At 58.4% G+C, this 57,671-nt stretch carries 51 protein-coding genes (1 of these 51 running past the window's edge); 30 read left to right on the forward strand and 21 right to left on the reverse strand.

Features of this window, described 5'->3' with window-relative positions; genetic code table 11:
• Nucleotides 1–117 precede the first annotated feature (117 nt).
• From folE2 to pyk, 3 genes are all read right to left on the reverse strand, one after another.
• Nucleotides 118–891: a GTP cyclohydrolase FolE2 gene (gene folE2, locus B5V00_RS12310; protein WP_085011188.1), complete on the reverse strand. Its 774-nt coding sequence runs from the start codon at nucleotides 889–891 to the stop codon at nucleotides 118–120.
• A gap of 24 nt (nucleotides 892–915) precedes the next feature.
• Nucleotides 916–1,593 carry a 7-cyano-7-deazaguanine synthase QueC gene (gene queC, locus B5V00_RS12315; protein ID WP_085011108.1) on the reverse strand — a complete coding sequence of 226 codons (678 nt, stop codon included), beginning with the start codon at nucleotides 1,591–1,593 and terminating at the stop codon, nucleotides 916–918.
• A gap of 85 nt (nucleotides 1,594–1,678) precedes the next feature.
• On the reverse strand, nucleotides 1,679–3,136 hold the full coding sequence (gene pyk, locus B5V00_RS12320) for a pyruvate kinase (protein WP_085011109.1): 1,458 nt from the start codon (nucleotides 3,134–3,136) through the stop codon (nucleotides 1,679–1,681).
• A 254-nt stretch (nucleotides 3,137–3,390) separates the two neighbouring features.
• Here pyk and B5V00_RS12325 point away from each other — a divergent pair, with 254 nt between their 5' ends.
• A complete protein-coding gene (locus B5V00_RS12325) occupies nucleotides 3,391–5,799 on the forward strand; it encodes a penicillin-binding protein 1A (RefSeq protein ID WP_085011110.1) in 2,409 nt (802 codons plus the stop codon).
• 100 nt (nucleotides 5,800–5,899) lie between these two features.
• On the opposite strand, the gene B5V00_RS12330 is transcribed toward B5V00_RS12325, so the two are convergent.
• From B5V00_RS12330 to dnaA, 11 genes are all read right to left on the reverse strand, one after another.
• Entirely contained in the window at nucleotides 5,900–6,853 is a 954-nt protein-coding gene (locus tag B5V00_RS12330) for a TAXI family TRAP transporter solute-binding subunit (RefSeq protein WP_172399738.1), read from the reverse strand.
• 13 nt (nucleotides 6,854–6,866) lie between these two features.
• A complete protein-coding gene (nth, locus tag B5V00_RS12335; RefSeq protein ID WP_085011112.1) occupies nucleotides 6,867–7,517 on the reverse strand; it encodes an endonuclease III in 651 nt (216 codons plus the stop codon).
• Between the two features lie 89 nt (nucleotides 7,518–7,606).
• On the reverse strand, nucleotides 7,607–8,284 hold the full coding sequence (locus B5V00_RS12340; protein WP_139800764.1) for an endonuclease/exonuclease/phosphatase family protein: 678 nt from the start codon (nucleotides 8,282–8,284) through the stop codon (nucleotides 7,607–7,609).
• A 142-nt stretch (nucleotides 8,285–8,426) separates the two neighbouring features.
• Nucleotides 8,427–8,987 carry a peptidylprolyl isomerase gene (locus B5V00_RS12345; protein ID WP_085011114.1) on the reverse strand — a complete coding sequence of 187 codons (561 nt, stop codon included), beginning with the start codon at nucleotides 8,985–8,987 and terminating at the stop codon, nucleotides 8,427–8,429.
• 35 nt (nucleotides 8,988–9,022) lie between these two features.
• Nucleotides 9,023–10,018, reverse strand: coding sequence for an NAD(P)H-dependent glycerol-3-phosphate dehydrogenase (locus B5V00_RS12350; RefSeq protein WP_085011115.1), 996 nt, complete (start codon nucleotides 10,016–10,018; stop codon nucleotides 9,023–9,025).
• A 61-nt stretch (nucleotides 10,019–10,079) separates the two neighbouring features.
• Nucleotides 10,080–10,958, reverse strand: coding sequence for a tetratricopeptide repeat protein (locus B5V00_RS12355; RefSeq protein WP_172399739.1), 879 nt, complete (start codon nucleotides 10,956–10,958; stop codon nucleotides 10,080–10,082).
• Nucleotides 10,897–13,398, reverse strand: a complete 2,502-nt coding sequence (gyrA, locus tag B5V00_RS12360) for a DNA gyrase subunit A (protein WP_085011117.1) — start codon at nucleotides 13,396–13,398, stop codon at nucleotides 10,897–10,899. Before gyrA ends, B5V00_RS12355 begins: the two co-directional genes overlap by 62 nt.
• Before the next feature lie 163 nt (nucleotides 13,399–13,561).
• Nucleotides 13,562–15,964, reverse strand: coding sequence for a DNA topoisomerase (ATP-hydrolyzing) subunit B (gene gyrB, locus B5V00_RS12365; RefSeq protein WP_085011118.1), 2,403 nt, complete (start codon nucleotides 15,962–15,964; stop codon nucleotides 13,562–13,564).
• A gap of 15 nt (nucleotides 15,965–15,979) precedes the next feature.
• Nucleotides 15,980–17,074: a DNA replication/repair protein RecF gene (gene recF / locus B5V00_RS12370; protein WP_085011119.1), complete on the reverse strand. Its 1,095-nt coding sequence runs from the start codon at nucleotides 17,072–17,074 to the stop codon at nucleotides 15,980–15,982.
• Nucleotides 17,075–17,090: 16 nt separating this feature from the next.
• Nucleotides 17,091–18,209, reverse strand: a complete 1,119-nt coding sequence (dnaN, locus tag B5V00_RS12375; RefSeq protein WP_085011120.1) for a DNA polymerase III subunit beta — start codon at nucleotides 18,207–18,209, stop codon at nucleotides 17,091–17,093.
• A gap of 238 nt (nucleotides 18,210–18,447) precedes the next feature.
• A complete protein-coding gene (dnaA, locus tag B5V00_RS12380; RefSeq protein ID WP_085011121.1) occupies nucleotides 18,448–19,794 on the reverse strand; it encodes a chromosomal replication initiator protein DnaA in 1,347 nt (448 codons plus the stop codon).
• Between the two features lie 473 nt (nucleotides 19,795–20,267).
• Here dnaA and rpmH point away from each other — a divergent pair, with 473 nt between their 5' ends.
• The 18 genes from rpmH to B5V00_RS12470 all read left to right on the forward strand — a co-directional run bounded on the left by rpmH (nucleotide 20,268) and on the right by B5V00_RS12470 (nucleotide 35,743).
• On the forward strand, nucleotides 20,268–20,417 hold the full coding sequence (gene rpmH, locus B5V00_RS12385; protein WP_085011122.1) for a 50S ribosomal protein L34: 150 nt from the start codon (nucleotides 20,268–20,270) through the stop codon (nucleotides 20,415–20,417).
• Nucleotides 20,418–20,503: 86 nt separating this feature from the next.
• Nucleotides 20,504–20,773: a ribonuclease P protein component gene (rnpA, locus tag B5V00_RS17645; protein ID WP_425432587.1), complete on the forward strand. Its 270-nt coding sequence runs from the start codon at nucleotides 20,504–20,506 to the stop codon at nucleotides 20,771–20,773.
• Nucleotides 20,774–20,796: 23 nt separating this feature from the next.
• Nucleotides 20,797–21,009 carry a membrane protein insertion efficiency factor YidD gene (gene yidD / locus B5V00_RS12395; RefSeq protein WP_085011124.1) on the forward strand — a complete coding sequence of 71 codons (213 nt, stop codon included), beginning with the start codon at nucleotides 20,797–20,799 and terminating at the stop codon, nucleotides 21,007–21,009.
• Nucleotides 21,010–21,039: 30 nt separating this feature from the next.
• Nucleotides 21,040–22,644, forward strand: coding sequence for a membrane protein insertase YidC (yidC, locus tag B5V00_RS12400; RefSeq protein WP_085011125.1), 1,605 nt, complete (start codon nucleotides 21,040–21,042; stop codon nucleotides 22,642–22,644).
• Nucleotides 22,645–22,651: 7 nt separating this feature from the next.
• The gene (locus B5V00_RS12405; protein WP_085011126.1) at nucleotides 22,652–23,275 is read left to right on the forward strand and encodes a Jag family protein; all 624 of its coding nucleotides are present in this window, start codon (nucleotides 22,652–22,654) and stop codon (nucleotides 23,273–23,275) included.
• A gap of 2 nt (nucleotides 23,276–23,277) precedes the next feature.
• Nucleotides 23,278–24,648: a tRNA uridine-5-carboxymethylaminomethyl(34) synthesis GTPase MnmE gene (mnmE, locus tag B5V00_RS12410; protein ID WP_172399741.1), complete on the forward strand. Its 1,371-nt coding sequence runs from the start codon at nucleotides 23,278–23,280 to the stop codon at nucleotides 24,646–24,648.
• Between the two features lie 105 nt (nucleotides 24,649–24,753).
• Entirely contained in the window at nucleotides 24,754–26,613 is a 1,860-nt protein-coding gene (gene mnmG, locus B5V00_RS12415) for a tRNA uridine-5-carboxymethylaminomethyl(34) synthesis enzyme MnmG (protein ID WP_085011190.1), read from the forward strand.
• Entirely contained in the window at nucleotides 26,606–27,265 is a 660-nt protein-coding gene (gene rsmG, locus B5V00_RS12420) for a 16S rRNA (guanine(527)-N(7))-methyltransferase RsmG (protein ID WP_085011127.1), read from the forward strand. Before mnmG ends, rsmG begins: the two co-directional genes overlap by 8 nt.
• 381 nt (nucleotides 27,266–27,646) lie before the next feature.
• Nucleotides 27,647–28,411, forward strand: a complete 765-nt coding sequence (locus B5V00_RS12425) for a ParA family protein (RefSeq protein ID WP_085011128.1) — start codon at nucleotides 27,647–27,649, stop codon at nucleotides 28,409–28,411.
• Between the two features lie 3 nt (nucleotides 28,412–28,414).
• Nucleotides 28,415–29,290: a ParB/RepB/Spo0J family partition protein gene (locus tag B5V00_RS12430; RefSeq protein ID WP_085011129.1), complete on the forward strand. Its 876-nt coding sequence runs from the start codon at nucleotides 28,415–28,417 to the stop codon at nucleotides 29,288–29,290.
• A 44-nt stretch (nucleotides 29,291–29,334) separates the two neighbouring features.
• Complete coding sequence (locus tag B5V00_RS12435) at nucleotides 29,335–29,709, forward strand: bactofilin family protein (RefSeq protein WP_245803965.1); 375 nt, start codon at nucleotides 29,335–29,337, stop codon at nucleotides 29,707–29,709.
• A 168-nt stretch (nucleotides 29,710–29,877) separates the two neighbouring features.
• A complete protein-coding gene (locus B5V00_RS12440; RefSeq protein ID WP_085011130.1) occupies nucleotides 29,878–30,303 on the forward strand; it encodes a F0F1 ATP synthase subunit B in 426 nt (141 codons plus the stop codon).
• Nucleotides 30,303–30,890, forward strand: coding sequence for a F0F1 ATP synthase subunit B (gene atpF / locus B5V00_RS12445; protein ID WP_085011131.1), 588 nt, complete (start codon nucleotides 30,303–30,305; stop codon nucleotides 30,888–30,890). The genes B5V00_RS12440 and atpF overlap by 1 nt, the downstream gene beginning before the upstream one ends.
• A complete protein-coding gene (gene atpH / locus B5V00_RS12450) occupies nucleotides 30,887–31,429 on the forward strand; it encodes an ATP synthase F1 subunit delta (RefSeq protein WP_085011132.1) in 543 nt (180 codons plus the stop codon). Before atpF ends, atpH begins: the two co-directional genes overlap by 4 nt.
• A gap of 9 nt (nucleotides 31,430–31,438) precedes the next feature.
• Nucleotides 31,439–32,947 (forward strand): F0F1 ATP synthase subunit alpha, encoded by a 1,509-nt coding sequence (gene atpA, locus B5V00_RS12455; RefSeq protein WP_085011133.1) that lies wholly within the window; start codon nucleotides 31,439–31,441, stop codon nucleotides 32,945–32,947.
• Between the two features lie 24 nt (nucleotides 32,948–32,971).
• Nucleotides 32,972–33,835 carry an ATP synthase F1 subunit gamma gene (atpG, locus tag B5V00_RS12460; protein WP_085011134.1) on the forward strand — a complete coding sequence of 288 codons (864 nt, stop codon included), beginning with the start codon at nucleotides 32,972–32,974 and terminating at the stop codon, nucleotides 33,833–33,835.
• 58 nt (nucleotides 33,836–33,893) lie between these two features.
• Entirely contained in the window at nucleotides 33,894–35,300 is a 1,407-nt protein-coding gene (gene atpD, locus B5V00_RS12465; protein WP_085011135.1) for a F0F1 ATP synthase subunit beta, read from the forward strand.
• Between the two features lie 29 nt (nucleotides 35,301–35,329).
• Nucleotides 35,330–35,743 carry a F0F1 ATP synthase subunit epsilon gene (locus B5V00_RS12470; protein WP_085011136.1) on the forward strand — a complete coding sequence of 138 codons (414 nt, stop codon included), beginning with the start codon at nucleotides 35,330–35,332 and terminating at the stop codon, nucleotides 35,741–35,743.
• 77 nt (nucleotides 35,744–35,820) lie between these two features.
• Here the strand turns inward: B5V00_RS12470 and B5V00_RS12475 are convergent, their stop codons facing one another.
• Nucleotides 35,821–36,552 (reverse strand): FadR/GntR family transcriptional regulator, encoded by a 732-nt coding sequence (locus B5V00_RS12475; protein ID WP_172399742.1) that lies wholly within the window; start codon nucleotides 36,550–36,552, stop codon nucleotides 35,821–35,823.
• An 84-nt stretch (nucleotides 36,553–36,636) separates the two neighbouring features.
• Here B5V00_RS12475 and dinB point away from each other — a divergent pair, with 84 nt between their 5' ends.
• A complete protein-coding gene (gene dinB, locus B5V00_RS12480) occupies nucleotides 36,637–37,845 on the forward strand; it encodes a DNA polymerase IV (RefSeq protein WP_172399743.1) in 1,209 nt (402 codons plus the stop codon).
• On the opposite strand, the gene B5V00_RS12485 is transcribed toward dinB, so the two are convergent.
• Together B5V00_RS12485 and B5V00_RS12490 are read right to left on the reverse strand one after the other, a co-directional pair.
• On the reverse strand, nucleotides 37,804–38,586 hold the full coding sequence (locus B5V00_RS12485) for a sugar phosphate isomerase/epimerase family protein (RefSeq protein WP_085011139.1): 783 nt from the start codon (nucleotides 38,584–38,586) through the stop codon (nucleotides 37,804–37,806). The genes dinB and B5V00_RS12485 overlap by 42 nt on opposite strands.
• Nucleotides 38,587–38,588: 2 nt before the next feature.
• Nucleotides 38,589–39,593: a potassium channel family protein gene (locus B5V00_RS12490; RefSeq protein WP_085011140.1), complete on the reverse strand. Its 1,005-nt coding sequence runs from the start codon at nucleotides 39,591–39,593 to the stop codon at nucleotides 38,589–38,591.
• Between the two features lie 211 nt (nucleotides 39,594–39,804).
• Here B5V00_RS12490 and B5V00_RS12495 point away from each other — a divergent pair, with 211 nt between their 5' ends.
• Nucleotides 39,805–40,515 (forward strand): GntR family transcriptional regulator, encoded by a 711-nt coding sequence (locus tag B5V00_RS12495; protein WP_085011141.1) that lies wholly within the window; start codon nucleotides 39,805–39,807, stop codon nucleotides 40,513–40,515.
• Between the two features lie 169 nt (nucleotides 40,516–40,684).
• The gene (locus B5V00_RS12500; protein WP_172399744.1) at nucleotides 40,685–41,698 is read left to right on the forward strand and encodes an HD-GYP domain-containing protein; all 1,014 of its coding nucleotides are present in this window, start codon (nucleotides 40,685–40,687) and stop codon (nucleotides 41,696–41,698) included.
• Nucleotides 41,699–41,781: 83 nt separating this feature from the next.
• On the opposite strand, the gene B5V00_RS12505 is transcribed toward B5V00_RS12500, so the two are convergent.
• Both B5V00_RS12505 and B5V00_RS12510 read right to left on the reverse strand, forming a co-directional pair.
• A complete protein-coding gene (locus tag B5V00_RS12505; protein ID WP_085011143.1) occupies nucleotides 41,782–42,573 on the reverse strand; it encodes an ABC transporter permease in 792 nt (263 codons plus the stop codon).
• A complete protein-coding gene (locus B5V00_RS12510) occupies nucleotides 42,570–43,526 on the reverse strand; it encodes an ABC transporter ATP-binding protein (protein WP_085011144.1) in 957 nt (318 codons plus the stop codon). Before B5V00_RS12510 ends, B5V00_RS12505 begins: the two co-directional genes overlap by 4 nt.
• An 87-nt stretch (nucleotides 43,527–43,613) precedes the next feature.
• Here B5V00_RS12510 and B5V00_RS12515 point away from each other — a divergent pair, with 87 nt between their 5' ends.
• Nucleotides 43,614–44,189: a cob(I)yrinic acid a,c-diamide adenosyltransferase gene (locus B5V00_RS12515; protein WP_085011145.1), complete on the forward strand. Its 576-nt coding sequence runs from the start codon at nucleotides 43,614–43,616 to the stop codon at nucleotides 44,187–44,189.
• Nucleotides 44,190–44,444: 255 nt separating this feature from the next.
• Here B5V00_RS12515 and tatC read toward each other — a convergent pair whose 3' ends face one another.
• Both tatC and tatB read right to left on the reverse strand, forming a co-directional pair.
• Nucleotides 44,445–45,230 carry a twin-arginine translocase subunit TatC gene (tatC, locus tag B5V00_RS12520; protein WP_085011146.1) on the reverse strand — a complete coding sequence of 262 codons (786 nt, stop codon included), beginning with the start codon at nucleotides 45,228–45,230 and terminating at the stop codon, nucleotides 44,445–44,447.
• Nucleotides 45,214–45,642, reverse strand: a complete 429-nt coding sequence (gene tatB / locus B5V00_RS17310; protein ID WP_085011147.1) for a Sec-independent protein translocase protein TatB — start codon at nucleotides 45,640–45,642, stop codon at nucleotides 45,214–45,216. The genes tatC and tatB overlap by 17 nt, the downstream gene beginning before the upstream one ends.
• Nucleotides 45,643–45,805: 163 nt before the next feature.
• On the opposite strand from tatB, the gene nadA reads away from it, so the two are divergent.
• From nadA to B5V00_RS12560, 7 genes are all read left to right on the forward strand, one after another.
• Complete coding sequence (gene nadA, locus B5V00_RS12530) at nucleotides 45,806–46,723, forward strand: quinolinate synthase NadA (RefSeq protein WP_085011148.1); 918 nt, start codon at nucleotides 45,806–45,808, stop codon at nucleotides 46,721–46,723.
• 766 nt (nucleotides 46,724–47,489) lie between these two features.
• Entirely contained in the window at nucleotides 47,490–50,972 is a 3,483-nt protein-coding gene (gene mfd / locus B5V00_RS12535; protein ID WP_085011149.1) for a transcription-repair coupling factor, read from the forward strand.
• Between the two features lie 23 nt (nucleotides 50,973–50,995).
• Nucleotides 50,996–51,949: a peptidylprolyl isomerase gene (locus B5V00_RS12540; RefSeq protein WP_172399745.1), complete on the forward strand. Its 954-nt coding sequence runs from the start codon at nucleotides 50,996–50,998 to the stop codon at nucleotides 51,947–51,949.
• A gap of 67 nt (nucleotides 51,950–52,016) precedes the next feature.
• Nucleotides 52,017–52,976 carry a SurA N-terminal domain-containing protein gene (locus tag B5V00_RS12545; RefSeq protein WP_085011151.1) on the forward strand — a complete coding sequence of 320 codons (960 nt, stop codon included), beginning with the start codon at nucleotides 52,017–52,019 and terminating at the stop codon, nucleotides 52,974–52,976.
• A 167-nt stretch (nucleotides 52,977–53,143) separates the two neighbouring features.
• Nucleotides 53,144–54,142, forward strand: coding sequence for a 4-hydroxythreonine-4-phosphate dehydrogenase PdxA (gene pdxA / locus B5V00_RS12550; RefSeq protein ID WP_085011152.1), 999 nt, complete (start codon nucleotides 53,144–53,146; stop codon nucleotides 54,140–54,142).
• Nucleotides 54,143–54,336: 194 nt separating this feature from the next.
• A complete protein-coding gene (uvrA, locus tag B5V00_RS12555) occupies nucleotides 54,337–57,186 on the forward strand; it encodes an excinuclease ABC subunit UvrA (protein WP_085011153.1) in 2,850 nt (949 codons plus the stop codon).
• Between the two features lie 274 nt (nucleotides 57,187–57,460).
• Nucleotides 57,461–57,671, forward strand: partial view of a PEGA domain-containing protein gene (locus B5V00_RS12560; RefSeq protein ID WP_085011154.1) — the 5' portion only. The gene runs 194 nt beyond the window's last position; only the first 211 of its 405 coding nucleotides appear in the window; it begins with the start codon at nucleotides 57,461–57,463; the stop codon falls past the right edge of the window.

A 57,671-nucleotide genomic window follows, 5' to 3' on the forward strand; every position in this document is an offset into this window, starting at 1 on the left:
CGCGTCAGCTGCGTTGCGCTTCACCGCTTCATAGCTACGGCTATGCAGCGGAAAGTGCGCCTTGTTGACACGGAAAATCCCGGCGCAATATGACGAAAACCTATGAGTTACAGGGTACTAGTCCCCGGTTGTCATCTCGATCTGGGCGTAGGCCGAATGGTTGTGAATGGATTCGAAATTTTCACATTCCACGCGAAACCAGCTTATCTCACTGTTTTCCTTAAGTTTCCTGGTCACTTCGCGAACCATGTCTTCGACAAACATCGGATTGTGATAGGCCTGCTCGGTGACCGCCTTTTCATCCTCGCGCTTGAGCAGTGAATAAACCGGCGCACTGGCGCAGCCTTCAACGGTAGCGATCAGATCTTCGAGCCAGACATGCTCCCGGTAACGGATCTGGACCCGCACCAGGCTGCGCTGATTGTGCGCTCCAACCTCGCTGATCTCTCGGGAACAGGGGCAGAGCGAAGTCACCGGCACCTCGGCCTCGATGACGAAATCAAAATGGTCGCTCAGGGTACCGATCATGCGGCACTGGTATTCCATCAGTCCGCGGGCGCCGGAAACCGGGGCGCGTTTTTCGATGAAGTAGGGAAAACTGAGTTCGAGATGCGCCCGGCCGGCATCCAGCCGCTGCTGCATCTCGCCGAGAATCTCCTCCAGATTGTCGACACTGATCTCGCCGTGGTAGCGGTTGAGAATCTCGATGAAACGGCTCATATGGGTGCCCTTGAACTGTTCGGGCAGATCGACGTACATGTTGATCCGGGCCACGGTGTGCTGCTGCTCCCTGTACTTGTCGAGCAGCACAATCGGGTAGCGGATGTCCTTCACCCCCACCTTGTCAATGGAGATGTTGCGCGTGTCGCGCGATTTCTGCAGATCGGGCATGGACATGGAAAACTCCGTTCCGGCTCAGGCGTAGGCAACCGGGTCCTGCAACCCGACTTCGGCAAAACCCTTGAGACGCAGCCGACAGGAATCACAGCGACCACAGGCCAGCCCCTCCGGGGTCGGGTCGTAGCAGGAATGGGTCAGGCTGTAGTCAACACCGAGATCCAGTCCGCGGCGGATGATGTCGGCCTTGGTGAGTTCCAGCAGCGGGCTGTGAATCCGGTATTCGCCCTTTCCCTCGACCGCGGCCGCGGTCGCCAGGTTGGCCAGCTTCTGCCAGGCGGCGATATACTCGGGACGACAGTCGGGATAACCTGAGTAGTCGAGGGCGTTGACGCCGATGAAGATATCGAAGGCCCCGAGAACCTCGGCCCAGCCGAGGGCGAAGGAGAGAAAAATCGTGTTGCGCGCCGGCACGTAGGTCACCGGGATTTCCTCGTCGAGGGGACGATCCTTGGGCACCTCGATATCGGCGGTCAGGGCGCTGCCGCCGAAGGCGCGCAGGTCGATATCGGCTACCCGATGGGCGACGGCGCCGATCTGCGGAGCATAAGTTTTCGCCTTTTCCAGCTCGACGGTATGGCGCTGACCATAGGCAAAGCTGAGGGCATAGGGCGCGAAACCCTGATCGCGGGCGATCGCCAGACATGTGGTCGAATCGAGACCGCCGCTGTAGAGAACAACTGCTTTTTTCTTCATTAATAAACCCTGAAATCGGTCAAAGGCTAAGGGCTAAGGGCTGAAGGCTGAAATCGTCACGTCGCCCTGCGCCTGACACCCGACGTTAATGAACCTCGTAATAATCTCCGGTCCCCAACCGGTGGACCTTGAGCAGGTTGGTGGTGCCGGGGGCGGAAACCGGGCTGCCCATGGTGATCACCACCACCTCGCCGCGCTGCAGGATGCCAGCCTCAAGAACGGTTTTGGCGACGGCTTCGATCTGCGCTTCGGTATCACCCTCGATTTTGACCCGCAGTGAGCGTACCCCGTGGTAAAGGGCCAGCCGGCGCCGCACCGTCTCGGACGGAGTCACCGCGTAGATCGGCACCCGGGGGCGATACTTGGCCACCAGCGCCGCGGTCTTGCCGGTCTGGGTAAAAGCCAGAATCGCCGCCGCACCGAGGTTTTCCGCCACCCGGCAGGCGGCCTGGGAAATCGCCTCGGGCAGGGAACGCCACCCGTCAACCTCGGCAAGCGGAGAGAAGACCTGCTCGCGCAGGGCCGGGTCCGCTTCGACATCGAGCGCGACCCGCTCCATCAGTTGCACCGCCTCCACCGGATAACGGCCGCTGGCGGTCTCCGCCGAGAGCATCACCGCGTCACTGCCGTCGAGGATGGCATTGGCGACATCCGAGGTTTCGGCCCGGGTCGGCCGGGGATTGTTGATCATGCTTTCCAGCATCTGGGTGGCGGTGATGACCGGCTTTCCGGCGTGGTTGCACTGGCGGATAATCCGCTTCTGGATCAACGGCACCTTTTCCGGATGAATCTCGACGCCGAGATCACCGCGCGCGACCATGATGCCGTCGCTGACCTCAAGGATGGCGTCAAAGACCTCCACCGCCTCCGGCTTTTCAATCTTGGCGATCACCTGAATCGGACTTTCCTTCTCCAGCAGATGCTGCTTCAAATTTTCCACTTCATCCGGGCTGCGGACAAAGGAGAGTGCCACGTAATCGACCTGCTGTTCAATGCAGAAGTCGAGATCCGTCCAGTCTTTTTCGGTCATTGCCGGCGCTGAGACCGCCACCCCGGGAAGGTTGATCCCTTTGTGATCCTTGAGAATGCCGCCGACGATCACCCGGCAACCGACCAGGGGAGGATCAACCTCGGTCACCTCCAGCTCCAGCAGCCCGTCATCGAGCAGAATCCGGTCGCCGGGCCTGACATCGTTCGGCAGGCCGGCGTAACCGGAGGGAATCAGGTGGTCCTTGCCGACCAGGTTCTCGGTGGTGATCCACACCTGCTCACCGGCGATCAGCTTCAGCATCCCCTGTTCAAGCTTCCCGACACGGATTTTCGGCCCCTGCAGATCACCGAGGATAGCCACCGCCCGCTGTCGTCGTCGCGACAGGTCCCTGATGCGGGCGATCAGTTCCCGTTTTTCATCCCGGGTGCCATGAGAAAAGTTCAGCCGGAAGAGGTCGGCTCCGGCATCCAGCAAAGCATCGAGCCGTTCTTCGGTCGAACTTGCCGGCCCGAGCGTGGCGACAATCTTGGCGTGACGGAATTTTCGCTGCATACGCTTATTCCTTTGATTGGTTCAACCCCGGTCATCCCCGAAAAACTTGCCTGCGACCGCTTTGAATATAGCACAGAGCCTCTGGCGGGCAACCGCAAAATGGTTGCCGGAAACGCCTGGTGCATGCTATAAGTTACGGGTTTGCCGTTGGAATTTTCAAAGGAGGGGAGACCGGCAGTGAAGATCGATCTGCCGGTTCGCTGCGACCTTGACCTGAGTCACTGATTCAGGTTGGCACCCGGACCATCAAAACCATGATACGTTCCCTGTTTCGCAAACTCCTCTGGCTGGCTCTCGCCGCAACCCTGCTCGGGACGGCCGGCATTGTCACCGCCTACCTGCTGGTCGCCGGCTCCCTGCCGAAAGTCGACACCCTGGCCGACTACCGGCCGCCGATCATCACCCGCATCCTCAGCGACGACGGCACGGTGATCGCCGAGATCTACAAGGAACGGCGCATCCTGGTGCCGGTGGAACGTATCCCGCGGCAGCTTATCCACGCCTTCGTCGCCGCCGAAGATTCGAAATTTTTCCAACATCGCGGTATCGACCTGGTCTCCATCTTCCGCGCCGCGCTGAAGAATATCCAGGCCGGCGGCATTGTCCAGGGCGGCAGCACCATCACCCAGCAGGTCGCAAAATCACTGCTGCTGACCCCGGAAAAGAAATTCGAACGCAAGTTCAAGGAAGCGATTCTCGCCTGGCGCATGGAGCAGAAACTCTCCAAGGAAGAGATTCTCTACCTCTATCTCAACCAGATCTACCTCGGTCACGGCGCTCATGGCATCCAGGCGGCGGCGGAGAATTATTTTGCCAAAAATGTCGAAGACCTGACTCTCGCCGAGTCGGCGATTCTCGCCGGCCTGCCGCAGGCACCGAGCCGCTATTCCCCCTACCGCCACTTCCAGCGCGCCAAGGACCGCCAGCGCTACGTTCTCAAACGCATGGTCGAGGACGGCTACATCACTGAAGCCGAGGCCGAGCAGGCCGAAGCCGAACAGATCGTCATCCACCCCCGCGTCAACCAGCACGTCGCCGAAGCGGCCTACTTCACCGAGCAGGTTCGCCGTGACCTGGTCGAGACCTATGGTGCCGAAACCGTGCTGACCCAGGGGCTCGAAGTCCACACCTCCCTCAACCTGGAAATGCAGCGTGCCGCGCAGCAGGCGGTACGGAACAACCTGCGCAACTACGACAAGCGCCAGGGATACCGCGGCCCGCAGAAAATTCTCAGTGAAGCCGACACCGTCACCTTTCTCGCTGAACAGACCCGCCGCCTCCGGCGCCGGCCGCCGGTTGCCGGAGACTACCTGCGCGGCATCCTCACTGGTTTCGATTCCAGGGTACTGCAGGTCGCGGTCGGTGACCGCCGCGGGCTGCTTCCCCGCGATTCTTTCAAGTGGGCGGGCAACCTTCGCTTCCTCTCCCGTGAAGATTACCTGAAAACCCCGGAGGATCCGGAATCGGATCAGATCCTGGTGCCGATCGGTTCGGTTCTGGAGCTGCGGGTCACCAGGGTCCGCCCTGACGGGTCACTGGAACTGAGCCTGGAACAGACCCCGGAAGCCCAGGGGGCGCTGGTCGCCCTCGACCCGCAGAGCGGCCAGGTCAAGGCGATGGTCGGTGGTTTCAATTTCGCCGACAGCCAGTTCAACCGCGTCACCCAGGCCCGACGGCTGCCCGGGTCGGCGATGAAGCCCCTGATCTACGCCGCGGCGCTCGACAAGGGCTATACCCCGGCGACGGTGATCCTCGACACGCCGATCATCTACAAGGAAACCCGCGATTCCGGGGAAGAGACCGAATGGAAACCACGCAACTACGGCAAGAAATTCTACGGGCCGACCTCGCTGCGCACCGGTCTGACCCACTCACGCAATATCATCACCATCAAGATCCTTGAGGACATCGGGGTCAATTACGCCGCCAACTACGCCCGCCGCCTCGGTATCGTCTCGCCGCTGACCCGCGACCTGACCCTGGGACTCGGCTCCTCGGCGGTCACCCCGATTGAGATGGCCAAGGTCTACGCGGTGTTCGCCAATGGCGGCATCAAGGTCAGCCCGGCCTATATCACCCGTATCCTTGACCGCGACGGCAAGGTCATCGCCTCGGTCGATCCGGCTGACTTCCCCGACGGTGCCGGCCCCGGACAACGCCTGCTGCAGCAGCGCCGGGAACGGGTCATCTCCCCTGAAACCGCCTACCTGATCACCAACCTGCTCGAAAGCGTCGTCCAGCACGGCACCGGCTGGCGGGCCAAGGCGCTGGGCCGGCCGGTGGCCGGGAAAACCGGCACCACCAACGACCTCAAGGACGCCTGGTTCATCGGTTTCATCCCGCAGCTGGTCGCCGTCACCTGGACCGGCTACGACCAGGAACGCTCCCTCGGCAGACAGGAAACCGGTTCGCGGGCCGCCGCCCCGGCCTGGGTCGCCTTCATGAAAAAGGCGACGCGAAATTTTCGCGTCCGTCAGTTCAATGTTCCGGACAGCATCGAATTCCGTCCCATCGATCCGAAAACCGGGCTGCTGGTTCCGGAAGACACTCCGGACGCCATCATCGAGGCCTTCGCCCCCGGCACCGCTCCCACCCGCTACGCCCTGGATGAAGACCGTCCCAAGGCGCGCGACTTCTTCAAACTCGACCTGGAAGAGAACTGAACCTCAGGTTCCCCGGGCTGAGCAACAATGTTCGGATGCAAGGCGTCCACGCGGGGGAAAGACAACGCCGCAGATGGGCGTTTTTCATCAGCCTGCTCGTTCAGAGCATCCCCTGTCCGCGCCAGAAACGCTCGGCGCCGGGATGGAGAGGGATGCGGATGCCGTTCAGACCGAGCCGGCGGTCAAGCTGCCTGCCGATCGGATGCCGTTCCGCCATCGCCTCCATCCCGGCATCGGCATAGAGCCTCTGCAGCAGCCGGTAGACCAGGTCAGCATCAAGATCGGCCCGGGCCGCGAGCAGCGCCGAATCCTCAAAAGTCCAGACGCGCCGCACCTGCCCGGGATAGGTTGCCGGGGGGATGATCTTTTCGGTATAGAAAGGAAACTGGCGGAAAAAACCGCTTTCGCGGGCCTCGGAAAAGAGATCGATGAAACGCAGCGGCCGGTTTTCCGCCGCAGTGACCAGGGCCCGGTTGGGATAGCCGACCACCAGCCAGACCGCCTCGACGCTGCCCCGCTCCAACTCGCCGAGCCCCATGCTGAAACCGACATGAATCGGTACGATCCGCTGCCACAGGCCGACACTGGAGAAGAAACGCCGCGCGGCCAGCGCTGTTCCGGAACCGGGGTTGCCGATGGCGACCCGTTTGCCGATCAGGTCACTGAGCTGGCTTATGGCGCTTGACTCGGCGACCACCAGTTGTGCCGCGGCACCGTAAAGGCGACCGAGGGCGCGAACATTCTCGAACGACGACGCCTCGTCCGGCAGTTGTCCCCGGCGACCGAGCCAGGCGTCGCCGGCGTAGACCATGGCGAGATCAAGGCGGCCGGCATCGAGATCTTCGAGGTTGCCGATCGATCCGGCCGAGGATTCAACCCGCCACTGCCGCTTCGGCGCAACGGTCGAGGTCACCTCCTGCAGCGCTTCGGCATAACCCTGGAAGGTGCCGCCGGACGGACCGCCGCCGATGAGAATGGTTTGCTGCTGTGAATCACAGCCCATCATCAGAAACAACAGCAGAATGAATGTCGGAAAGTGAACCCGACGCGGCACGACCTGCTCCTTCTTATTTGCTGCACGTAACTCCCCGTCGCGGGCAGCCATCCGCGATCGGACAGGCGCTGCAGACCGGCGTCGGCGCCTTGCACAGGGCCCGACCGTGGGCTATCAGGGTATGGCCGGTCCGCGTCCAGCGCTCCTCCGGCAGCAACTGCTGCAAGTCCTTTTCAATTTTAACCGGGTCTTCGGCCCGCGTCCAACCGAAGCGCCCGGCCAGACGTTTGACATGGGTATCAACCACCATGCCGGGGATACCGAAGGCGTTGCCGAGGACCACGTTGGCGGTCTTGCGGCCGACCCCCGGCAGGGCAACCAGTTGTTCAAGGTCGGCCGGCACCTCTCCGTCATGTTCGGTACTCAGAATGGCGGCGCAGCTGATCAGGTTTTTCGCCTTGTTGCGAAAGAACCCGGTGGAACGGATCAGCGCTTCCACTTCGACCAGGTCGGCATCCGCCATGGCCTCCGGGGAGGGGAAACGTTCAAACAGCGACGGTGTCACCAGGTTGACACGCACATCAGTACACTGCGCCGACAACATGGTGGCAACCAGCAGCTGCCACGGGTTGCGATAATTCAGCGCGCACTCCGCTTCCGGATACACCTGCTCCAGACGTTCGAGCAGAACAATCGCGGCATCACGCCCGGTCAGGGTTCTCATACCTTCCCTTCCGGCGAGACTGAAATCCCCGGCAACAACTGTTTATCAACGTTTTTCACAGAATTATCCACAGCCGGTTGAAACAGCGGTCAACCCGGAACAATAACCTCCATCCGCCGCGAAGATCTCTCATCGGCCCTCAGGTAACGACGCGGATCACTGATCTGCACCGTCAGAATCAGCGGCAGATGGTTTGAGGCATGACGGGCCACCCCGAAGTAGGGAATCGAGGATTCCAGGATGCGTAATTCTCCCCGCAGGTAAGCGCGGTCGCGGCCGAACAACGGCAACCGGGCCGGATAGGTACCGCGCCACAGGGGGCGCCGAGCTTTGCGCAGCAGCATTGCCAGGTTGAGATTGCCCGGCCCCCAGCCGCAATCGGCGAAGTCCCCCAGCACCAGAGTCGGACAGACCAGTTCGCGGCTGCCCAACAGGTCGGGCCCGAGCAGGCTCGCGACCTGCTGCTGACGGATCCGGGGCTGCAGGGTCAAACAGACATTGAACAGGTGGAGACGCCGGCCGTGCAGCTCAAGGTCGGCACGCAGGCAGCGGCCATCCCCGCCGAGATCAAATTCTCGCACTCCACTTAAGGGATAGTAGGAAAGAAAGGCATTTGCATTTTCCCCCTGCTGACTGAAACAGGACATTCCCAGCCGCTTGCCGAGGGTCTGCAACGGGTTGCCGGGGCCATCAGTATTGATCCCCTGCAAGGCGACGATATCGGGCGCGGCATCGGCGATCACTTCGAGAATGCGACATGAATCCATGCTGCCGTCACTCCCGCAACAGCCATTGACCTGGTATGTCATGATGCGGATGGCATGCACGATTCAGGACTCCCTGCCGGCGAAGGGGCATCCCTGAATCGGTGAGTTCCTGTTGGATGGGACTCACCGATTCAGGGCATCATCATTCGGCGCGGCGGATACTTTTGATCACCACCTGCTGCCGCGGCAGATTGGCGAACGGCCCCCCGCGTTGTTCGGTCGGCACCCGGGCAATGCGGTCAACGATATCCATTCCGTCCACCACCTTGCCGAAAACCGCGTAGCCGAAACCGCGCGCGTCATTGCCGCGATGATTGAGAAAATCATTATCCACCAGATTGATGAAAAACTGGCTGGTGGCCGAGTCGACCACATTGGTTCGGGCCATGGCGATGGTTCCGCGAACATTTTCCAGGCCGTTGCCGGCCTCGTTTCTGATCGGCGGCCGGGTCGCCTTGCGCTTCAGGGCGGTATCAAAACCGCCGCCCTGGATCATGAATCCCTTGATGACCCGGTGAAAAATGGTGCCGTCGTAGAAGCCCGCGTCGGCATAGGCAAGAAAATTTTTCACGGTCTCCGGCGCCCTGGCTTCATCGAGATCGAGGGTTATGGTTCCGAGGCTGGTCGTCATCAGCACCCGGGTCCCGGCCAGCGCCGGTGAGGCAAGAGTCAAAATAATCAGCAGCAGAACAAGTTTTTTCATCGTGCTCCTCCTGGAATTCGGCCTGCGCAGGCCACCTATTCGGCTTTCAGATCTCTCTGCATCAGGTCGATGACCGCCTGGCGGGCCGATTTGTCCTGGTAGAGAATCTGGTACATCTGTTCGACAATCGGCGCGTCAATACCGAGCTTTTGCGCCAGTTGGCGGGCCGAGAGGGTGGTTTTGACCCCTTCGGCGACCATCTGCATGCCGGAAAGAATGTCATCCAGACTGCGACCGCGACCGAGTTCCATGCCGACGGTCCGGTTGCGCGACAGGTCGCCGGTACAGGTCAGGACCAGGTCGCCCATGCCGGCGAGACCGGAAAAGGTCGACTGGACCGCGCCCTTGGCCAGTCCGATACGGGTTATTTCGGCCAGTCCGCGGGTGATCAGCGCCGCCCGGGTATTATGACCGAAGCCGAGGCCGTCAGACACCCCGGCCGCCAGGGCAATCACATTTTTCAACGCCCCGCCGAGTTCGACCCCGACGATATCGTTGTTGGTATAAACCCGGAAAGCGTCACTGCTGAAGGCCGCCTGGACCTGCCCGGCGACCGCGTCGTCGAGAGCCGCCACGGCAACCGCGGTCGGCATTTCGGCAGCCACCTCGCGGGCAAAGGAAGGACCGGAGAGAAAAGCGCTGCGCTGGAGGATCTCCGTACCGGCGACATCCTCCAGCACCTCCGACATCAGCTGCAGGCTGTCATTTTCAATTCCCTTGGACGCGGAGACGACCAGGGACCGCGGTGACAGGTACGGCAGCGCGGCAGTGAACACCCGGCGCAGCACCTGGCTCGGCGGCACCAGCAACAGCAGTTCGGCATCCGCGGTCGCGGTGCCGATATCATTGCTGTAGGAGAGCGTCTCGGCAAGCTGAACTCCCGGCAGATAGAGGTCATTTTCACGACGTGCCGGCAGACGTTCGGCGAGATCTTTTTCATACACCCAGAGGCAGACCTGGTGGCCAACCCCGGCCAGCAGATGGGCCAGGGTCGTTCCCCAGCTGCCGGCCCCGAGAACTCCAATCTTCATCTGTCTTTCTCCATCCCGGTTCGCACGATTATCATTTTATCACGCCCCCCCGCAAAAGGCCCTAAATGGCTTTCTTTTTCTTCGCCATGCGCCGGCGGACCTGCTTGATGCGATGTTCCAGAACCTTGGCTTCAGGATAATGTCCCTGCAGTTTCTTCAACTCGGCCAAAGCCTTGCGCAACTCGTCCCGCTGTTCATAGATGCCGGCAAGAGCAAAACGGGACTCAAGGGCAAAACGGTTGCCGGGCCAACGCCGTATGCCTTCGGCGAAGGCGGCGGCCGCCTTGTCCGGCAGTTCATCCAGCAGGTAGGTCATACCAACCCGGTACTGAACTTCGGGCAGCAGCTCGCTTTCAGGGTCGGATTTCAGCAGAGATTCGAACTCGATGCGCGCCTGCTCATAGTTTTCCAGCAGGAAATAACAGTCGGCGATCTGGTAACGGATCTGGTCCGCGTCGTCGACCCCGGCATCGACCAGCCGCTGCAGCAGGGTCAGGGCACTGGAATATTCATGCAATCGCTGCTTGTAGATCGCCGCTGCCCGGCGCTGGGCAGCAACCGCCTGCTGTGCCCGGGGAAAATCCCGCACCAGGCGCAGGTAGACCAGCAGCGCCTGCTGATACTGCCGGAGGTTGAATTCCAGCAACTGCCCGGCGAGAAGCAGTGAACGCGGCGCCAGCGGTGAATCGGAAACCGCGGCGGCCAGTTGCTGAAGATCGTTGACCGCCGCGCCGTAATCACCCTGCCGCGCTAGGGTCTCGGCCTGATGATAGCGGTAGAGATTGATAGCATCCCGCTGATTCCAGCAGAATACCGCGAGGGCAGTCAACAACAGCAGGCCGAGCAACAGTGCCCGGCGCAGTCGTCGCCGGCGCGGGCTATTCGTCCGCCGCCGGCGTTCCTCCTTCAGCAGCCGGTTCTTCAGCTGACGTATCTTCAACTTCGTCTTCATCCTTTTCGGCCAGCTTGGCCACCGCCACGATGCGTTCTCCGTTCTCAAGCACCATCAGTCGTACCCCCTGGGTGTTGCGACCGATCTGGCGGATATCGGCAATCCGGGTACGCAACAGCTTGCCGCGGTCGGTAATCAGCATCAGGTCGGCTTGTTCATCGACCAGGCGGATGGCAACCACTTCACCGTTGCGCTCGGAGGTCTTGATGGTGATGATGCCCTTACCGCCGCGACTCTGCACCCGGTATTCGGTGATATCGGTGCGCTTGCCATAGCCGTTCTCGGTGACCGTGACCAGGGCCATGACGGTATTCTCGGTCACCGCCTGCATGCCGATCACCCGGTCATTCGCTTCCAGGTTCATGCCGCGCACCCCGCGTGCCGGTCGTCCCATGGAACGCACATCGCTTTCAGGAAAACGGATCGACTTGCCGTGCCGACTGGCGAGAATCAGATCCATGCTGCCGTCGGTCAGCCGGGCTTCGATCAGTTCGTCATCCTCGTCGATGGTCAGGGCGATAATACCGCCAGCGCGTGGATTGGAGTAGGCCATCAATTCGGTTTTCTTGATGATGCCGTTGGCGGTGGCGGTGACGATGAATTTGCCTTCTTCGAAATCCTTGACCGGCAGAATGGTGCAGACCTTTTCACCGTTTTCAACCTGCAGCAGGTTGACGATCGCCTTGCCGCGCGAAGCGCGGCCGCCCTGCGGTATCTCGTGGACCTTGAGCCAGTAGACCTTGCCCTTGTCAGTGAAGACCAGGATGTAGGAATGGGTCGAGGCGATGAACAGGTTCTCGACAAAATCCTCTTCCTTGGGCCGCATTCCGGTCTTGCCCTTGCCGCCGCGCCGCTGGGCGCGGTAGAGGGACACGGCGTTGCGCTTGATGTAGCCGCCGTGGGAGACGGTGACCACCATATCCTCTTCGACAATCAGATCCTCGATGGAGAGGTCACCGGTTTTCTCGATGATTTCGGTTCGCCGTTCATCACCGTAACGTTCCCTGATCTCGCCCAGTTCAGTCTTGATGATCTTGAGAATTTCAATTTCCGAAGCGAGGATTTCCTTGAGCCGCTTGATCAGGGCCATGATTTCCTCGTACTCGGCAATGATCTTGTCCCGCTCCAGCCCGGTCAGACGATGCAGGCGCATATCGAGAATCGCCTGGGCCTGGATCGCGGAGAGGCCGAAGCGCTCAATCAACCGCCCCTTGGCCACCGCCGGACTGGCTGAGGTCTTGATCAGTTCGATCACCTCGTCAAGGTTGTCAAGAGCGATCTTCAGACCTTCGAGGATATGAGCCCGGGCCTCGGCCTTCTTCAGTTCAAAGATGGTACGACGGGTGACGATCTCCTTGCGATGTTCAATGAACTTGTCGAGAATTTCGCGCAGGGTCATGACGCGCGGCTGACCGTTGACGATGGCCAGCATGATGATGCCGAAACTGCTCTGCATCGCCGTCATCTTGTAGAGCTGGTTGAGAATCACCTGGGGAATGGTGTCCCGTTTCAGCTCGATGACGATGCGCATGCCGTCACGATCCGACTCGTCGCGCAGGTCGGAAATACCCTCGATTTTCTTGTCCTTGACCAGGTCGGCGATCTTCTCGATCAGTCGCGCCTTGTTGACCTGGTAGGGAATCTCGGTGACGATGATCGCCTCACGGCCGGTGCGGCGGTCCTTTTCAACCAGCGCCCGGGCACGCATCTGCACGATGCCGCGACCAGTACGGTAAGCTTCGTGGATTCCTTCCCTGCCGAGAATGAATGCGCCGGTCGGGAAATCGGGGCCGGTGATTCGGGAGATCAATTCGTCAAAATGGATTTTCGGATTGTCGATGATCTCGATCAGTCCGTCGATCACCTCAGTGAGGTTGTGCGGCGGAATCTTGGTGGCCATGCCGACCGCGATCCCTTCCGAACCATTGACCAGCAGGTTGGGAAACTTGCACGGCAGTACCAGCGGTTCCTGCAGTGAATCATCATAGTTGGGCCCGAAATCGACCGTTTCCCTGTCGATGTCGGCCAGCAGTTCGTGAGCCAGACGGTTCATGCGTATTTCGGTGTAACGCATGGCGGCGGCGGAATCGCCGTCGATGGAACCGAAGTTGCCCTGACCGTCGACCAGCGGGTAGCGCATGGAAAAATCCTGCGCCAGGCGGACAATGGTGTCGTAAACCGCCGAATCACCGTGGGGATGAAATTTACCGATGACGTCGCCAACCACGCGGGCCGACTTCTTGTAGGGCTTGTTGTAGTCGTTGCCGAGTTCGTTCATGGCGAACAGCACCCGGCGATGGACCGGTTTGAGTCCGTCGCGTACATCCGGCAGCGCCCGGCCGATAATGACGCTCATGGCATAGTCCATATAGGACTTGCGCATTTCGTCTTCAATATTGACAGTGACCCGATTCTGATCGGAAAGCATCGAATTCCCTCCGGAAAAGTTTTAGCTATTCAGTTTTTAAACCAGAAAAACCGAGACGCGGAGAAAAAGAGACCGTTGAGATGCCCGGATCTTCCTTCGGGCTGTCCTCTGCGCCTCTTCTTATTTCTCTCCACCTCAGCGTTAATCTTTTTTATCAACGTCCTCAGATGTCCAGGTTCGAAACATTCAGGGCGTTGGTTTCGATGAACTCGCGGCGCGGTTCAACCTGATCCCCCATCAGCACCGTGAAAATCTCGTCGGCCATAACAGCATCTTCGACCTTGACCTGCAGCAGGACCCGTTTTTCCGGATCCATGGTGGTTTCCCACAGCTGTTCGGGATTCATCTCACCGAGACCCTTGTAGCGCTGGATATACTGCCCCTTGCGAGCCCGGGCAAGGAAATAGTCGAGCAATTCGCCGCTGCTCTCCACCCGTGCCTCTTCCCCTTTTTCACTACTGATGACCGCTTCACCGGACGGAATCAGATTTTCCACCTGGCGATAGGCCTGCAGCAACAGTTTGTATTCGTGGGTGGCGATCAGTTCCAGGACATTCCGATCGACGCGCGCCCTGGTGGTCCCTAAAGTAAAGAGAATCCGCGGCGGATCATTCAGCACCAGATATTCGGCGCGCGGTTCGAACGCCTTCAGTTTTTCCGCCAGCGGGGTCAGATCCTCCATGTCGCGGAAGCCGTTCTGGATCTTGCCCTCGACAAAAATCCGCAGCAGTTCCGGATTGATCCCCTTATGGACCTTGCGATTGAAGAGATCGCGGAATTCAATGATGTTGCGCAAAGTCGGCACGATCTGCTTGCCGCGCAGGGTCTTGCCATCACCGGGAAGTTCGACACTCATGCCTTCGACTCCCTCGTTGAGCAGGTATTCCTGCAATGCCGGTTCGTCCTTCAGGTAGATCTCCTTCTTGCCGCGTTTGACCTTGTAGAGCGGCGGCTGGGCGATGTAGAGATAGCCCCGTTCCACAACTTCCGGCATCTGGCGGAAGAAGAACGTCAGCAGCAGAGTGCGGATATGCGAACCGTCGACATCGGCGTCAGTCATGATGATGATGCGATGATAGCGCAGTTTTTCGATGGAAAAGTCATCCTTGCCGATCCCGGTTCCCATGGCGGTGATCATGGTGCGAATTTCCTGGGAGGTCAGCATCTTGTCGAAGCGCGCCTTCTCGACATTGAGGATCTTGCCTTTCAGCGGCAGGATTGCCTGGTAGCGGCGGTCACGCCCCTGCTTGGCCGAACCGCCGGCGGAATCGCCCTCGACCAGATAGACTTCACACAGCGCCGGGTCCTTTTCCTGGCAATCAGCCAGTTTGCCCGGCAGCGCCAGAGAATCGAGAACTCCCTTGCGACGGGTCAGATCGCGGGCTTTGCGTGCCGCTTCACGGGCCCGCGCCGCTTCGATCCCCTTCTCCAGAATTTTTTTGGCTACCGCCGGGTTTTCTTCCAGGAACTCAGCCAACTTCTCGTTCATCAGGGTCTCGACATGTCCCTTGACTTCCGAATTGCCGAGCTTGGTCTTGGTCTGGCCTTCGAACTGCGGATCGGGAATCTTGACTGAAATGACGGCCGCCATGCCCTCGCGAAGGTCATCGCCGGAAATGGTGGTCTTGAGATTTTTCAGCAGATTGTTGGCGGTGGCGTAGGTATTGAGGGTTCGCGTCAAGGCCGCCTTGAAACCGGAGAGATGGGTGCCTCCTTCATGGGTGTTGATATTATTGGTGAAGGAAAAAATTTTCTCATCATAGCCGTCGTTGTACTGGATGGCGATCTCGACATCACAGTTGTCCTTCTCCCCGTGAATGTAGATGGGATGGGGATGCAGGGAGTTTTTGGCCCGGTTGAGATATTCGACAAAAGAGGCGATGCCGCCTTCATACTGGAAGGTATGCTCCTTTTCCGGATCCGTTCGTTCATCAATGATGCGGATCTTGACTCCGGCGTTGAGAAACGCCAGTTCACGCAGTCTCCGGGAGAGAATTTCAAAGGAAAATTCAGTGGTTTCGAAAATTTCCGCGTCGGGCCAGAACGTCACCTTGGTGCCGTGCAGCCTGGTCTCCTTCCCCTTGGTCAACGGCCCATTCGGTACCCCGCGATCGTAGCTCTGCGACCAGACAAAGCCGTCACGGCGGATTTCCAGTTCCAGGTGGGAAGAGAGGGCATTGACCACCGAGACCCCGACGCCGTGCAGACCGCCGGAAACCTTGTAGGCACCCTCTCCTTTGTCATCGAATTTGCCGCCGGCATGCAGCACGGTCATGACCACTTCGGCCGCCGATTTATTCTGGCCTGAATGCATGTCGACCGGAATACCGCGTCCATTGTCTTCAACGGTGCAGGAGTTATCGATATGCAGGGTGACGACGATATCGTCACAATAGTTGGCCAAAGCTTCGTCGATGGAATTGTCAACAACTTCATAGACCAGGTGATGCAGACCGTTGACCGCGGTCGAACCGATATACATGGCCGGCCTTTTACGGACGGCCTCCAGTCCTTCCAGCACCTGGATACTGTCGGCCTGGTAACCTTCATGCCCTTGTTCTGTCATACCATCCTCATTTTGTTATGAATCCATGGAGGGATCCGTCTGAATCTTTCCCGCTTTTATTTTGAAACAACGGATCGGGTTCAGATCGCGCTCCCGCAGGGAACTGATATCGGTTGTGGTTAAAAACACCTGCCCGCGATGAGCCAGCAGAAAATCAAAAAATGCGTTCCGGCGAAAATCGTCGAGTTCGCTGTTAAGATCGTCGAGCAACAGCACTGGAGACAGTCCGATCTGCTCTTCGAGGTCCAGTACCTGGGCCGTTTTGAAGGCCAGCAGGAAAGATCGCTGCTGGCCCTGGGAACCATAATTTTTCAGCGGTCGTCCATCGATGCGAAACTGAAGATCATCACGATGCGGCCCGGCCAGGGTCTGCTGATATTGTCGTTCCCGGGCAGCGGTTCGGTGCAGTTCGGCTAATAATGCATCTGTTGTCAGCCCTGTCCGGTCGGAAAAACCGAGATCTACCTCTTCAGTTCCACCACATATGGTTCGGTAGCAGTTCTGCAATCGTGGTCTTAAACGTTGTAGAAAATCCTGTCGTGCCTGTCTCAGTCTGGCTCCGCTTTCCGCCAGTCTCTGGCTCCAGGGCTGCAGATGTGCGTCTTCAACTGCCATTTTCAATAAACGGTTGCGCTGTTTAAGGCACCGTTGAAAATCTCTGGCAATCTGCAAAAATCCGCTGTTGGTTTGAAAAACTGCTCGATCCAGCAGTGAACGGCGACCTACCGGATTGCCGCGGACCAGGGAAATTTCCTCCGAGGTGAACAATACGGTTTTCAGCCGCCCGAGCATTTCAGCAGCGTTGACAACGCGCTTGCCGTCAATACCGGCACTTTGTCCTTCGCGGGTCAGGGTCAACTCAAAGCGATGAAAGACCCCTGACATACAGATACCCGCCGACAGGCGGGCTTCATCCCGACCGATTTTTATCAGAGTTTCACGTCGATTGGAACGAAAACTCTTCAACTGACCGAGCAGATAGATCGCTTCCAGCAGGTTGGTTTTTCCTTGGGCATTGTCTCCCCAGATAACATTGAATCCGGTCGACGGTTCGACCAGCAAATCCTGCAGGTTGCGAAAACCCTGCAGTTTCAGTTCCCTGAGGTGCATTGCAGAAATCGCCCGGTCATAGCCGCATAGGCATGACCACGGCCAGAAAGTCTTTATCCTCCACCGGGGTTATCATCCCCGGGGACATATTGTCCCTGACCTGAAGAATGACTTCGTCTTCCTTCTGCACCTGAAGAATATCGAGCATGTAGCGGGAATTGAAACCGATTGCTATTTCCTGTCCCTCGTAATCGATCTCCAGGTCCTCCCGGGCATCACCCAGTTCGGGATTCGAGGATGATATCTCCAGTCTGCCCGGCTGCAGCAGAACTTTGACTCCACGAGATTTTTCACTGGAAAGGATAGCCATACGGCGCAGGGCATGGAAAAATTTTTCACGGGGAATTTTCGCCACCATATCCTGGGATTGAGGGATCACCCGGGTATAGTCGGGAAACTCACCATCGACCAGACGCATGATAACAACTGTCTGATCTTTCTGGATAACGGCATTATTATCCATGAAACCGAGTCGTATATCACTGTCGCCCTCTTCGGCTATCTTGCGCAACTCGAAAATCCCCTTTTTGGGGAAAATAACCCCTTTCCGCAATTCCTCGCTTTCCGTTCCTTCCAATTCGCGCTGAATCAATGCCAGCCGATGGCCGTCAGTTGCCACCAGACGCAGAAGTTGACGACCTTCAAGTTCAATATTCTGAAAGAAAATGCCGTTGAGATTGTACTTGCTCTCATCGGTCGAAATGGAAAAAGCGGTTTTCTCCAGCAGGTCGCTGATGACCCCACTCGGCAATGAAATGAAATCGCCCTGTTCCACATCCGGAAAATAGGGAAATTCGTCGGCCGCCAGGCCAACGATATTGAAAAGTGCCTTTCCACAGCGGATTTCTATCCAGCAGTTTTCCTTGGCACTGAGTGTGACCTCTCCCTCGGGCAGTTCCTTGATGATCTCGAACAGTTTCTTGGCTGAAACCGTTACCTTGCCGGATTTGGCAGTGTCGGCCCGATAGCTGGCCCGCATCCCGACTTCGAGATCGGTGGCCGTGATCTCAATTTCGCCGTCACCTGCTTCGATCAGAACATTGGAAAGAATCGGAATCGTATTGCGTTTTTCAACAATCCCCTGGACCCTGGCGAGTGCCTTGAGAAAAATATCGCGTTCGATGGTGAATTGCATGTTTTCCTCCTGTCAACAGGTAACTATTGTTTATTATCTTTTCTTTCTTAAAGACAGTAGTAATACATAGAGCCTGTTGAAACTGTTAAAGCTCCAAAAAATCCAATCAAAACGTGATGTTAGTTGCTGCTCAAGGCTGTGGAGAAAAACGTCTGCGAATGGCTCCCTTTGTGGACGGACGTCCTTTTTGACCGTCATCCACAATTTGTCCCCCGCTCCCTGCACAACTTGTTACCGGTCAGGATTCAAGAGCGGCACGAATGGATCCCACGGATGCACTCAGCTGCATATCTTCAGCCATTTTAGCCTCGATCTTCTTGATTGCGTGAATAATGGTCGAGTGGTCCTTGCCGCCGAATTTATCGCCTATTTCCGGATAGGAACAGGGAGTCAGCTGGCGGGAGATATACATCGCGACCTGGCGCGGTAAAACCAGGGCCTTGAGCCTCTTGGATGATTTGAGATCGCTGACCTTGATGCCGTAATGAGCGGCGACGGTCTTCTGAATTTCTTCGATTGATATTTCGCGGCGTTTTTCGACCAGAATGTTTTTAAGTACTTCCTTGGCCATGGCCAGGGTGATCGGTGTGGCTGTCAGACTGGCATAGGCACCGATACGGATCAGGTAACCTTCGAGTTCGCGGACATTGCTGCTGATCGAGTTGGCCAGAAAAAAAGTTACATTTTCCGGCAGATCGATACCGTTCTGCTCGGCCTTGATTTTAAGGATAGCCTGCTTGGTTTCAACATCCGGGGCCTGGATATCGGCGATCAACCCCCATTCAAAGCGTGATCGCAGCCGTTCTTCAAGCCCTGGTATTTCCTTCGGAAATTTATCAGAGGTGACAACGATCTGCTTATGGCTTTCGTAGAGGGAGTTGAAGGTGTGGAAAAACTCTTCCTGGGTCCGTTCCTTGCCGGCAATGAATTGAACATCATCGATCAGCAGGACATCCATGGAACGAAATTTGTTGCGAAACTCATCCATTTTCGCATAACGCAGCGAATTTATGAGTTCATTCATGAATTTTTCCGAGGTGTAGTAGCAGATCCGCATCTCCGGATTATTCTGCAGGATGGCGTTGCCGATGGCATTGATAAGGTGTGTTTTTCCGAGTCCAACTCCGCCGTAGATGAAGAGCGGATTGTAGGTTGTGGCCGGATTGGTGGCGACAGCACGGGCGGCCGCGTAGGCAAACTGATTGGATGAACCGGAGACGAATTCGTCGAAAGTATATTTTTTGTTGAGATTGTAAACGCCGGGATTTTTCCCCACCGTTTTGGCTCTGACCGGTTCTGCGGGCTGCTGTTGAACCGGCAGTTCCGTTTCTCCCTTTTTCTGCTGCAGGGGGGCTATATCAATCTGCAGTTGGTAGGAGACGGCACCGATGGTCGAAATGGTTTCCTGAATAAGATCGGCGTAATTGTCCCTGATCCAGGAGTATATAAAGCGATTGGGAACCTCAAGCCGAACCAGGTCCTTGTCGATCGACACCAGGCGGATCGGTTTGATCCAGGTGTTGTAGTGCTGGGGCGTGAGATGCTTCTCCAGCTGCTCAAGAGTTTCCTGCCATAGAGGGTTCATTGATCAATCGATTCAGGGTGTTGCCGATTCCGGGAGGGGATGCAACCGGCGGACTATTAAAATAATTATCCACAGTCTTATGAACAGTTGTGGAAATAATTAATAACTAGCTGAAAATAGGTTGTTTCATGGAGAAAAAATAGACCTGAAAAGCGAGCTTTAAGCTAGCAGAGAGGTTATCGTTTGGCAAGAAAATTTTCACCTGTTGATGGACTCAGCCGGCTTTTCCAAGGTTCCCTTATCTCAGGTTGTCCGACAGCCGTTTTTCTTTTTTTCTATGCCTGCAGTTTCTGCTATTCGGGAAGAATTTGTTGCTGAATATCGATGGCCGTGGAAAGGCGGACTGGATCGGGATTTTGTGTCTCTTTATCGGAATGGGGATAAATTCTTGACAGTCTTCCATCAATGGGGGTAAAAGTACCCTTTGCCATAAAGCAGATAATGCTGAAACCTATATAGGAGAAAAGAAGACCATGAAACGCACTTATCAACCGAGTCGTATCAGTCGCAAGAGAACTCACGGTTTCCGTAAGCGGATGCAGAGCAAGAATGGCCAGTCGGTTATTCGTCGTCGTCGGGCCAAGGGTCGCAAGACGCTTGCAGCGACCATTCCGAGCAAATAACGGAGTCACTGGTGGGCCGGCGCGGGCAGACTTTTCCCGCTGCACACCGACTTAAAAATCGGCAGGATTTCCTGCAGTGTAAGAAAATGGGGCGCAAGGTACATACGTCCCATTTTCTTATTTTTATAGAACAGCATCAACGACCCGGGCCCAGCAGGCTCGGCTTGACGGTCAGTCGCAAGGTGGGTAATGCGGTTGTCCGTAATCGGGTCAAACGGTTGGTACGTGAATTTTTTCGTACCCGTTATCATCAGCTCGCTGCCAACTGCAGTTATTCGGTTATTGCCAAACGGAACGCCGGTGAGATCGAATTCGAAGATCTCTGTTGTCAACTTCAGGTTATCCTGAAACAGTGAGTTTTCGTTGCGGACCATCATTCATGCTGGGCAAAATCTTTATTTTTATAATAGATTTTTACCGAAAGGTGGTTTCGCCGTTTAAGCCGCCCGTCTGTCGTTTTTATCCCAGTTGTTCCTGTTATATGCGTGATGCCGTCCATAGATATGGTCCTTTTAAAGGAGTCTGGCTCGGTGTCAGGCGCCTGGTCAAGTGTGGTCCCTGGCATCCCGGTGGCTACGATCCGTTACGCTGAATTCGCGACTTATTTCCCGGAGAATGCAGTATGGAAAATAAAAATACTCTTATTGCCATCGTTCTGATGGCGGTTGTCTGGCTTGGTTTTACTTTCTTTTTCAAGCCCTCCCCGCCGGTCGTTGCTCCAGAGGTTGGTCAGCAGCAGAATGCCGCTCCGAAAGTCGTTGAAACGAAGGTGACGCAGCAGCCCGCGGCTGCTCCGATGCCGGCAGCGGATCTGGCACCCCCTGCCAATGAAGTGCTGGTTAATGTTGAAAATGATTATCTGCGATTGCAGATCAGTTCTTCCGGTGCCCGTGTCAAGCATGTTGAATTGAAGCAGTACCGGGTTTCAGCCGATGCCGATGCCGCGCCGGTTGTTTTACATCCCAACGGCCCCCTGCGCACCGCGACACTTAAAACCACGGGACGTGAAGGACTTTCGGTTCCCGCGGATGCCGATTTTCAATTGTTGTCGGGTGGAAAAAATATCAGCCTCAAACCCGGTCAAACAGCTGATCTGGTTTTTCGTTATGTTGACAAAGTCAATGGCCTGCAGGTAGATAAAATTTTTCATTTCAATGGTGATAGTTACCAGTTTGATATGAACTACCAGGTCAAAAATATTTCCACCCGGAATAAAAGTGGTGTGCTGCAATTAAGCCTGGTTCAACCCTGGGATGAGAAACTTCATTCCAGTCGTTATGATTTTATTGGCCCGGTCACTTATACCGGTAAGGATCTTGAGACCGATAAAGTTAAAAAACTGGCAGAACAGATCAAGAGTTATCGTCAACCGGTCTGGTCCGGATTTGAAACCAAGTATTTCATCAGTGCCGCTGCCCCGCTGGGAAGTGCGATTGAAAAGGTCACTGTTTCCAAAGAGGGGGAATTGATTGAAAATACCTTTTCCTCGACATACTTGAATATTGCTCCGCAGGCGACCGCGCAGATAGGGGTCAATTTCTATTTCGGTCCCCGTGATTTTGAAATACTCAAGCAGGCCGGACATCAATTCGATAAAGCCATTGACCTTGGTTTTTTTGCTGTCATCGCGTCACCTTTGCGTTATGTGCTTAAATTCTTCTATGGTTTCGTTGGTAATTACGGGGTTTCCATTATCCTGCTGACCGTCATCATCAAGCTCATCTTCTGGCCGTTGACTCAAAAAAGCTATACGTCGATGAAGGAAATGCAGAAGATTCAGCCTGAAATGGCCAAAATCAGGGAAAAATTCAAAAACGACAAGGAGCGGATGAACAAAGAGATTATGGCTCTTTATAAGGATAAAAGAGTCAATCCTCTCGGCGGTTGTCTGCCGATGGTCATCCAGATTCCAGTTTTCTTTGCCCTCTACCGGGTGTTGATGGTCGATATCGCCCTGCGGCACGCGCCCTTTGTTTTCTGGTTGCAGGATCTCTCTGCCAAAGATCCCTATTACATCACTCCGGTTATTATGGGGGTGACCATGTTTATCCAGCAGAAAATGACCCCTTCGACCATGGACCCGAAACAGGCCAAAATGTTCATGATGATGCCGGTTGTTTTTACCTTCCTGTTTCTGAATTTCCCTTCCGGCCTGGTTGTCTACTGGTTGACCAATAACCTGTTGACCATTGGTCAACAGTACATGATTCATCGTAAACCGTCCTGAAAGGTTCATGGTTCAGGAACTTCTTCATTTTCGGGTGTCGGCAACCGGTCTGCCCGAAGCCGTTGATCGGGGGGTGCAGTATTTCAACTGCAACCGCGGTGATCTGGAAGCGGATATTCTGCAACCGCCGCGACAGGGTTTGTTTGGTCTGTTCGGTCGCAAAAATGCCGTGGTGCGATTACGGGTTATCAATCGCGTTCAGGCCGGCCGGTTGATTCTGGAGAAGTTGCTGTCGCTGATCGGAATAGATGCCCGGGTCGAGATTTCAACCCCGGCGCTGACCCTCAATATCATCTCTGATCAGAGTGCCCTTGTTATCGGCCGTCACGGCCAGACGATTGACAGCCTGGAAATCGTGCTTAACGGTCTTCTCGATCGTGTCCTGCCGGGCGGAGGTCGACTGGTTGTTGATTGCGATGGCTACCGGCAGAGACGTCTTGCCGCCTTACAGGGACTCGCCCGTAAACTGGTTCGGCAGGCCAGGGAATCGGGTGGGACCGCCATCAGTGAATCTCTGCCCGGAGATCAATGTCGTATTCTGCAGCAGTTGCTGACCAGGATGCCCGGTATTACCGTACGGACCCGGGGACAAGGCCATCTGAAGAAAATGGTTGTCGGGTTAAAGGCCTGATTGTGAATACTGAAAAGACCATTATCGCTCCGGCAACTCCACCAGGTGAAGGCGGGCTGGCTGTTGTCCGGCTGTCCGGGCCCTCTTCCGAGGAGCTGTTGCGACGTTTCTTCAAACCTTCCGGTAAATTCCCGTCCCTTGACAGTCATCGGCTTTATCACGGTCATCTTGTTGACGCAAACGGTTCTCTGATCGATGAAGTCATGGCAGTCATTATGCGTTCGCCACGCACCTTTACCCGGGAAGACGTAGCTGAGATTCATTGCCATGGCGGTCCGCTGATTGTTCAGCAGATTCTTGATCTTTTTATTGATGCCGGTGCTATTCTTGCCCAGCCGGGTGAATTTACGCTGCGGGCCTTCCTCAATGGACGAATCGATCTGGCACAGGCTGAAGCTGTGGCGGATCTGATTCATGCCCGCTCTGTTTCAGCCCAAAGAGTTGCCCTGAATCAGCTGCAAGGAAAACTTTCACAGATAATCAGGATTTACCATCGGCAGGTGGTTGATTTACTGGCGTTGGTTGAGGCGCATATCGATTTTCTTGAAGAGGATATTTCGCCACCTCAACCCGATGTTCTCTGCCGTTCGGCAGAAGACATTATTGAAGCGATTGAAGATCTGATTGCGGGTTTCAACAGTGGTCGGATGATACATGATGGGTTGCGAATACTGCTGGCAGGAAAGCCGAATGTCGGTAAAAGTTCTCTTCTCAACTGTCTTCTTGGAGAATCTCGGGCCATTGTATCCCCGTCTGCCGGAACAACCCGGGATATAATCGAAGAATCGTTGTTGCTGCACGATCTTCCTGTACGCTTGATAGATACCGCCGGCATACGTCATACTGACGATTCGGTTGAACAGGAAGGTGTTCGCAGGGCGCGGGAAAAAGCCGGCAGCGCCGATCTGGTACTGTTGCTGATCAATGCTGATCAGCACCCGGATCAGGATGATTTACTGGCCCTGGATTCATGTCGCGATCAGAAGTTGCTGCTTGTCATAAATAAGCAGGATCTTTCTCCCTCGGTTCAACTGTCTTCACCCTGGTCGGACTATCCCCGGGTTTTTATCAGTGCAAAATACAGACAGAATATCGATGGCCTGATAGAGGCCGTACGCGATCTGGCCGGTCTTTCAGGTGGCGCGGACAGCAGTGAATCGGTCATGCTTTACGAACGCCGTCACTATCAGTCCCTGCTGCAGGCCAAATCTTGTCTGCAACGGTTTATTTCCGGATGCCGGGCAGGTTTTGGTTTTGAATTATTAGCCCTTGATCTGCGCGATACTCTGCGGGCAATTGGTCTGATTACCGGTGAAACCACTCCGGACCAGGTTCTTGACCGGATTTTCAGTCGGTTCTGTATCGGAAAATAATGAAATTGTTTCACGTGGAACATTTCCACAAGATGTTGTGGTTGGACGACCTCATTAATCGACATGCTGTGGCGGTGTTGTTCATAAGGAAACAGGATGCCGACCATGTTCAGTTATGGTAAGGATTATCAGGTTATCGTTGTCGGTGCCGGGCATGCCGGCTGTGAAGCGGCGCTGGCCGCCGCACGGATCGGTTGTTCCACCCTGCTGCTGAACCTGAGTCTGGATGCAGTAGCGCAGATGTCCTGCAATCCGGCGATCGGCGGTCTCGCCAAGGGTCACCTGGTCAAGGAAATCGATGCGCTCGGCGGCGAAATGGGGCTCACTATTGACGCCACCGGAATACAGTTTCGGGTCTTGAATACCCGTAAGGGTCCCGCAGTCAGGGCTTCGCGGGCTCAGGCCGACCGGCGTGCCTACGCCTTGCGGATGAAACAGATTCTCGAAGCGGAACCGCGACTTGATCTTAAACAGGGCGCGGTGGATGCCCTGGTGGTTGAGAACGGTCAGGTGCGCGGAGTAAAAACCCGTGAAGGAATTACTTACCGGGGACAGAATGTGGTGCTGACCACCGGGACCTTCATGCGCGGCCTGATTCATGTCGGTTTGAATCATTATCCCGGCGGTCGTGCCGGAGAGCCTCCTTCGGTCGGCCTGTCAGACAATCTTCGCAATCTCGGTCTGCAGGTCGGTCGACTGAAAACCGGTACGCCGGCGCGGCTCGATCGCAACAGTATCGACTTTTCCTGTCTTGAAGAACAATTTGGAGATGATCATCCGCGCCCCTTCTCTTTTCTGAATCGATGTATTGAGCAGTCGCAGGTTTCCTGCTACATCACCTACACCAATGAGCGTACCCACGAGATAATCCGCCAGGGGCTTGACCGGTCGCCTCTTTATAGCGGCATTATTGAGGGTGTCGGACCACGCTACTGCCCTTCTATTGAAGATAAAGTAGTGCGATTCCCGGATAAGGATCGCCACCAGCTATTTCTCGAACCGGAGGGTTTACAGAGTAGCGAGATCTATCCCAACGGCGTCTCAACGTCTCTTCCCCCCGATGTGCAGCTCGCATTTCTGCGGTCCATCAGCGGGTTGGAACAGGTGGAGATCATGCGACCGGGTTATGCCATCGAGTACGACTATGTCGACCCGATCCAGCTGCAACCCACCCTGGAGACCAAGTTGATTGAAGGTCTTTTTCATGCCGGGCAGATCAACGGCACTTCCGGCTATGAGGAGGCGGCGGCACAGGGACTGATCGCCGGCATCAATGCCGCCCGTCGGGCCCGGGGTGAAGAACCGCTGATCCTGCGCCGCGACCAGGCCTATATCGGGGTGCTGATCGACGACCTGATCAATCTCGGTGCGCCGGAACCCTATCGGATGTTTACGTCACGGGCTGAATACCGGCTGTTGTTGCGTGAGGATAATGCCGATCAGCGGTTGACCCCCCTCGGCCGTGAAGTGGGCCTGGTTGACGATGCGCGCTGGGCGGCCTTTGAGGAGAAAATAGGCCAACTCGGCAGAGCCCGGGAGATCGCCGGGCGGGTGCGTGTGGCACCCGGTGACCGGAAACAGGTGGCGCGGCTCGGATTGCAGGAGCTGAACAATGGGGCCAGTCTGGAAGAACTGCTGCGCCGTCCGCAGTTGACGATTAAAGACCTGGCATGGCTGGATGAGGAATTGGAAGGTTTCTCCAGTGAAGTTCTTGAACAGCTGGAGATCGAGACCAAGTATGCCGGTTATATCCGCCGCCAGGAGGACGAGGTTGCCCGCTTCCGGAAGACCGAAGAGGTGCGGATTCCGGATAATTTCCACTACGCCGAAATTGGCGGCATGTCAGCCGAAGTGATTGAAAAACTGGAGAAAATTCGTCCAAGAACCCTCGGTCAGGCGGCCCGGATACCCGGTGTGACCCCGGCCGCGGTGGCCATACTGTCGGTCCTGTTGCGCCGTGGCTGAACTCAGTTTGCAACGGCGTCTGGCCGATCTGCTCAGGAAGGCGGAGTTGCCGGTGGCGGAGGATCGGCAGGTTGACCTGTTGCGCTACCTTGAGGAACTGGCACGCTGGAACCGTAGCCATAATCTGACTGCCGTAAGTGAACCGGTAGCAGCCCTGGAAACCCACCTGGTCGATTCCCTGACCCTGCTTCCCCTCCTGCCGGAAAGCTGCACCCTGCTCGATTTCGGCTCAGGTGCCGGTCTTCCCGGTTTGCCTCTGAGGATCGTCCGTGACGACCTGCGCCTGACCTCACTTGACGCGGTCGGCAAGAAACTCGCCTTTCAGCGACATCTGGCCCGGGTTCTGCGGTTGCGTGACATCGATTTCGTCCATGCCCGACTGGAGGATTTTTCCGCCGCCGGCGAAAATCATGGCCGTTACCAGCGGATCGTCTTTCGGGCCGTGGGAGAAATCGATCGATTTGCACCATTGGTTCTGCCTTTGTTGGAGCCGGGCGGTCTCTGGATCGCGATGAAGGGCCCCGATGGTCAGCAGGACTGGAAAAATTTCTGCGGGCAACCCCTGGCGGGTTTTCGCAATCATGCCTGCCTGTCGCTGAAACTGCCTTCCTGCGGTGCCGAGCGCAACCTGCTTTGCTTCGAAAAAGAATAGAACCTGAATCCGTGATTCAGGTCGAAATCATGATGGCGTCGCAAAAACTCACCAGCAGCTGCTGAGGAGCTGCGTGTGTCGCGTTCTTTCGGTACGCTTTGCTCGATAACCGCGCGCCTGTTGCTGCATTCAGCCAGGACCATGAATGCGCAGCAACCAGCAGGGTCGCATGGATGTCTTCCTCTGCTTCCCCACGCGACAACCGGTGAGTCATAAAAAACACTATATCTGGTGGGCCTGGTTTATGTATCCACAAGATATTGCAAGTATTTGAAAAGGTAGCATTTCTTCTTCAACGTCGCGGGTGAATATGTTAGTCTTGGCGGCCTGAACTTACCACCTGGACCGTCCGGTTCGGGTTTTAAAACCGGAGAGGTTTTCATGGCCCGGATTATTGCAATTGCCAACCAGAAGGGAGGGGTCGGCAAGACGACCACGGCGGTCAATCTGGCCGCGTCGTTGTCGGCTGCCGAAAAGTCCACCCTGCTGGTCGATATGGACCCCCAGGGAAACGCCACCAGTGGTGTCGGGATCGACAAGGAGGCGCTCGAGGCGACCGTCTACAACGGCCTGCTCGAAGAAGCCGGAGCCGTCGACCTGCTCTGCCGTACGGAACTGGAGCAGCTGCATATCCTGCCGGCCGATCCGGATCTGATCGGCGCCGAAGTTGAACTTGTGGCGGCCGACGGCCGGGAACGGCGACTCAAGGCCCTGCTGGCAGAGATCGAAGACAACTATGATTACATTCTGATCGACTGCCCTCCATCGCTCGGTCTGTTGACCATCAATGCCCTGACCGCGGCGGAAAAAGTGCTGATTCCGATGCAGTGCGAGTACTACGCCATGGAGGGGCTCAGCCAGTTGCTCAATACCATTTCTCTTATTCAGCAGGATCTCAACCCGCGATTGACCATCGGCTACATCCTGTTGACCATGTTCGACAGTCGCAACAACCTCTCCCACCAGGTCGGTGAGGAAATCCGCACCCATTTCAACCGTCAGTTGTGTGAAACGGTGATTCCACGCAATGTGCGGCTTTCCGAAGCGCCAAGCCACGGGTTGCCGGTGCTGCTTTACGATATCGCTTCGAAAGGGTCGCAGGCCTATCTCGACCTGGCCCGGGAAATTATTCAGGCGGAGGTTTGACGAATGGCCAAGCGACCTGCACTCGGCAAGGGGATCGGAGCCCTGATCCCGGGAAATGTCAAGGCGGTGCCGACCACAGACGGCACCCGGGGCAGCAAATATTTTCTCTGTCCCATCGAGGAACTCAAACCGCACAGCAAGCAGCCGCGCAAGACCTTTGACGACGCGAAAATGACCGAACTGGTCGCCTCGATCAAGGAAAAAGGGGTGATTCAGCCCCTGGTGGTCCGACACCATGACGACCATTACCAGATCATTGCCGGTGAACGCCGCTGGCGGGCGGCGCAAAAAGCCGGATTGAAGGAAGTGCCGGTCGTCATTCAGGATGTTTCCGAGGATTGGGCGCTGGAAATGGCGCTGATCGAAAATATCCAGCGTGAGGATCTCAATCCGATCGAAGAGGCCGAGGCCTACCGCCATCTGATGGAGAGCTTTGACCTCTCACAGGAAGAAGTTGCCAAGCGGGTCGGCCGGGAAAGGTCCACGGTTGCCAATATGCTGCGCCTGCTCAAGCTGCCGGGTAAGGTCCGCGGCGACGTGATTGCCGGTCATCTCAGCATGGGACATGCCCGCGCCCTGCTCGGTCTTGAGGACGAAGAGGATATCGTCGAAGCACGCGAACAGGTTCTGGCGCGCAAACTGTCGGTCCGTGAATGCGAGGCCCTGGTCAAAAAAATCAAGAATTTCGGTCGTGTGCCGAAGAACAAGTCTGAACCGGCAACCGTTGATCCGGAGTTGAAGCGGCTTGAAGTCGAATTGAAACGGACCCTCGGCACCCAGGTGCGCATTCAGCCCCGGGGCAAGGGAGGCCGTATCGAAGTCAGTTATTTTTCCCCCGCCGAACTGGAGCGCCTGCTTGCTCTGTTCGGAGTCAGCTGAGGGGATCGTTATTCATGCTGCGCAAGAGGAGGGAGCCCGTCATCATGCGTAAAGATCAGGCAATCGACAAGGGGGACATCAAGGCCTTTCTCGGTCCCGGCAGTCAGTTTGAGGGTAAATTGCTGTTTGATGAGATCGTTCGGCTCGATGGCCGTTTCAGTGGCGAGATTGTCAGCAAGGACACCCTGATCGTCGGTCAGGAGGCGGAAATCGAGGCCGAAGTTACGGTCGGTACCCTGATTCTCTCGGGCCGATTCAAAGGCAATATCAAGGCCGGCTGCAAGGTCGACCTGCGGGCCCCTGCCCGGGTCGAGGGCAATATCGAGACCCCGGTGCTGGTGGTCGAGGAAGGGGTGATTCTTAACAGCACCCTGCATATGGACGGGGCGAAAAAGGTCCCCGTCAACAAGACTTCCTGAGGGGCGAGTTTCGTCGCGAGGGGGAAAAAACAAAACAGCATCTTGACAGCGTTGGGAGGGGTATGTTAGCAATGCGCTGATTTGCCGCAGGGCAAACTTTTTTATCCCCCCGATACTTGTATACAGTATACCGACAGCCGAACCTAATTACCAGGCAGAGGACAGCCAGTGATCAGCCTCGACATTACTCTTGTTATTCAGTTTGTCAATTTCGTCATCCTCATGGCCATCCTTAACATGGTGCTCTACCGTCCGCTACGCCGGATGATTGAGCAACGCAAGGAAACCATCGAGGGCAACCGCCGGGCCGCCGACGATCTGGAGGCGAGCATCGAAGAAAAGATGACCCGCTACCAGCAGCAGTTGCAGGAAGCCCGCCTCAAGGGCAACCAGGAACGTGCTGCCCTGCGTCAGGCCGCTCTTGAGGAAGAAAGCAAAACCCTGGGCGCGGCCCATGAGCAGGCCTCGGCAAAACTGCAGGCGATCAAGGAGCAGGTGGCTGCGGAGGCCGCCGTCGCCCGCGAGGCGCTGAAAAAGGAAACCGAGGCGCTGGCCGGTGAAATTGCCAGCAAGATTCTCGGGAGGAAGCTGTAATGTCGAATACCAAGTCCAATCTTTTCAAGACCCTGATTGTTTTCGCCATTGTCCTGGCCGCCGGCACGGTCTTCGCCTCGGGTGGGGAGCATCAGGCCGACGGCGGGGTATTGCTCAAGGATTTTCTCTGGCGCTGCCTGAACTTTGCCGTCACTCTCGGCCTGCTCGCCTATTTCGTCACCAAGCCGTTGCGCAACGGTCTGGCCGGCCGCCGGCAGGGCATTGCCGACAGCCTGGCCGCCGCTGAAAAGATGAAGGCCGAGGCCGAGGCCAAGTTTGCCGAATATGACCGCAAGCTGAGCCGGGCCGCCGAAGAGATTGAGGAGATCTATCAGCAGATCCGCCACGAAGGTGAACGGGAAAAGGAGCGAATTCTCGACGAAGCCCGGCAAATGGCCGTCAAGATCAAGAGTGAAGCCGAAAAATCGGCAACTCTCGAGGTCGCCAGGGCGCGCCGCGAACTGCGTGAGGAAGCCTCCCGTCTCGCGGTCGAGATTGCCGAGGAGATGTTGCGCAAGAAATTCACCAAGAAAGACCAGACCCGTCTGGTGGATGAATATATTCAGAAGGTGGGAGAGTTACATTGAGCACCAGTGCGATAGCAAAACGATATGCCAGGGCGCTGGTCGGCATTGCTGCCGAACAGCAGACGGTGGAGCAGTACGGCAGTGAACTCGGCAGGGTCCGTGAGGCCTTCGGAGTGGAAAAATACCTGCGGCTGATCCTGGAGAGCCCCACCTTCCCGCTCAACAAGAAGGCGGCTATTCTCAATGACCTGATGGAGTTGCTTGAACTCTCCGAGGGTATGCGGGCCTTTCTCGGCCTGTTGCTGGAAAAGGACCGTCTGCAGTATCTGGCCCAGATCGAGCGTGACTACAGCCGGCTCGCCGATGAGATGGCCGGCCTGGTCCGGGCCGCGGTGACCGCCTCGCGGGAGCTTGATGTCAAGCAGCAGCAGGCGATCAAAGCCGGGCTGGAACAGCAGACCGGCAAGCAGGTCGAACTGAGCATCGCCGTTGACGAAGAACTGATCGGCGGGTTGCAGGTCGAGATCGGCGGCCGCCTGTTCGACGGCAGTCTGAAAACGCAATTGAAGCGCATTGAAGATACCTTAAAAAAGGGGTGAGAAGGACTTATGGAAATCAGAGCAGAAGAGATCAGCGCGATCATCAAGAAACAGATCGAGAACTTCGGTCGCGAGGTGGAGGTCAGCGAGACCGGCACCATCATTTCGGTTGGTGACGGCATCGCCCGTATTCACGGTCTGGATAAAGCGATGGCCGGCGAGTTGCTGGAATTCCCCGGCAACATCATGGGCATGGTTCTCAACCTCGAAGAAGATAATGTCGGTGCCGCCATTCTCGGTGAAGCCCAGCACATCAAGGAAGGCGATACCGTCAAGCGCACCGAGCAGATCGTGCAGGTTCCGGTCGGTGAAAAGCTGCTCGGCCGGGTGGTCAACGGCATCGGAATTCCGATCGACGGCCTCGGTGAGATCGAGACCGACGATTACCGCAAGGTCGAGATCAAGGCTCCCGGCATTGTCGCCCGTAAATCGGTTCACGAGCCGATGCAGACCGGTCTCAAAGCGATCGACTCAATGGTTCCCATCGGCCGCGGTCAGCGCGAACTGATCATCGGCGACCGCCAGACCGGCAAGACCGCCGTCGCCATCGACACCATCATCAACCAGAAGGGCAACGGCGTGGTCTGCATCTACGTCGCCATCGGCCAGAAACGTTCCACGGTCGCCCAGGTGGTTGACAAACTCAAGAGCCACGGCGCCATGGATTACACCATCGTCGTCGCCGCGACCGCGTCCGACCCCGCTCCGCTGCAGTTTATCTCCCCCTACACCGGGGTCACCATGGGCGAGTTCTTCCGCGATACCGGCAAACACGCTCTGATTATCTATGATGATCTCTCCAAGCAGGCGGTCGCCTACCGGCAGCTCTCCCTGCTGCTGCGCCGCCCGCCGGGACGTGAGGCCTATCCGGGCGATGTCTTCTACCTGCACAGCCGTCTTCTGGAGCGTGCCGCCAAGCTGAACGATGACCTCGGTGCCGGTTCATTGACCGCGTTGCCGATTATCGAGACCCAGGCGGGTGACGTTTCGGCCTATATCCCGACCAACGTCATCTCCATTACTGATGGCCAGATTTTCCTCGAAACCGACCTCTTCTACTCCGGTGTCCGTCCGGCGATCAACGTCGGCCTGTCGGTTTCCCGCGTTGGCGGCAGCGCTCAGGTCAAGGCGATGAAGCAGGTCGCCGGCACCCTGCGCCTGGCGTTGGCCCAGTATCGTGAAATGGCCGCCTTCGCCCAGTTCGGTTCCGATCTCGACGCCGCCACCCAGCGTCAGCTCAATCGCGGTGCACGGCTGGTCGAGATCCTCAAGCAGGGCCAGTATCAGCCGCTGCCGGTTGCCAAGCAGGTGCTGGCGATCTACGCCGCCAGCAATGGCTATGTCGACGAGTACCCGGCCACCGCGGTGCAGCGCTACGAGAAGGAGCTGCTCTCCTTCCTTGAAGGCAGCCACGCCGACCTGATCAAGGATCTTGGCGAGAAAAATGCCATCGACGATGAACTCGAGGGCCGGATCAAGGCCGCTCTGGAGGAGTTCAAAGGCCAGTTCGTCGCCTGATAACCCGACTGCGAAGGTAGCGAAATGCCCAGTCTGAAGGATATTAAAAAACGTATCGGCTCGGTCAAGAACACCAGCCAGATCACTAAGGCGATGAAAATGGTCTCGGCCGCCAAGCTGCGCCGTGCCCAGGAGGCCGTGGTGGCGGCCCGACCCTACGCCGACAAGCTGAACTATGTGCTTTCCAGTCTTGCCCTGCGCGAAGATCACGAAGCCCATCCGTTGTTGCAGGAACGGGGCAAGAAGAAAGCCCTGGTGCTGCTGTTGACGGCGGATCGCGGACTCTGCGGCGGCTTCAACGCCAATATCTCCAAGACGGCGGAGAAGTTCATCAAGGAGCGGACTGACGGCTTTGAAGAGTACGAGCTGATGATTGTCGGGCGCAAGGGAGCCGATTATCTGCGGCATCGTAATGTGCCGATCGGCAAGGTCCATGCCGGCATTACCTCCGGCATCAATTATCATACCGCGGCACTGATCGGCAGTGAGGTGGTCGAAGGCTACCTCGCGGATCAGTACGATGCTGTCTACCTGATCTACAACGCGTTTCAGAGCGCGATCACGCAGGTTCCGACGATCCGCAGGTTGTTGCCGATCGAACCGGCCCAGGTCGACGAACGCGAGCATATCGCCCAGTATATTTACGAGCCGGGCAAAACCGAGGTTTTGAGCCAGATTCTGCCCAAGCAGGTCGAGGTGCAGATCTTCCGCGGGCTGCTCGAATCGGTCGCTTCGGAGCATGGCGCGCGGATGAGCGCCATGGACAGTGCCAGCAAGAACGCGGCCGAGATGATCAACAAGCTGACCCTGCAGTACAACCGCGCCCGTCAGGCGGCGATCACCAAGGAACTGATGGAGATCATTTCCGGCGCCGAGGCGATCAAATAGTCGAAAACACAGCTGAAGATAATGCGGCTTAGAGGAAAACACGGAGGATAGGTTCACCATGAATAAAGGGAAAATCACTCAGGTCATCGGACCCGTCATCGACGTTGAGTTCGAGGCGGGAAAACTCCCGGAAATCTACTACGCACTGAAGGTTACCAACCCGAGTCTCGATGATCGTGAATGGAACCTGGTCTGTGAGGTCGCCCAGCATCTCGGTGAGAACACCGTGCGCGCCATTGCCATGGATTCGACCGACGGTCTGGTTCGCGGCCAGGAAGTTCTCGACACCGGCAAGCAGATCGTCATGCCGGTCGGCAAGGCGACCCTCGGCCGGATCCTCAACGTGATCGGCGAGCCGGTCGACGAGGCCGGACCGGTCAACGCTGAAGTCGAGTGGGAAATTCATCGTCCGACTCCCGAATTCGTGGAACAGTCGGTTGATGTCCAGGCCTTCGAGACCGGCATCAAGGTCGTCGACCTGCTCGCTCCCTACGCTCGTGGCGGCAAGATCGGCCTGTTCGGTGGAGCCGGGGTCGGCAAGACGGTTCTGATCATGGAACTGATCCACAATATCGCCAAGCAGCACGGCGGTTTCTCGGTGTTCGCCGGCGTCGGCGAGCGGACCCGTGAGGGCAACGACCTCTGGCACGAGATGAAGGATTCCGGTGTTCTCGACAAGGCGGCGCTGATCTACGGGCAGATGAACGAGCCCCCCGGTGCCCGTGCCCGCGTCGCCCTCTCCGCCCTGACCTGCGCCGAGTACTTCCGTGACGAAGAGGGCCAGGACGTGCTGCTGTTCGTCGACAACATCTTCCGCTTCACCCAGGCCGGTTCCGAGGTTTCGGCGCTGCTCGGCCGTATCCCTTCGGCGGTCGGTTACCAGCCGACCCTGTCGACCGAGATGGGTGAACTGCAGGAGCGGATCACCACCACCACCAAGGGTTCGATCACCTCGGTCCAGGCGATCTACGTTCCGGCCGACGACCTCACCGACCCGGCGCCGGCGACCGCTTTCGCCCATCTCGACGCGACCACGGTCCTTTCCCGCCAGATCGCCGAGCTCGGTATCTATCCGGCGGTTGATCCGCTTGATTCGACCAGCCGGATTCTTGATCCGCAGGTGGTCGGCGAAGAGCACTACAAGGTCGCCCGTGACGTGCAGTACGTGCTGCAGCGTTACAAGGATCTGCAGGATATTATCGCCATTCTCGGTATGGATGAACTTTCCGAGGAAGACAAACTGGTGGTTGCCCGTGCGCGGAAAATCCAGCGTTTTCTCTCCCAGCCGTTCCACGTGGCTGAGGTCTTCACCGGATCACCCGGCAAATATGTTGAGCTGGCCGACACCATCAAGGGATTCCAGGAAATCGTTGCCGGCAAGCACGATGAGATTCCCGAGCAGGCATTCTACATGGTCGGCACCATCGAAGAGGCCCTGGAGAAAGCCAAAGAACTGGCCGCCTGATCGTTTCGGCCTTGAAGAGGACCTAGTACATGGCAGAAAAACTGACACTGCAATTGGTTACGCCCTACAAGAAGGTGCTTACCGCCGAGGTTGACGAGGTAACGGCCCCGGGAACCCTGGGCGAACTGGGTCTGTTGCCGGGACATACTCCGTTGCTGACGACCCTGAAGATCGGCGAGCTTTCCTACAAGCAGGGTAACGAAAACTTTCATGTTGCCGTCAACTGGGGCTATCTCGAAGTCGAGGATGATCAGGTTAATGTTCTGGTCGAAACGGCCGAACCGGCCGATGAAATCGATCTCGAACGCGCCAGAGCGGCCCTTGGTCGGGCCGAAGAAAAACTCAAGGGGCTCGATCCCGAAGACAAGAATTTCAAGATCATGGAAGCCGCCCTGGAGCGGGCGCTGATCAGGATTCAGGTTGCCGGCCACAAGGGCCGTTGATTCTATTCATAACGACAGTAAAAAAAGGGCGACCTTCCGGGGTCGCCCTTTTTTATTGGCTGCTGAATCAGCAAGCTTCAGCCGAGCAGCTGATCATCCTCTTCAAGCTGGCGCATCTTGTCCATGACCAGTTCCAGGTGGATGCGCATCGCCTCGCGGGCCCGTTCCGGTTGATGGGCACGGATAGCCTCAAGGATTTCAAGGTGATGTTTCATCAGCAGGTCGATGTAGCCTTCCTTCTGGTAGAATTCCATCAGGGCGACCATGATGGTGGTGTGGAACAGTTCCTGGATGGTGTTGAGGACATGCAGCTGGATGGTATTGTGCGCCGCGGCGGTGATGGCATAATGAAATCTGGCGTCAATGTCGGGTTTCCAGCCGCCATTGCTGGCCTGGCGTTTCATTTCCTGATAGAGATCGTCAAGGCGGGCAATGTCTTCGGGGGTGGCGCGTTCGGCGGCCAGATAGGCCGACCAGGTTTCGAGCCCCATGCGGACCTCAGCCAGGGAATAGAGCATTTTCGGATTTTTCTCGACCATGCTGGTCAAGGGGTCGGCCATGGTGGCTTCGGTCAATGAGAGGACGAAGGTTCCCCCGCCCTGGCGCGACTCGACCAGTCCCATCGCTTCCAGCACCATGATTGCCTCGCGGACGGACGGGCGGCTGACACCGAGCAGTGACGCTAGCTCCCTCTCTGATGGGACGCGTTCACCCGGCTTCAGCTCTCCCTCGGAAATCAGGGTTCTGATCTGTTCAACGATTTCTTCGGAGATTTTCTTCGGACGGATGGGCTTGAAAACGTTGGTCATTCCATTGCTCCACGGGGTGAATTGGTAAGACCAGTTTTTTAACACTGATAACAATAAAAGGCAAGCTGCGCCATGACGGGAACCGTGACCGATAAAACTATCATTCATTGTGACATGGATGCTTTCTTCGCCTCCGTCGAGCAGCTGGACCGGCCTGATCTGGCCGGAAGGCCGGTGCTGGTCGGCGGCAGTCGCGAGCGGGGTGTGGTCAGCGCCTGTTCGTACCAGGCCCGACCGTTTGGAGTTCGTTCCGGGATGGCGATGAGCAAGGCCCTGGCGCGTTGCCCCGGGGCGATGGTTCTGCCGGTGAGGATGGAGCGCTACCAGCAGGTGTCACGGCAGGTTTTTGCGATTTTCTCAGACTACAGCGACCTGATCGAACCGCTTTCCATCGATGAGGCTTTTCTCGATGTCAGTGGGTGCCTGCGTCTGCTGGGGCCCGGGGTGAAGATAGCCGAAGCCATTCGCCACCGGGTGCGCCGGGACCTCGGCCTGCCGATCAGTGCCGGAGTGGCGCCCAACAAGTTTCTCGCCAAGCTCGCTTCGGAAGAAGCCAAGCCGGATGGGCTGCTGGAGATTCTTCCCGAGCAGGTGGATGACTTTCTGTTGCCCTTGGATATCGGCAAGCTCTGGGGGGTCGGTCGAGTGATGGCGGACAAACTTCGAGCCCTGGGTATCGACCGGGTTTCTGACCTGCGCGGGTGGCGGCGCGAGGATCTCAGTCGACGCTTCGGTCGCGAGGGGGCCAGGCTTTATGAGCTTGCGCGTGGAATCGACCCCAGACCGGTTGTGCCGGGGCGCGAAATCAAGTCGATCGGCGCCGAGGAGACCTTCTCCCGGGATCTCACGGATCCGGAAGAGATACGCCGCCAGCTGCTGTCTCAGGCTGAGAAGGTCGCGCGCCGGGTACGCAAGCAGGGATTGGCGGCGATGGGTCTGATGCTGAAAATAAAATATGCGGATTTTTCAACCCGGAGCAGAAGCCACCGGTTCCGGAACCCCGCGCGCGAGGCCGAGGAGATCTGGCGGGCAACGCTGGAGCTGCTGAAAGATACCGAGGCCGGGTTGAGGCCGGTGCGATTGACCGGTATCTACCTGACCGATCTGGTCAACCCGGGGCGGGGCCAGCAGGAACTCTTCTGTGACCCGATGGCGGAACGCCGGCAGAAGTTGATCCGCGCCATCGACGAGTTGCAGGACCGTTTCGGTTCGAAGGCAACCAGGCGTGCGACCCTGCTCAAACAAAAAGGTTCAGTTCAAGGCGTCCAGAAAGGGGAGGACGGCGGCGAGTGAATGATCGAGATGCGTCTGGCTGTGGGCTTCAAGGGTGATGCTCGGGCGCAGGCCGGTTTCCGTGAGATGTGACCAGAGTGGAGTGAAGTCGATCTGCCCGGCACCGACCGGCAGGTGGTCGTCCTGGCGGCCGAAATTGTCGTGCAGGTGGAGGTGAAAGAGCTTGCTGTCGAGACTCTGCAGCCACGCGGCCAGGGTCGGCTTTCCGAACAGAGCCCAATGACCGATATCGAAACAGTGACCGAAGGACGGATGATCAAGGCCGTCGACCTGTTCCCGCAGCAGAACGGAATCCTCATCATAGATATTTTCCAGCGCCAGGCGGATTCCCAGACGTTCGGCCCTGACACAGAGTTGCGGCCAGAAGTGCAGTGCCTGCTGCAGCCAGGCACGACGCTGCTTGCCATAGCGCCAGCTGTCGTAGCCGGGATGAAACACCACCAGCCGGGCAGCAAGACGATCCGCGGCATCAAGGGTCTGTAGAAAACGCTTCAGGGTCGCCTGCTGAACCAGCGGTTCCACGGCACCGGCGTTGAGATCCATGAACGGGGCGTGGACGGTGACCGCCAGCGAGGCGGCTTGAAAGCGGGCTCCGAGATTGGTGAAATAGCCCGGTTCATGCAGGTCGAGATCAATCGCCTGCAGACCGAGTTCAGGTTGCAGCCGGCGCTCCAGCAGGCTCGGCAGATACATTTCGACCTGTCGGAAGGGGACGTGGACATGCAGAAAGGATGGCACCATGGTCAACTCCGTCCGGCGGCGATCCGTTCCAGGTTTTCAATCGCCGGCCGTTCTCCGAGGGTAATCAGGATATCCCCGGCGGCAATAACGGTTTCGGAGGCCGGGTTGAAAACCATTGTACCATCCCTCTTCTTGATGCCGACGATGATGGTCCCCAGGTCCTTGCGAATCCCCGACGTCAACAGGGTTTGACCGGCAAGGGATGATTCCCGACCCACCGTCACCTCTTCCATCTGCAGTTCCAGGTTGTGGTCGGCGGTGGCGATTTCAATGAAGTCGACCACCGACGGCCGCAGGATCGCCTGGGCCATGCGGGTGGCGCCGATCACATAGGGAGAAATAACCTTGGAGGCCCCTGCCCGACGCAGTTTCAGTTCGGACCCCTCTTCGCCGGCCCGGGCGAGGATGAAGAGATTGGGATTGAGGCCGCGGGCGGTGAGGGTGATATAGACATTTTCAGTGTCGGAGGTGACCGCGGTGATCAGTCCGTTGGCTTTGCGGATGCCGGCCGCTTCGAGGGTCGCGTCATCGGTGGCGTCGCCGGCGACGAACAGGATACCGTCATCCGACAGTCGCCCGCAGAGGACGGGGTCCTTTTCTACCACGACAAAAGGAAGTGGGCGGGCGGAAAACTCACGGCAGATCAGGGCGCCGATCCGTCCGTAGCCGCAGACAATGTAGTGCCCCTGCAGTTTGGCAATCTGTTTCTGCAATTTTTTCCTCCCCAGCAGCTGGCGCAGTTGACCCTCGACGGTCAACCGGATCAGGCTGCCGACGGCGTAGGCGATAATCCCGGCGCCGAAAATAATGAGCAGAATGGTGAAGGCCTTGCCTTCAGGTGAGAGCGTGCGAACTTCGCGGAAACCGACGGTGGAGAGGGTGATCACCGTCATGTAAAGGGCGTCGAAGGGAGCCCAGCCTTCAAGCAGGGAATAGCCGACCGTACCGAAGCCGATAACCGCGACCAGGGTCAGAAGAGAAAAGCGAAGATGGCGGACCGGGTCCATGCAGGCTCCAGAGTTGGATTTTTCGGGATCATAGCGACAGCCGGCCGAAATGGCAAGTTGAAGAGCTTCGGGCGGGCAAGAAAAAGCTTGACAGGGCTTGTATACTGTATACAATCAAACATGCTAAACTTTAGTGATTCCGCCGTCACTTTTCCGTGAGAAATGAACAAGCTGTCAGTGGCGTGCGGGGTATCTGGAATGGAGATTTCCGTTGCGAAAAAAACCGATTGAACGTCATCAGACTCTCCGCGAGAAAATTCTCGAAACCATTCGTGAATCGATCCTCAAGGGTAATTTGAAACCCGGTGAGAAAGTCGCCGAACCGGAGCTGGCGGAACGCTTCGGCATCAGCCGCACGCCGATCCGTGAAGCTTTCCGGCAGCTCGAATCGGAGGGCTACCTGACGGTTATCCCCCGCAAGGGAGCGGTCGTCACCGAGCTGTCCGAACGAGATGTCAGCGAGTTTTACGCCATCAAGAGTATCCTCGAAGGCTATGCCGCCCGCCTTGCCGCCCGCAATCTCAGCCCACGGGATATTGACAAGCTCGAACAGATCAACAAGCGTCTTGAGCAGCTGGCCGAAGAAGGAGACGTGAAAAATTTCTACCGGATCCACAATGAATTTCACGATCTTTTCATCAAGGCCTCCGGCAATGAGAAGCTGGCGGAACTGATCGAACAGGTGGGGATGAAATTCAACCGTCTGCGGATGGCGTCCCTCTCCCTGCCCGGACGGATGGAGATTTCGGTCGCCGAGCATCGCAAGATTATCGCCGCCTTCAGGGACAAAGACGGAGAGTCCGCTGACAACCTGGTCAGTCGCACCGCGGCGCTCGGCGGCAAGGTGCTGATCCAGAGCATGGGTGGGTCGCACTCCCACAAGGATGCGATAAACCTGCTTGACGAGGCCGTTGATATCTGATCAATTTCGTGAAAAGGTGATACTCTCACTGTCTCAGATAGAAGAGTAGAGTTCTTGCCCGGCGACCTGCCTGAGAGGTCGCCGGTTTTTTTTGTTCACAGTTATAAAGGGGGTGCCGGGTGATGTCGATATGGAACAAGAGGCAGGCATCAAGCAGAAGGCGAGGAGAATGACCAGTCAACCCCTGACCCAGATGGCCCCGGAGGCTGCGGCGAGGGCAACCCTCGTTGATGGTGAAGAGGGGGATCTCTACGCCATCGGCATGGATTGCCTGCATCCCGACCTGCGGGCGCCGTGCGATCTCTACCGGCGGTTGCGGAGCGGAGAGTTTGTCTTCTTTGCCCGCGAGGGAATACCTTTTGACGATCGGGTCAAGGCGAGCCTGCTGGAGTTAGGGGTGGAATGCCTCTATATCCGGGAACAGGATGTCGGGCGATTTTTCCTCTATATCAAGCAGACCCTTGAAAAGATCGTCAAGGACCCCGCGGCTTCGGCTGAACACAAGGCTTCGGCGGTCCACATGTCCTGCCGGGAAACCATGCGGCGGGCCTACAGTGATCCGCGTGCCAGTTTTCTGCAGCAGGCCCACGAAGTGATCACGCCGACCGTTGACCTGATCGTCAACGACGAAGAGGCGACCCGTTGCCTGATCCGGCTGACCGCCTATGACCATTGCACCTACGTTCATTCCACCAATGTCGGCATCTTCGGCGTCGCCCTGGCGCGCATTATCCACGGCCATGAGTCAGCGGCAGTGATGGAACGGCTCGGCGCCGGGTTTTTTCTCCACGACCTCGGCAAATGCATGATTCCGATCGAGATCCTCAACAAGCCGGGAGCGCTGACCACCGCCGAACGACAGGTTGTCAATCGTCACCCCCTCGACGGTTACCACCTGCTGCAGGAACGTGGTTTCTTGACCAGAGAGGCGGAGATTCTCACCCTCCAGCATCATGAACGGGAAGACGGCAAGGGCTATCCGGCCGGCCTGACCACGCCCGACATCCACCCCTACGCCCGCATCTGCCGGCTGGTCGACGTTTACGAGGCGCTGACCGCCGAGCGTCCCTACCACCAGCGCCGCAGCACCTTTGAAGCGCTCAAGTTCATGCAGGAAAAGATCCTCACCGATATCGACCAGGAGCTGATGGCCGGCTTTGTACGGTTGTTCGCCAGGAGTTGAAGAAACCCCCGGGGTCGCCAACCCTCTCCGCCTCTGCGTTAAAAGGCTTTTGAATCTCCTTGTGTATTGGCGCATTGGTGATTTCAGTTGCGCAGCCGGTATCCCTTGCCGATCAGCAGCGCGACGATGCTGAAAAGAAGGATCGCCTGTGCCGCGGCGACGCCGAAGGCGACGCTGAAGGAGAGATCGCCGACGCCGAGGACGGCGTGGCGAAAGCCGTCGATCAGGTAGAAAAGCGGGTTGAGATGGGAGAGGCCGGCCCAGAAGCCGGGCAGAATGGAAATCGGGTAGAAGACCCCGCCGAGATAGATCAGCGGCAGGATCAGGAAGTTGGTAAACATCGACAGGGCGTCGAAATTATTGGCGAAAATGGCCGCCAGCAGCCCGAACTGGGCGAACAGGAAGCTGGCCAGGCAGGCCATTGCCAGGGCTGCCGGCGGGTGCGCCCAGGGGAGTCGGGCGAACAGGGTCGAGATCAACCAGACCGCCAGGCCGACGCCGATGCCGCGGATCATCGCCGCCAAAGTGTAGGCGCAGATGAACTGCGGCGGAGAGATCGGTGTCACCAGCAGGTCGACGATGTTGCCGAGATAGCGCGACATGAAGAGGCTGGAGCTGGTATTGGCGAAGGAGTTGTTGATCACCCCCATCAGGATCAGGCCGGGAATGACGAACTGGGCATAGGAGAAGCCCTCCAGCACGCTGATTCGCTCGCCGAGGGTGGCGCCGAAGACGAACAGGTAGAGGGACGCGGAGATGATCGGTGCCAGCAGGGTCTGCGATGACACCCGCAGAAAGCGGCGGATTTCCTTCTGAGTCAGGGTCCAGAAGGGCTGCCAGCGATGGTAGCGGCGATCGCCGAAAACCAGTTTCATGCTTCCCCTTCCCCGTTGTTTTTGAGACCGGTCATTTCGATAAAGATATCTTCGAGGTTCGGCTGCCGGGTTTCAATCTCCGCCACCTGCAGGCCGAGGCTGCTGATGCGCCCGAGCAATTCACCGCTGGCGGCCCCCTGCGGCACCGGCAGGGTCAGAATCAGCCCCTCCCCCTCCAGTCGCGGCTCGAGGTCCGCCAGCTCCGGCGGCGGCGAAGCCAGGGGGTGTTTCAGTTGCAGCACCAGCTCCCGCCGGCCGCAGCGCTGCAGCAGGCTGGAAGTCTTTTCCAGTGCGAGGATTTCGCCGTGGTTCATGATGGCGATCCGTTCGCACATCTGCTCGGCTTCTTCGAGGTAGTGGGTGGTGAGCAGGATACTGGTCCCCTGGTTGTTGATCTCGCGGACGAAGTCCCACAGCGAATGGCGCAGTTCGACATCGACGCCGGCGGTCGGTTCATCGAGGATCAGCAGCTTCGGCTTGTGAATCAGCGCTTTGGCGATCATCATCCGCCGTTTCAGGCCGCCGGAGAGCTTGATGATCACCTTGCCGAGATGCGGCCGCAGGCCGAGACGATCAATCAGCATGTTGCGCCAGGCCGGATCGTCATCGACCCCGAAGTAGCCGGAGTGGATGCGCAGCGACCGGTCGATGGTGAAGAAGTTGTCGATGACGATTTCCTGGTGCATGACTCCGGTCAGCCGGCGGGTCAGCCGGTAGTCGCGAACATTGTCGAGGCCGAAGATTTCCACCCGGCCGCCGCCGATGCGGGTGACTCCGGCGATCATGTTGATGGTGGTGCTTTTACCGGCGCCGTTGGGGCCGAGCAGGCCGAAGATCTCGCCGGCGCGGATTTCAAAGGAGATCCCTTTGACCACTTCAGGGCCGTCGAAACGTTTGCGCAGCTTGGAGATTTTCAGCGCGGGAGAAGTTTGATTTGCAGTTGTCGCGTGCATGAGGGGTATAATAGGCGCAAGGACGCTAAAGGACAACCGTGGCCGTAAACGATAAAATGGAAAATTTCAAGCACAGGAGATTCTTCGATGGTCAAGCTTGACCGGATCACCACCGGCGGCGGCGACAAGGGACAGACCAGCCTGGTCGACGGATCCCGGGTGCCGAAACAGTCGCTCCGGGTGGAGGCCTATGGCGGGGTCGATGAACTCAACAGCCTGTTCGGCGTGGTGCTGCTCGAAGCGCTGCCGCAGGGTGTCGGGCCGGAACTGGAGCGGATTCAGAACGACCTGTTTGATCTTGGCGCTGATTTCGCCACGCCGAGCGACGGGGCGGTCGGTGAGCGGGCCCTGCGCATCACCGATAATCACGTGAAACGTCTCGAAGCCGAGGTTGATCGGGTCACCGCTCTGCTGGAACCGTTGACCAGCTTCGTCCTGCCCGGCGGCACCCGCGCCGGGGCGCTGCTGCATCTGGCCCGCGCCACCGCCCGGCGGGTTGAACGCCAGGCCTGGCGGCTGGTCGAAGAGGAGGGGGTCGAAAAGATCAACCCCCGGGCCCTGACCTACCTCAACCGCCTCTCCGACCTCTGCTTCGTCTGGGCCCGGCTGGCCAATGACGGTGGGCGGGCCGACCGACTCTGGCAGCCCTGCGACAACTGCTGAGGCGGCCGATACGCACCCATCTGCGGCGTTACGCTCAGCCTTCAATCCTCGACGTAGCTGCCGCTACGCCTGCGGTTTCAGTCTTCGCAAGCCTTGCATCTGGGCACGTCTCGACCGCCTCGCAACAGAGGTTACAGGGGGGTGAGACTGCATCGAACCGTGACGGAAGGAACGGTTGGTCTTGGCAAACGAAAGGGGCTGCTCCCGCATGGTGAGCAGCCCCTTTTTGCAGTTTTCAGAAGAGGTTGGTCAACTTCAGTCGGCTTCCCCCTCCCCTTCGCTTTCATCCTCATCTTCAAATTCATCCGCGGTTTTCTTCTTGCCGAAGAAACGTGCCACCCAGATGCCGATTTCGTAGAGAATGACAAAGGGCAACGCCAGGGCGACCTGGGAGAAGACATCGGGCGGGGTGAGGATGGCGCCGATGACGAAGCCGATCACCAGCGCGTACTTGCGCTTGGCGGCCAGCCACTTGTAGTCGACAATGCCGATGCGGGCGAGGAAGAAGATGATGATCGGCAGTTCGAACACCACACCGAAGGCGAACAGCAGCTTGGTGGCAAAGGAGAGATAGCCGCCCATCGACAGCATCGGCGCCAGGCTGCCCTTCAGGCCGAAACCAATCAGGAAGGTGAAGATGCGCGGGAAGACGAAGAAGAAGCCGAAGTAGGTACCGACGCCGAAGCAGAGGCAACTGGCGAGGACAAAGGGAATCGCCAGCCGTTTCTCGTTGCTGTAGAGTCCGGGGGCGATGAAGGCCCAGATCTGCCAGAAAATGATAGGCAGGGCGACCAGGAAGCCGGCCAGGGCACCGAGTTTCATGTAGGTGAAGAAGGGCTCGGTGGCGTTGATGAAGACCAGCGAACTGCCTTCCGGCAGGGCGGTCTTGACCGGCCCGGCGATGTAGCTGAACAGTCGTTCGGCAAAACTGTAGCAGACGAGAAAGGCGATGAACCAGGCGGCGGCGGAAATCGTCAGGCGTTTGCGCAGTTCTTCAAGATGGGCCATCAGCGGCAATTGTTCTTCAGCCACGTTGCTCATCCTTGTGCTCTTCCTTGTTCAGGCTGTCCTGCTTGTCATCCAGCTCGGCGTTGGTCGAGTCTTCGCGCAACGCGTCGGTCCCGCTCGTCTCCTCCGTGGTCTGTTCGGCCAGCGGCCCGAGCCCTTCCTGTGGTTCGTCGTCGACCTCGGTTTTCACCCCGCTGTAGTAGGGTCCGGGTTCTTCCTCGGCACTGTCGGGAGGCTGCAGCTTGCCGCCCTCGAGAATCTGCCTGCGCAACTCGTCGGTGCGGGTTTCCTCCTGGATGGTGTGCTTGAATTCGTCGGTTGCTTTCTTGAATTCATTCATGGCCCGCCCCATGGCACGGGCGATATCGGGGAGTTTTTTCGGGCCGATGACCATCAGCGCGATGGCGAGAATCATCAGCAGTTCAGGGAAGCCGATTCCAAACATGTCGTAGAGTCCTGGTTGAGAGTCGGTTGAGAATAGCCGCAATCAGGGGGCAAGTCAAGGATGTGAAAGGGGCTTAACGGTTTGACATAGCAGGACTTTTCCACTAGACTGCGCCCCTGTGCCGTTTACGGAATCTTCAAATGGAAGATTAAGAAGGATCGTCATGACCGAGCAAGAGATCAAAAAGGAAATTCGCCGTCTGTGTGATGAGCGCGACGCCCTGCTGCTGGCGCACAACTATCAGCGTGACGAGGTTCAGGAAATAGCCGATATCACCGGGGATTCCCTCGGCCTGTCGATGGAGGCGGCGAACACCGACAAACAGGTTATCGTTTTCTGCGGGGTCCATTTCATGGCGGAGAGCGCCGCCATTCTCGCTCCGCAGAAAACCGTGTTGCTGCCGCGCGCCGATTCCGGTTGTCCGATGGCCGACATGGTCACTGCAGAAGGGCTGCGTGACCTGAAGCGGCAGCATCCCGACGCCACCGTTGTCACCTACGTCAACTCCTCGGCGGCGGTCAAGGCCGAAAGCGATATCTGCTGCACCTCCTCCAACGCCGTCAACGTGGCCCGCTCACTCGAGACGAAAAAACTGTTGCTGGTGCCCGATCGCAATCTCGGCCGTTACATCGCTTCGCACCTGCCGGACAAGGAATGCATCTGCTGGGAAGGCTATTGTCCGACCCACGACCGGCTCAAGGTTGCCGATATCGAGCAGGCCCGTGCCGACCACCCGGATGCCCTGTTCATGGCCCACCCCGAGTGTACCCCCGAAATTCTCGAACTGGCCGACCATATCTGTTCGACCAGCGGCATGTACGAATACGCCCGCAGCAGTGAGGCCCGCAAGTTCATCGTCGGCACCGAGATGGGCATCCTCTACCGGCTGCGCAAGGAGAACCCGGACAAGGAGTTCATCCTGCCGAGCCAGGCGCTGATCTGCCCGAATATGAAACTGACCAATCTTGAAGATATTCTCAGGGCGCTGCAGACCCTTGAGCCGCGGATCACAGTGGCTGAGGAGGTTCGGGTGCGGGCGAAGATGGCGTTGGACAGGATGCTGGCAGTCCCCCGCGATTAGGGTGCGAGGGCGGCTGAAAAGCACCCATCTGCTGCGTTGCTCCCGCCTTCGGTCGCTGCGACGTAGCTGCCGCTACGCCTCACGCCCTCAGTTGGGAGACGCCTTGCATCTGGGCACTTTTGAGCCGCCTTGGAGCGGTAGTGGGAAAGCGTTTTTAGATGAGATTGTGGGTGCGAGGGCGGCTGAAAAGCACCCATCTGCTGCGTTGCTCCTGCCTTCGGTCGCTGCGACGTAGCTGCCGCTACGCCTCACTCCCTCAGTTGGGAGACGCCTTGCATCTAGGCACTTTTGAGCCGCCTTGGAGCGGTGGTGGGAAAGCGTTTTCAGATGAGATTGTGGGTGCGAGGGCGGCTGAAAAGCACCCATCTGCTGCGTTGCCCCACCTTCGGTCGCTGCGACGTAGCTGCCGCTACGCCTCACGCCCTCAGTTGGGAGACGCCTTGCATCCGGGCACTTTTGAGCCGCCTTGGAGCGGTAGTGGTGGGGACGTGTTTTCAGGTGAGATTGTGGGTGCGAGGGCGGCTGAAAAGCACCCATCTCGCGTTGCTCCCGCCTTCGGTCGCTGCGACGTAGCTGCCGCTACACCTCGTTCCCTTAGTCGAGAGACGCTTTGCATCTGCTGTCGTCTGTTGCTCTGGCTCAACATTCCAGAGGCATTTGGCCGCCAAGACGCCAAGAACGCCAAGCAACCCTTTTGAATCTTTTGTTTTTCTTGGCGCTCTTGGCGTCTTGAGCGAGCGCAGCGAGCGGGTGGCAGATTTTAACCATGACCGAAGACCCTTCCCAGGATATCCAGCACGCCACCATCCGCAGCATTGTCGAGCAGTGCGCCGCCTCGACCGGTCGTGCCGAGGTTCTCGGTCTGCACGGCAGCGCCGGAGCTCATCTGCTGGCGCGGCTGCTGGCGGAAGCTGCGCGGCCGCTGGTGGTGGTGGCACCCGACCAGAAGCAGGCGACGCGGCTGGCGCAGGATCTCGCCTTTTACCATGGCCGACCCGGGGAAATCGGCCAGTTGCCGGCCTGGGAGATGCGGCCCTACGACGTCCTGACGCCGCACCCCGAGGTTGAGGCGACGCGGCTGGCGACCCTGGCACGCCTGGCTTCCGGTCAGCTGCGGGCGGTGGTGCTGCCGGTGCAGTCGCTGCTGCAGAAACTGATTCCGCGACAGGTTCTGGCCCAGCTCAGCGAATGTTTCGAGCTGGATGTCGAATATCCCCGTGAACAGCTGTTGACGCGTCTTGGTGAACTCGGTTATCAGCCGGTGCCGCTGGTTGAGGATCGAGGCACCTTCTCGGTGCGTGGTGACATCCTCGACCTGTTTCCGCCGAGCGGCGAACGTCCCTTGAGGCTCGAATTCTTCGGTGACACGCTGGAAAAGATTCGTCCCTTCGATCCGGTCAGCCAGCGCTCTCTGCCGGAGTCCTGTTCCCGGGTCGAACTGCAGCCGGCACGCGAGCTGGTTCTTGCCGGGGAGCACCTGAACTGTTTTCTGACCCGGCTCAAGGATCGCTGCGATGAGCTCGGATTGCCCCGATCGGTGCGGGAGACCGTTGCCGACGAGGCGCGCGAAGGGCTGCTCGCGCCCGGTCGCAGTTTCCTGCTGCCACTCAACTATGCACGGCTCGATACCCTCTTCGACTACGTCGACGATGCCCGCTGGGTGCTGGTCGATCCGCCGGCGGTCGAACAGGGAGCAGACGTTTTCGCCGGTGAAGTACACGACGGTGAGGCGGCTGCCGCCCGGCGCGGGGAACCCTATGTCGCGGCCGGGAGTCTCTATCTCACGCCGGAAGAACTGGAACAGCAGCTCAGTCTGCGGCCGCGGCTTGAGTTCTCCAGCCTGCAGGTCTACCGGCTGGAGGATGATCATCCCCTGTTCCGGGTCGATGCTCAGGGAAACGGCGACCTGCGGGCTGATCTGCAGCAGCCGGACGGCGGCCTGGCGAAGCTGGCCGAACGGTTCAGTTCCTGGCGGCAGGGCGGCTGGCGGATTCTGCTGGTCTGTCATACCCGCGGCCAGGCGGAACGGCTTGCCGACCTGCTGGCGCCCTACGGTCTCGACCTGCCCGCCGATCCCCCGCCCTTTTCCACCCTGCCCGACGCCGGTGAACTGCAGCTGGTACGCGGGGACCTTTCGTCCGGTTTCCGCCTGCCGCTGGAAAAGCTGGTGGTGGTCACCGAGGAGGAGTTGTTTGGTCGCCGTGTTCGGCGTCGGCGCAGCAACGAAGAGCGCGCCAGGGCGCTGCTCTCTTCGCTGGCGGAACTGAAAAATGGCGATCTGGTGGTGCATGCCGACCATGGTATCGGCCGCTACCACGGGCTTGAACACCTGCAGCTCGGTCCGGTCGAGGGTGATTTCCTCCATCTTGAATATGCCGGAGCCGACAAGCTCTTCCTGCCGATCGACCGGATCGAAAAGGTACAGAAATATGTCGGGGGCGAAGGGGGCGAGCCGAAGCTGGACAAGATGGGCGGTCAGGGCTGGGAAAAGGCCCGCCTGCGGGCCCGCGCCATGGTCGAGGAACTGGCCCGTGAACTGCTGCAGATCTATGCCCGCCGGGAGATGACCGGCGGCTATCGTTACAGTCCCCCTGATCGCCTGTACCGGGAATTCGAAGCGGCCTTCCCCTACGAGGAAACCCCCGATCAGCTGGCCGCCATCGAAGATGTGCTGGCGGACATGACCGGTGACAAGACCATGGACCGTCTGGTCTGCGGGGATGTCGGCTACGGCAAGACCGAGGTCGCCATCCGCGCAGCCTTCAAGGCGGTTCTTGACAGTCGTCAGGTGGCGATGCTGGTGCCGACCACGGTTCTGGCCCAGCAGCATCTGGTTTCCTTCCGTGAGCGGCTCAGGGATTTTCCGGTGACGGTGGAGATGGTCTCCCGCTTCGTCCCGCCGGTGCGGCAGAAAGAGATTCTGCAGCGCGTCGCGGAGGGCCGGGTCGACATCCTGATCGGCACCCACCGATTGCTGCAGCGTGATGTCCGCTTCAAGGACCTGGGGCTGGTTGTCATCGACGAGGAACAGCGCTTCGGTGTCACCCATAAAGAGCGGTTGAAAAAACTGCGTGCCGAGGTCGATGTGCTGACCCTGACCGCCACGCCGATTCCGCGGACCCTGCACCTGTCGATGGCCGGTCTGCGCGATCTGTCGATTATCGAGACGGCGCCGGTCGACCGGTTGGCGATCCGCACCTATGTCACCCGTTTCGACGAGGAACTGGTCAGTGAGGCAATCCGCCGTGAACTGCGGCGCGGCGGGCAGGTCTTCTTTGTCCATAACCGGGTGCAGAATATCGAGCCGATGGCCGATTACCTGCGCAACCTGGTGCCGGAGGCGAAGATCACTGTCGGTCATGGCCAGCTTGGCGAGAAAGAGCTGGAACAGGTGATGATCGATTTCATCGAGGGGCGCAGCAACGTGCTGGTCTGTTCGACCATCATCGAGAGCGGTCTCGATATCCCGCGTGCCAACACCATCATCATCAACCGCGCCGATTGTTTCGGCCTCGCCCAGCTCTACCAGTTGCGCGGCCGGGTCGGACGGTCGAAACAGCGTGCTTACGCCTACCTGTTGATCCCCGGTGAGGGGGCGTTGACCCGGCAGGCGCGCGAACGGCTCAAGGTGCTGCAGGATCTGACCGAACTCGGTGCCGGATTTCGCATCGCCAGCCATGATCTTGAACTGCGCGGTGCCGGCGACCTGCTCGGTGCCCGCCAGGCCGGCCAGATCGCCGCCGTCGGCTTCGAGATGTACACTGAACTGCTGCAGGAGACCATCGCCGAGCTGCAGGGACGTGAGCATCGTCCGCAGGTCGATCCCGAGATCCGCCTCGGGCTTTCGGCCTACCTGCCGGAAAGCTATGTTTCCGACCCCAACCAGCGGCTGGTTCTTTATCGCGCCATGGCCGGTGCCGACGCGGAGGAGGATCTTTACGCCCTGGCCGATGAACTGCGCGACCGTTACGGGGAAATTCCCGAGCCGGCGTCCCTGTTGCTGGAGGTGATGCGCCTGCGGGTGCTGCTCAAGCAGCTCTGGATCGAGCAGGCCGAATATGATGGTCGACGCCTAGTCTGCGCTTTTCATGCCCAGACCCCGGTGCCGCCGGAAAAGATTCTCGCCCTGCTGCGGCAACCCGACCGCTACCAGTTTTCTCCGGACTATCGGCTCACCGTGCACTGTGGTAAAATCGCCGGCCGGGAGCTGCTGGAGATGGCCAGAAATGAATTGCGGCGCCTGCTCTGAGCATGGTAGCCTGCCGCGCAGAGATGAAAGTTTTCCGCGTTTTCAACAGGTTATTATTCTTTTCAATACTGCTCGCGATGCTGCTGAGTGGTTGTCGGGAAGAGGGACCAGGGCGCTCGCCGGTGCTGTTGCGGGTTGACGGACGCGAGGTTACGCTGGCACGGTTCAATCGCTCCTTCGAGCGGACGCTGCCGGGAGAAGAGCAACTCAGCCCGGAACAGCGGCGGACGTTGCGGCGCAGTTACCTGGGCCAGGTTGTCGATCGGGAGTTGGCGCTGGCCGAGGCCGACCGGCTGAATGTCGTGGTGACGCCGAGTGAGGTGGAACAGGCGCTGGAGGAAACGACCTCCGATTATACCCCGCAGGAGTTCGAGCGACTGCTGCGGGAACAGGACCTGAGCCGTGATGACTGGCGGCGCCGGCTGGCCGAAGGGATGCGCATCGAAAAGGTGATCGCGCTGGCGGCCTATTCCGGGGTGCGGGTGTCGGAAAGCGAGGTCGCCGCTTATTATAAAAAACATCGCGACCAGTTCAAGCGCCCGCAACAGGTTCGGGCGCGGCAACTGGTGGTTGCCGAGCGGGAAACGGGTGAACGGTTGCTCGGTCGGTTGCGCCAGGGTGAGGATTTTGCCGACCTGGCGCGTCGCTATTCCCTCTCCCCGGATGGTGAACAGGGTGGGGATTTGGGCTGGTTCGCCCGCGGACAGATGCCGCCGGAATTCGATGCCGTGGTTTTCAAGCTGGCGGTCGGCCGTATCAGCGACCTGGTCAAGAGCCCCTACGGCTATCATCTCTTCCTGGTTGAGGAGCGGCGTCCGGCGAAGAAGCTCAAGCTCGAAGAAGCGGCTCCGGAGATCCGCAAAGAGTTGCAGCGCGAGGCGGAGCAACGGGCCTACCAGGCCTGGCTCGTCAATCTGCGCAAGCGGGCCGAGATCGAAGTCAACCTGGATTTGCTGAATGAAACTGACGGCGACTGACGGGATACCGCCCGCGCCGCCGGCAGGTCCCGCGCATTGAACCCGAACCCGAATTGATGAAAGCGCCATGCGGACCCTGAAAAGAACCCTGCCGATTTTTCTGTTGCTGTTGCTGGTTGCCGGAACGGTTCATGCCGAACTGGTCAGCAAGATCGCCGCGATCGTCAACGATGACATCATCACCACCCACCAGCTTGATCTCAAGTTGGCGGAATATTTCGCCAACGAGGCCAGGGGGCGCAAGATCCCGCCGCAACAGATTGCGGCATTGCGGGAAAAGTTGCTCGACCGGATGATTGATCAGGTTCTGGTCAAGCAGCAGATCAAGTCCCTCGGGCTGACCGTCAGTGACGCCGAGATTGATCAGGCCATTGCTGACGTGCAGCGGAAGAACAAGCTCACCAGGGAGCAACTGAGCAAGGCCCTGGAAGCCCAGGGAATGAGTTACGATGCCTATCGGGAAAAGCTGCGCGCCCAGCTGTTGCAATACAAGCTGATCGGCCGCCAGGTGCAGAGCAAGATCGATGTCACCGACACCGATATCCGCCTCTATTTCCGTTCCCATATCGATGATTATCGAGAGCCCCCCTTCGTCAAGCTCGCCAACCTGCTGTTTCCCCTGCCGCAGCATGCTGATGATGCGCAGATCGCCGAGGTTCGTCAACGTGCCGCTCAGGCGCTGGCCAGGCTGCGCGCGGGTGAAGATTTTTCCGTCCTGCTGAAGGAGCTTGAAGCGTCCGGACAGGCCCAGGGAGGGGAGATGGGCCGGTTCAAGGAAGGCGAGCTTTCCGGTGCCATCCGCGAAGCCCTCGCGGGGCTGAAAACCGGCGATTACAGTTCCCCGGTGCAGACTCTGGCGGGGTTCCTGATCTTCAAGGTTGTCGATCGCACCCCCGGTCATATCCGCAATTTTGACCAGGTCAAGGCAGAGATCAAGCAGAAGCTGGTCGATGAGGACCGGGAGCGCCAGTTCAAAAAATGGACGACAACCCTGAAGAAGGATTCCTACATCGATATCAGAATATAATCTTCGAGGCTCAAGGCTCAAGGCTCAAGGCTCAAGGCTCAAGGCTCAAGGCTCAAGGCTCAAAAGGCGGAAGGGATCGCGGCAATCCTTTCTGCCTTTTTCTGTTTTGCTTGCCCGTTGTGGTCCCGCTCGGCTATAGTCATTGCTTACCATTTTGGATTTCATTTATGGATAAACCGCTGATTATGACCATGGGCGACCCGACCGGGGTCGGTCCGGAGCTGCTCGTCAAGGCCCTGCTGGAGGGGGAGCTGGAGAACCGTGCCCGGCCGCTGCAGGTGGTCGGTGATGTCGGTGTGCTGCGACGCGCGGCGCGCGTTTTCGCTGCCGAGGTTCGGGCCGAGCCGGAGACTGGTGGACTGCAGCGACTGCTTATCGGCGGGCGTTCGCTGGTGGTCCGGCCGGTCTCCAGCCTGCCGGCGGACAGTCTGGTCTACGGTCGGCCGGACGCGACCGCCGGGCGGGCCATGGCCGCCTATGTCGAGGCTGCAGCGCAGGCCTGCCTCACCGGAGAAGCCGCCGGCATGGTCACCTGTCCGATCAACAAGGCGGCGATCAATGCCGCCGGCATTCGCTTTCCCGGTCACACCGAGCTGCTGGCCGAGCGCTGTGGGGTGGAAAAGGTGGTGATGATGCTGGCCGGCACGCGGCTGCGGGTCTGCCTGGTGACCACCCATCTCGCCTATCGTGATGTCCCCGGGGTGCTTTCCGGCGCTGAGATTCTGGCCACCATCCGCATCGTCGATCATGCTTTCCGCGAACAGTTCGGTCTCAAGACGCCGCGCCTGGCGGTGGCGGCGCTCAACCCGCACGCCGGGGAGGAAGGACTGTTCGGTGACGAGGAAGAGCGGCTGATCCTCCCGGCCATCGTGCAGGCGCGCGACCGGGGAATCGATGTGCGGGGCCCCTTCCCGTCCGACACCCTGTTTCACTTCGCCGCCCGCGGCGACTACGACGCGGTGATCTGCATGTACCACGACCAGGGACTGATCCCCCTGAAGCTGCTGCACTTCGACGATGCCGTCAATGTCACCCTCGGACTGCCGATTGTCCGCACCTCGGTTGACCACGGCACCGCCTACGACATCGCCGGCACTGGAACGGCGAGCACCGCCAGCCTGGCGGCGGCGATCGGCATGGCGGAGCAGATGAGCAACAATCTTTAGCCACCAAGACACCAAGTACGCCAAGAAAGGCAAAGGCGTTTAGGGTTGCAAAAACTGCCCCTGGCGGAGAGCTAAACAGCCTGTGAGATTTGATTTCTTGGTGTCCTTGGCGTCTTGAGTGAGGATTACGAGCGGGTGGCCAATCGAAGTTCATGCCTTTAACCTTGGGCCTCAAGCCTAGAGCCTGATTTTTTATGACCGACAAAATCATCATCAAAGGTGCCTGCGAGCACAACCTGAAACATATCGACGTCGAGATTCCGCGTGACAAGCTGGTGGTGATCACCGGCGTCTCCGGCTCGGGGAAATCGACCCTCGCCTTCGACACCATCTATGCCGAGGGGCAGCGGCGCTATGTGGAATCCCTTTCGGCCTACGCCCGCCAGTTCCTCGAACAGATGGACAAGCCGGATGTCGAGAGCATCGAGGGTCTCTCCCCGGCGATCTCCATCGAGCAGAAGACCACCAGCCGCAATCCCCGCTCCACGGTCGGCACGGTGACCGAAATCTACGACTACCTGCGGTTGCTGTATGCCCGCATCGGCCGGGTCTACTGTTTCAAGTGCGGCCGGGAAATCGCTTCGCAGACGGTTCAGCAGATGGTGGATAAGGTGCTGGAGCTGCCGGAAAAGAGCAAGGTGATCCTGCTGGCGCCGATCGTGCGCGGACGCAAGGGTGAATATCGCAAGGAGCTGAGGCAGCTGCAGGCCGACGGCTTCGTCCGGGTTCGCGTTGACGGCGAGCAGTATGAACTGGGGGAGGAGATCCCGCTCGACAAGAACAGGAAGCACACCATCGAGGTGATTGTCGATCGGCTGGTGGTCAAGGAGGGCATCCGCACCCGGCTCGCCGATTCGCTGGAAACCGCCCTGCGCCTGGCCGACGGTACGGTGCGGGTCGAAGTGGTCGGCGGTGAAAGCGCTCTCTGGTCGGAACAGCACGCCTGTGTTGAGTGCGGTGTTTCCTACCCGGAGATCACTCCGCGGATGTTCTCCTTCAACAATCCCTACGGGGCCTGCCCCGACTGTTCCGGTCTCGGTACGCGAATGTACTTCGACCCGGAGCTGGTGGTTCCCGACGCGACCCTCTCGCTGCGCGAGGGGGCGGTGGCACCCTGGGAGAGCCGCACCGGGGTCTATTACCAGAACATTCTCGAATCGCTGGCGGACCATTATGATTTCAGCATTCGCACCCCGTTCCGCGAACTTCCGGAGCCGGTACGGCAGGTTGTCCTGCAGGGCTCCGGGGAGGAGAAGATCCGCTTTTTCTGGGACCAGGGACAACGGCGGCACTTTTACCAGAAGGCCTTCGAAGGGGTGATTCCCAACCTGGAGCGGCGCTACCGGGAGACCGATTCCGACACGGTGCGGGAACAGCTTGAACAGTACATGAATGTCATGCCCTGCCCGACCTGCAACGGCGCCAGGCTGAAGCTGGAGATGCTCAACGTGCGCATCGGCGATCGCAATATCCAGCAGGTCTGTGCCCTTTCCATCGGCGAGGCGGAAACCTTCTTCGCCGAACTCGAACTGACCTCGAGGGAACAACAGATCGCCCGGCGGATTCTCAAAGAGATTCGAGAGCGGCTTTCTTTTCTGACTCATGTCGGTCTTGATTACCTCTCCCTTGACCGGACATCGGGGACCCTCTCCGGCGGCGAGGGGCAGCGCATCCGTCTCGCCACCCAGGTCGGCTCCAGCCTGGTGGGGGTGCTCTATATTCTCGATGAGCCCTCCATCGGTTTGCACCAGCGCGACAACCGGCGTCTGCTGGAGACTCTCAAGCGGTTGCGTGATATCGGCAACACGGTGCTGGTGGTCGAACACGACGAGGAAACGATCCTCGAAGCGGATCATGTCATTGACATGGGACCGGCGGCCGGGGTGCATGGCGGCGAGGTCGTCGCCCAGGGCACTCCCCGGCAGATCCTCGACAATGCGGTGTCGCTGACCGGTCGCTACCTGAGCGGCGAACTGCAGATTCCCATGCCCGCCTCCCGTCGTCGGCCGGAGCGTTGGATCGAGATCCGCGGCGCTCGGGAGAACAACCTGAAGAATCTTGACGTGCGCGTCCCGCTCGGGGTGATGACCTGCGTCACCGGGGTGTCCGGTTCGGGTAAATCGACCCTGACCATCGATACCCTCTACCGCATGCTCGCGTCACACCTCAATGGTTCCCGGCAACGGGCCGGGTGTTGTGACGCCATTCTCGGCCTCGAACAGCTCGACAAGGTGATCGATATCGACCAGTCGCCGATCGGGCGGACGCCGCGTTCCAATCCGGCCACCTACACCGGAGTGTTCACCGATATCCGGCAGTTGTTCGCCGAGTTGACCGAGGCGAGGGTGCGCGGCTACAAACCGGGGAGATTTTCCTTCAATGTCAGGGGGGGACGCTGTGAGGCCTGCCAGGGCGACGGTATCCTCAAGATCGAGATGCACTTTCTGCCCGATGTCTTCGTTACCTGCGACACCTGCGACGGGGCGCGTTTCAATCGCGAGACCCTGGAAGTGAAATACAAGGGGAAATCGATCGCCGAAGTCCTTGACATGACCGCCAACCAGGCGGCGAAATTTTTTGAGAACATCCCGAAAATAAAGAACAAGCTCGAAACCCTGCGGGATGTCGGTCTCGGCTACATCAAGCTCGGCCAGAGCGCCACCACGCTGTCCGGCGGAGAAGCGCAACGGGTCAAGCTGGCCAAAGAGCTCAGTAAACGCGCCACCGGCAGGACCATTTACATTCTTGACGAGCCGACTACCGGGCTGCATTTTGCCGATATCGAAAAACTGCTGCAGGTGCTGCAGCGACTGGTCGAGACCGGCAACACGGTGGTGATTATCGAACACAATCTCGATGTCATCAAGACCGCCGACTATCTGATCGATCTCGGTCCAGAGGGTGGCAGCCGCGGAGGTCGGCTGGTGGCAGTCGGTACGCCGGAAGAGGTTGTCCGGATCCCGGAATCGTATACCGGGGTTTTCCTGCGTCCCTATCTTGATGCGGCCGACAGGAAGTGTGGCGCCGGCGCGACAGTTGGTTGACACTCTGTGGTGAAAAGCCCACGGGATTTCACGGAGCGGTGGAAAGTGAAAAAGAGCTTATCCTTTGCCGGGTTAAGTCCGACAAGATAAGAGGCGCCCAATAGCGGGGCAACAAGCTGAAAAGACAAGTGGACTGAGGCGTGCGTCGGGCAGTGATTTTATTGCCGATAAAAAGAGTCGAGTTTCTTCTGTTGTGGCATGCGGGTTGCAACGACTGTAGGTTGACTGCACCCGCCACCAGCGCGACACCTCTTTGTCGACAGGAACGCAGGATATGAAAAAAATCATCGCTCTTCTGGTTCTGGCTCTTTTCCTCAGCGGCTGCGCCGCCAACCAGGCTGCCTTTATTTCCGAGCCCCCCGGCGCCCAGGTGATCGTCAATGGTGAAGTGATCGGCACCACGCCCTGTAAACTTGAGTACCGCTGTGATTCCGGAACCGACTATGAAGTGGTGATTCAAAAGGATGGCTACGAGCCGGTCCGAC

Source organism: Geothermobacter hydrogeniphilus, assembly GCF_002093115.1.
GTDB lineage: Bacteria > Desulfobacterota > Desulfuromonadia > Desulfuromonadales > Geothermobacteraceae > Geothermobacter_A > Geothermobacter_A hydrogeniphilus.

Coding starts and splice junctions, on each gene's coding strand:
- B5V00_RS12340 (WP_139800764.1), bottom strand. CDS start 8,284: ATGGATTCATGTCGCATTCTCGAAGTGATCGCCGATGCCGCGCCCGAT.
- recF (WP_085011119.1), bottom strand. CDS start 17,074: ATGCACCTCAGGGAACTGAAACTGCAGGGTTTTCGCAACCTGCAGGAT.
- tatC (WP_085011146.1), bottom strand. CDS start 45,230: ATGAGCAACGTGGCTGAAGAACAATTGCCGCTGATGGCCCATCTTGAA.
- B5V00_RS12345 (WP_085011114.1), bottom strand. CDS start 8,987: ATGAAAAAACTTGTTCTGCTGCTGATTATTTTGACTCTTGCCTCACCG.
- B5V00_RS12435 (WP_245803965.1), top strand. CDS start 29,335: ATGCGTAAAGATCAGGCAATCGACAAGGGGGACATCAAGGCCTTTCTC.
- rnpA (WP_425432587.1), top strand. CDS start 20,504: ATGGGGCGCAAGGTACATACGTCCCATTTTCTTATTTTTATAGAACAG.
- nth (WP_085011112.1), bottom strand. CDS start 7,517: ATGAGAACCCTGACCGGGCGTGATGCCGCGATTGTTCTGCTCGAACGT.
- pdxA (WP_085011152.1), top strand. CDS start 53,144: ATGGATAAACCGCTGATTATGACCATGGGCGACCCGACCGGGGTCGGT.
- gyrB (WP_085011118.1), bottom strand. CDS start 15,964: ATGACAGAACAAGGGCATGAAGGTTACCAGGCCGACAGTATCCAGGTG.
- atpA (WP_085011133.1), top strand. CDS start 31,439: ATGGAAATCAGAGCAGAAGAGATCAGCGCGATCATCAAGAAACAGATC.
- gyrA (WP_085011117.1), bottom strand. CDS start 13,398: ATGCTTTCCGATCAGAATCGGGTCACTGTCAATATTGAAGACGAAATG.
- B5V00_RS12430 (WP_085011129.1), top strand. CDS start 28,415: ATGGCCAAGCGACCTGCACTCGGCAAGGGGATCGGAGCCCTGATCCCG.
- B5V00_RS12425 (WP_085011128.1), top strand. CDS start 27,647: ATGGCCCGGATTATTGCAATTGCCAACCAGAAGGGAGGGGTCGGCAAG.
- nadA (WP_085011148.1), top strand. CDS start 45,806: ATGACCGAGCAAGAGATCAAAAAGGAAATTCGCCGTCTGTGTGATGAG.
- B5V00_RS12405 (WP_085011126.1), top strand. CDS start 22,652: ATGGTTCAGGAACTTCTTCATTTTCGGGTGTCGGCAACCGGTCTGCCC.
- uvrA (WP_085011153.1), top strand. CDS start 54,337: ATGACCGACAAAATCATCATCAAAGGTGCCTGCGAGCACAACCTGAAA.
- B5V00_RS12325 (WP_085011110.1), top strand. CDS start 3,391: ATGATACGTTCCCTGTTTCGCAAACTCCTCTGGCTGGCTCTCGCCGCA.
- yidC (WP_085011125.1), top strand. CDS start 21,040: ATGGAAAATAAAAATACTCTTATTGCCATCGTTCTGATGGCGGTTGTC.
- tatB (WP_085011147.1), bottom strand. CDS start 45,642: ATGTTTGGAATCGGCTTCCCTGAACTGCTGATGATTCTCGCCATCGCG.
- B5V00_RS12350 (WP_085011115.1), bottom strand. CDS start 10,018: ATGAAGATTGGAGTTCTCGGGGCCGGCAGCTGGGGAACGACCCTGGCC.
- yidD (WP_085011124.1), top strand. CDS start 20,797: ATGCTGGGCAAAATCTTTATTTTTATAATAGATTTTTACCGAAAGGTG.
- B5V00_RS12490 (WP_085011140.1), bottom strand. CDS start 39,593: ATGGACCCGGTCCGCCATCTTCGCTTTTCTCTTCTGACCCTGGTCGCG.
- atpF (WP_085011131.1), top strand. CDS start 30,303: ATGTCGAATACCAAGTCCAATCTTTTCAAGACCCTGATTGTTTTCGCC.
- B5V00_RS12470 (WP_085011136.1), top strand. CDS start 35,330: ATGGCAGAAAAACTGACACTGCAATTGGTTACGCCCTACAAGAAGGTG.
- B5V00_RS12500 (WP_172399744.1), top strand. CDS start 40,685: ATGACCAGTCAACCCCTGACCCAGATGGCCCCGGAGGCTGCGGCGAGG.
- dnaN (WP_085011120.1), bottom strand. CDS start 18,209: ATGCAATTCACCATCGAACGCGATATTTTTCTCAAGGCACTCGCCAGG.
- mfd (WP_085011149.1), top strand. CDS start 47,490: ATGACCGAAGACCCTTCCCAGGATATCCAGCACGCCACCATCCGCAGC.
- rpmH (WP_085011122.1), top strand. CDS start 20,268: ATGAAACGCACTTATCAACCGAGTCGTATCAGTCGCAAGAGAACTCAC.
- atpD (WP_085011135.1), top strand. CDS start 33,894: ATGAATAAAGGGAAAATCACTCAGGTCATCGGACCCGTCATCGACGTT.
- mnmG (WP_085011190.1), top strand. CDS start 24,754: ATGTTCAGTTATGGTAAGGATTATCAGGTTATCGTTGTCGGTGCCGGG.
- B5V00_RS12545 (WP_085011151.1), top strand. CDS start 52,017: ATGCGGACCCTGAAAAGAACCCTGCCGATTTTTCTGTTGCTGTTGCTG.
- folE2 (WP_085011188.1), bottom strand. CDS start 891: ATGCCCGATCTGCAGAAATCGCGCGACACGCGCAACATCTCCATTGAC.
- B5V00_RS12510 (WP_085011144.1), bottom strand. CDS start 43,526: ATGCACGCGACAACTGCAAATCAAACTTCTCCCGCGCTGAAAATCTCC.
- atpG (WP_085011134.1), top strand. CDS start 32,972: ATGCCCAGTCTGAAGGATATTAAAAAACGTATCGGCTCGGTCAAGAAC.
- B5V00_RS12540 (WP_172399745.1), top strand. CDS start 50,996: ATGAAAGTTTTCCGCGTTTTCAACAGGTTATTATTCTTTTCAATACTG.
- B5V00_RS12485 (WP_085011139.1), bottom strand. CDS start 38,586: ATGGTGCCATCCTTTCTGCATGTCCACGTCCCCTTCCGACAGGTCGAA.
- B5V00_RS12505 (WP_085011143.1), bottom strand. CDS start 42,573: ATGAAACTGGTTTTCGGCGATCGCCGCTACCATCGCTGGCAGCCCTTC.
- dnaA (WP_085011121.1), bottom strand. CDS start 19,794: ATGAACCCTCTATGGCAGGAAACTCTTGAGCAGCTGGAGAAGCATCTC.
- B5V00_RS12475 (WP_172399742.1), bottom strand. CDS start 36,552: ATGACCAACGTTTTCAAGCCCATCCGTCCGAAGAAAATCTCCGAAGAA.
- queC (WP_085011108.1), bottom strand. CDS start 1,593: ATGAAGAAAAAAGCAGTTGTTCTCTACAGCGGCGGTCTCGATTCGACC.
- B5V00_RS12515 (WP_085011145.1), top strand. CDS start 43,614: ATGGTCAAGCTTGACCGGATCACCACCGGCGGCGGCGACAAGGGACAG.
- pyk (WP_085011109.1), bottom strand. CDS start 3,136: ATGCAGCGAAAATTCCGTCACGCCAAGATTGTCGCCACGCTCGGGCCG.